The organism is Lentzea terrae (assembly GCF_003265345.1).
GTDB lineage: Bacteria > Actinomycetota > Actinomycetes > Mycobacteriales > Pseudonocardiaceae > Lentzea > Lentzea terrae.
In genome coordinates, this window is sequence record NZ_QFWW01000029.1 from 314,792 (window position 1) to 361,804 (window position 47,013).

At 68.1% G+C, this 47,013-nt stretch carries 39 protein-coding genes and 2 pseudogenes (1 of these 41 running past the window's edge); 18 read left to right on the forward strand and 23 right to left on the reverse strand.

What is annotated here, in order from left to right; all coding sequences use genetic code 11:
* The 6 genes in view from DI276_RS36065 to DI276_RS36090 are tightly spaced (at most 47 nt apart) and all read left to right on the forward strand, a layout consistent with a single transcriptional unit that may run on beyond the window.
* Positions 1-614, forward strand: the 3' portion of a protein-coding gene (locus DI276_RS36065; protein WP_112271980.1) for a glycoside hydrolase family 2 protein. 1,870 nt of this gene lie to the left of the window's left edge; the window shows 614 of its 2,484 coding nt (coding positions 1,871-2,484); its start codon lies off the left edge, out of view; the stop codon is at positions 612-614.
* Between the two features lie 15 nt (positions 615-629).
* Positions 630-1,844, forward strand: a complete 1,215-nt coding sequence (locus DI276_RS36070) for an ABC transporter substrate-binding protein (RefSeq protein WP_112271982.1) — start codon at positions 630-632, stop codon at positions 1,842-1,844.
* Complete coding sequence (locus DI276_RS36075; RefSeq protein ID WP_112271984.1) at positions 1,835-2,755, forward strand: carbohydrate ABC transporter permease; 921 nt, start codon at positions 1,835-1,837, stop codon at positions 2,753-2,755. The genes DI276_RS36070 and DI276_RS36075 overlap by 10 nt, the downstream gene beginning before the upstream one ends.
* A 4-nt stretch (positions 2,756-2,759) precedes the next feature.
* Entirely contained in the window at positions 2,760-3,704 is a 945-nt protein-coding gene (locus DI276_RS36080; RefSeq protein WP_157985145.1) for a carbohydrate ABC transporter permease, read from the forward strand.
* Positions 3,705-3,751: 47 nt separating this feature from the next.
* Entirely contained in the window at positions 3,752-5,875 is a 2,124-nt protein-coding gene (locus tag DI276_RS36085; RefSeq protein WP_198681126.1) for a beta-galactosidase, read from the forward strand.
* Between the two features lie 12 nt (positions 5,876-5,887).
* Positions 5,888-7,090, forward strand: coding sequence for an ROK family transcriptional regulator (locus tag DI276_RS36090; RefSeq protein WP_112271990.1), 1,203 nt, complete (start codon positions 5,888-5,890; stop codon positions 7,088-7,090).
* 3 nt (positions 7,091-7,093) lie between these two features.
* Here DI276_RS36090 and DI276_RS36095 read toward each other — a convergent pair whose 3' ends face one another.
* The 4 genes from DI276_RS36095 to DI276_RS36110 all read right to left on the reverse strand — a co-directional run bounded on the left by DI276_RS36095 (position 7,094) and on the right by DI276_RS36110 (position 9,458).
* Positions 7,094-7,735, reverse strand: coding sequence for a TetR/AcrR family transcriptional regulator (locus DI276_RS36095; protein WP_157985146.1), 642 nt, complete (start codon positions 7,733-7,735; stop codon positions 7,094-7,096).
* Positions 7,736-7,766: 31 nt separating this feature from the next.
* Positions 7,767-8,522, reverse strand: a complete 756-nt coding sequence (locus tag DI276_RS36100) for a ScbR family autoregulator-binding transcription factor (protein WP_112271994.1) — start codon at positions 8,520-8,522, stop codon at positions 7,767-7,769.
* A 118-nt stretch (positions 8,523-8,640) separates the two neighbouring features.
* Entirely contained in the window at positions 8,641-8,988 is a 348-nt protein-coding gene (locus tag DI276_RS36105; protein ID WP_232837152.1) for a helix-turn-helix domain-containing protein, read from the reverse strand.
* A gap of 59 nt (positions 8,989-9,047) precedes the next feature.
* The gene (locus tag DI276_RS36110) at positions 9,048-9,458 is read right to left on the reverse strand and encodes a nuclear transport factor 2 family protein (RefSeq protein ID WP_112271998.1); all 411 of its coding nucleotides are present in this window, start codon (positions 9,456-9,458) and stop codon (positions 9,048-9,050) included.
* A gap of 519 nt (positions 9,459-9,977) precedes the next feature.
* Here DI276_RS36110 and DI276_RS50395 point away from each other — a divergent pair.
* Positions 9,978-10,136, forward strand: coding sequence for a hypothetical protein (locus DI276_RS50395; protein WP_157985147.1), 159 nt, complete (start codon positions 9,978-9,980; stop codon positions 10,134-10,136).
* A 28-nt stretch (positions 10,137-10,164) separates the two neighbouring features.
* On the opposite strand, the gene DI276_RS36120 is transcribed toward DI276_RS50395, so the two are convergent.
* From DI276_RS36120 to DI276_RS36150, 6 genes are all read right to left on the reverse strand, one after another.
* Complete coding sequence (locus tag DI276_RS36120) at positions 10,165-10,533, reverse strand: hypothetical protein (protein WP_112272003.1); 369 nt, start codon at positions 10,531-10,533, stop codon at positions 10,165-10,167.
* Positions 10,534-11,010: 477 nt separating this feature from the next.
* The gene (locus DI276_RS36125; RefSeq protein WP_157985148.1) at positions 11,011-11,241 is read right to left on the reverse strand and encodes a hypothetical protein; all 231 of its coding nucleotides are present in this window, start codon (positions 11,239-11,241) and stop codon (positions 11,011-11,013) included.
* 475 nt (positions 11,242-11,716) lie between these two features.
* A complete protein-coding gene (locus tag DI276_RS53140; RefSeq protein WP_269814326.1) occupies positions 11,717-11,839 on the reverse strand; it encodes a hypothetical protein in 123 nt (40 codons plus the stop codon).
* A 71-nt stretch (positions 11,840-11,910) separates the two neighbouring features.
* Complete coding sequence (locus DI276_RS36135) at positions 11,911-12,207, reverse strand: hypothetical protein (protein WP_157985149.1); 297 nt, start codon at positions 12,205-12,207, stop codon at positions 11,911-11,913.
* 118 nt (positions 12,208-12,325) lie between these two features.
* Positions 12,326-12,526, reverse strand: coding sequence for a hypothetical protein (locus DI276_RS36145; RefSeq protein ID WP_112272011.1), 201 nt, complete (start codon positions 12,524-12,526; stop codon positions 12,326-12,328).
* 96 nt (positions 12,527-12,622) lie between these two features.
* Positions 12,623-13,018 carry a pyridoxamine 5'-phosphate oxidase family protein gene (locus DI276_RS36150; RefSeq protein WP_112272023.1) on the reverse strand — a complete coding sequence of 132 codons (396 nt, stop codon included), beginning with the start codon at positions 13,016-13,018 and terminating at the stop codon, positions 12,623-12,625.
* A gap of 171 nt (positions 13,019-13,189) precedes the next feature.
* On the opposite strand from DI276_RS36150, the gene DI276_RS36155 reads away from it, so the two are divergent.
* Both DI276_RS36155 and DI276_RS36160 read left to right on the forward strand, forming a co-directional pair.
* Positions 13,190-14,170 carry an AraC family transcriptional regulator gene (locus DI276_RS36155; RefSeq protein WP_112272025.1) on the forward strand — a complete coding sequence of 327 codons (981 nt, stop codon included), beginning with the start codon at positions 13,190-13,192 and terminating at the stop codon, positions 14,168-14,170.
* A gap of 244 nt (positions 14,171-14,414) precedes the next feature.
* Positions 14,415-14,702 (forward strand): annotated as a pseudogene (locus DI276_RS36160) (glycosyltransferase); the annotation flags it as partial.
* Positions 14,703-14,735: 33 nt separating this feature from the next.
* On the opposite strand, the gene DI276_RS52620 reads toward DI276_RS36160, so the two are convergent.
* The 10 genes and pseudogenes from DI276_RS52620 to DI276_RS36205 all read right to left on the reverse strand — a co-directional run bounded on the left by DI276_RS52620 (position 14,736) and on the right by DI276_RS36205 (position 29,081).
* Entirely contained in the window at positions 14,736-15,101 is a 366-nt protein-coding gene (locus DI276_RS52620) for a 4-alpha-glucanotransferase (RefSeq protein WP_232837153.1), read from the reverse strand.
* 52 nt (positions 15,102-15,153) lie between these two features.
* Positions 15,154-16,173: pseudogene (locus DI276_RS52625) on the reverse strand (4-alpha-glucanotransferase); the annotation flags it as partial.
* Positions 16,174-16,346: 173 nt separating this feature from the next.
* Positions 16,347-16,625, reverse strand: coding sequence for a PD-(D/E)XK nuclease domain-containing protein (locus DI276_RS36170; protein WP_112272027.1), 279 nt, complete (start codon positions 16,623-16,625; stop codon positions 16,347-16,349).
* A gap of 677 nt (positions 16,626-17,302) precedes the next feature.
* Positions 17,303-19,315 (reverse strand): transglutaminase-like domain-containing protein, encoded by a 2,013-nt coding sequence (locus DI276_RS36175; RefSeq protein ID WP_112272029.1) that lies wholly within the window; start codon positions 19,313-19,315, stop codon positions 17,303-17,305.
* Positions 19,316-20,470 carry a DUF58 domain-containing protein gene (locus tag DI276_RS36180; protein WP_232837154.1) on the reverse strand — a complete coding sequence of 385 codons (1,155 nt, stop codon included), beginning with the start codon at positions 20,468-20,470 and terminating at the stop codon, positions 19,316-19,318.
* A complete protein-coding gene (locus tag DI276_RS36185) occupies positions 20,467-21,450 on the reverse strand; it encodes an AAA family ATPase (protein ID WP_198681127.1) in 984 nt (327 codons plus the stop codon). The genes DI276_RS36180 and DI276_RS36185 overlap by 4 nt, the downstream gene beginning before the upstream one ends.
* Positions 21,451-21,476: 26 nt before the next feature.
* Positions 21,477-23,579: a protein kinase domain-containing protein gene (locus DI276_RS36190; RefSeq protein ID WP_157985150.1), complete on the reverse strand. Its 2,103-nt coding sequence runs from the start codon at positions 23,577-23,579 to the stop codon at positions 21,477-21,479.
* 95 nt (positions 23,580-23,674) lie between these two features.
* Complete coding sequence (locus DI276_RS36195; protein WP_112272033.1) at positions 23,675-28,054, reverse strand: FtsK/SpoIIIE domain-containing protein; 4,380 nt, start codon at positions 28,052-28,054, stop codon at positions 23,675-23,677.
* A gap of 1 nt (position 28,055) precedes the next feature.
* Positions 28,056-28,316, reverse strand: coding sequence for a WXG100 family type VII secretion target (locus tag DI276_RS36200; protein WP_112272035.1), 261 nt, complete (start codon positions 28,314-28,316; stop codon positions 28,056-28,058).
* A 90-nt stretch (positions 28,317-28,406) separates the two neighbouring features.
* A complete protein-coding gene (locus DI276_RS36205) occupies positions 28,407-29,081 on the reverse strand; it encodes a hypothetical protein (RefSeq protein ID WP_157985151.1) in 675 nt (224 codons plus the stop codon).
* Positions 29,082-29,185: 104 nt separating this feature from the next.
* Between DI276_RS36205 and DI276_RS36210 the strand changes: the two genes are divergently transcribed.
* From DI276_RS36210 to DI276_RS36240, 8 genes are all read left to right on the forward strand, one after another.
* The gene (locus tag DI276_RS36210) at positions 29,186-31,537 is read left to right on the forward strand and encodes a hypothetical protein (protein ID WP_157985152.1); all 2,352 of its coding nucleotides are present in this window, start codon (positions 29,186-29,188) and stop codon (positions 31,535-31,537) included.
* A 78-nt stretch (positions 31,538-31,615) separates the two neighbouring features.
* On the forward strand, positions 31,616-31,900 hold the full coding sequence (locus DI276_RS36215) for a hypothetical protein (protein ID WP_112272041.1): 285 nt from the start codon (positions 31,616-31,618) through the stop codon (positions 31,898-31,900).
* Complete coding sequence (locus DI276_RS50400; protein ID WP_157985153.1) at positions 31,897-32,628, forward strand: hypothetical protein; 732 nt, start codon at positions 31,897-31,899, stop codon at positions 32,626-32,628. The genes DI276_RS36215 and DI276_RS50400 overlap by 4 nt, the downstream gene beginning before the upstream one ends.
* Positions 32,625-33,893 (forward strand): D-alanyl-D-alanine carboxypeptidase family protein, encoded by a 1,269-nt coding sequence (locus DI276_RS36220; protein WP_157985154.1) that lies wholly within the window; start codon positions 32,625-32,627, stop codon positions 33,891-33,893. Before DI276_RS50400 ends, DI276_RS36220 begins: the two co-directional genes overlap by 4 nt.
* A 94-nt stretch (positions 33,894-33,987) precedes the next feature.
* The gene (locus DI276_RS36225) at positions 33,988-34,797 is read left to right on the forward strand and encodes a hypothetical protein (RefSeq protein ID WP_157985155.1); all 810 of its coding nucleotides are present in this window, start codon (positions 33,988-33,990) and stop codon (positions 34,795-34,797) included.
* 47 nt (positions 34,798-34,844) lie between these two features.
* Positions 34,845-35,150: a hypothetical protein gene (locus DI276_RS36230; protein WP_112272047.1), complete on the forward strand. Its 306-nt coding sequence runs from the start codon at positions 34,845-34,847 to the stop codon at positions 35,148-35,150.
* A gap of 80 nt (positions 35,151-35,230) precedes the next feature.
* Positions 35,231-36,331: a hypothetical protein gene (locus DI276_RS36235; protein WP_112272049.1), complete on the forward strand. Its 1,101-nt coding sequence runs from the start codon at positions 35,231-35,233 to the stop codon at positions 36,329-36,331.
* Between the two features lie 1,143 nt (positions 36,332-37,474).
* Complete coding sequence (locus tag DI276_RS36240; protein WP_408610612.1) at positions 37,475-38,347, forward strand: peptidoglycan-binding domain-containing protein; 873 nt, start codon at positions 37,475-37,477, stop codon at positions 38,345-38,347.
* 1,127 nt (positions 38,348-39,474) lie between these two features.
* On the opposite strand, the gene DI276_RS53145 is transcribed toward DI276_RS36240, so the two are convergent.
* The gene (locus DI276_RS53145; protein WP_269814327.1) at positions 39,475-39,597 is read right to left on the reverse strand and encodes a hypothetical protein; all 123 of its coding nucleotides are present in this window, start codon (positions 39,595-39,597) and stop codon (positions 39,475-39,477) included.
* Positions 39,598-39,694: 97 nt separating this feature from the next.
* Here DI276_RS53145 and DI276_RS51535 point away from each other — a divergent pair, with 97 nt between their 5' ends.
* The gene (locus DI276_RS51535) at positions 39,695-39,835 is read left to right on the forward strand and encodes a hypothetical protein (RefSeq protein WP_198681128.1); all 141 of its coding nucleotides are present in this window, start codon (positions 39,695-39,697) and stop codon (positions 39,833-39,835) included.
* A 449-nt stretch (positions 39,836-40,284) separates the two neighbouring features.
* On the opposite strand, the gene DI276_RS36250 is transcribed toward DI276_RS51535, so the two are convergent.
* A complete protein-coding gene (locus DI276_RS36250) occupies positions 40,285-40,623 on the reverse strand; it encodes a hypothetical protein (RefSeq protein ID WP_112272051.1) in 339 nt (112 codons plus the stop codon).
* On the reverse strand, positions 40,624-46,836 hold the full coding sequence (locus DI276_RS36255) for a PA14 domain-containing protein (RefSeq protein WP_198681129.1): 6,213 nt from the start codon (positions 46,834-46,836) through the stop codon (positions 40,624-40,626).
* Positions 46,837-47,013 lie beyond the last annotated feature (177 nt).

The window sequence follows — 47,013 nt, forward strand, 5'->3', positions numbered from 1 at the left end:
CCGGTGTCAACACCTTCGGTCTCAGCGACATCAGCAGGCAGCGACGGCGGCCGGTGCGAGACGAACTCGAGTCGAGATATCGATCCGTCTCCTCCGCGATCACCGGGCCGTTGTGCTCCGCGCGACCGCGGTCGTTCCCGCGATTCGACCTCGTCCACTGCGGATTGCCAGAGGACCCGCGAACCCTGGCGGACTTCACGTGCCCGGACGGTGCGCACCCGATGCGCAATGCGGTCGTCGACCGCCTGGTCATGCCGAGTTCGGGTCGGTGGGCCGTGCAGATGACCGCCCTCGGCTCGTGGCCGGGTATCGGGATCTACCTGTACCGCCATCCGGTCGACCTGCACGACGCGACCCAACTCTGTGCGCGGGTGCTCGCCTCGGTCGGCGGGTACCAGGTGAAGCTCGGAGTCCGGGACGTCAACCGCGTCGAGACGGACGTCCTCGTGCCGGACCCGGTTCCGGCGAACCGGTGGACCACGGTGTGCGTCCGGCTGTCCCGGTTCGCCGGAGTCGACCTCGGCCGGGTGGAACGAGTGCACCTCACGATGGCGATCTCCGACGACCGCGTCGCTCAGGGGCAACGGTTCTATGTGGACAGTGTGACTGCGTGACCACCAGGAGGAACGATGAGAGCTCTCGCCAGATGGGTCGCGGCGACCGCCGCAGTGGTCTCGTTGGCGGCGTCGGCAGCTTGCGGCGGTGACTCCCCGGCGAACGAGAAGGTCGTGGAGTTCTGGTACTACCAACCGATCCCGGAGCAGTCCAAGCAGGTCAAGGAGCTGGTCAAGCGGTTCGAGGAGACGGAACCCACAATCACCGTCCGCCTCACCGAGATTCCCAAGGACGACTACAACACCAAGCTCTCCTCCGCACTGGGCGGTGGCCGCGGCCCGGACGCGGGTTACCTCGACCAGCCGCTGATGGCCCGCTACGCGAACGCCGGGCAGCTCGCCGAAGTCCCGGCGGGCACGATCACCGAGTCCGACTTCTACGACGGCGCACTGCGCACCAACAAGATCTCCGGGAAGCTGTGCGGAATCCCCCTTCAGCAGACCACCGTGGCGCTGTTCTACAACAAGAAGCTCGTCAGCACGCCGCCGGCGACCTGGAACGAGCTGGTCGCCGAGTCCGCACGGGTGCACTGGGAGAACCCGAACCTCGCAGGTGTGAACGTTCCCAAGGGTGAGGGCTTCGGAGCCTGGCTCTTCCCGGCGTTCGTTGCCTCCGCCGGGGGCACGATGCTCGACGAGGGCAGCAGGAGAATCGCCTTCGCCGACCCACCAGCGCAGGAAGCACTCGCGTTGTGGCGCAAGCTGCTGGAGAGCTCACCGCGCCGGATCACCAACAGCGAGAACTCGTTCCACAAAGGACTCACTGCGATGATGTTCTCCGGACCGTGGGAGGTGCTGACGATCAGGCAGCAGTTCCCGCAGCTCGATTTCGGCGTGGCGCCGTTGCCGAGGAAGGACGTCGCGGCGAGCAACATCGGCGGCGACAACGGTGTGGTGTTCAGCAAGGCCCGCAATCCCGACGCGGCCTGGAAGTGGCTGCGGTTCCTGTCCGACGCCACGCACAACGCCGAGTTCAGCAACATCACCGGCAACTTCCCGACGAACAGGAAGGCCGCGCAGGCAGCGAAGATCAATACCGATCCGGCGCTCAAGGTGTTCGTTGACCAGCTCGAGACCGCTCAGGCGCGTCCCACCGTGCCGGAGTGGATCCAGATCAACGACGAGTACCTCGCCAAGGCGATCGAGGAAGGCGTCGACGGCGGCAGGTCACCCGCCGATGCACTGACGGACGCCGCTGCCAGAGCCCGCAAACTGCTGGGGTGGCAGTGAACGGCGTCCACCGGTCGAGTTCCTGGCATCGGCGTCGGCGGGACGCGCTGGCCGGCTTCGCCTTCACCGCACCCGCGATGCTGCACACCCTGGTGTTCATGCTCGTGCCCGCCGGGGCGGCGCTCTACTTCAGCTTCACGGAATGGGACATGATCTCCCCGGCCCACTGGGTGGGACTGCGGAACTACCAGGAGATCCTCTTCGACTCCGACCTCTACCCGGACTTCTGGAAGTCGGTTCGCGTCACCGCCCTGTACGCGCTGCTGTCGGTGCCCGCGTCGCTGGTGACCGGATTCGTGCAGGCCTACCTCATCGATCTCCTCCGCCGGGGACAGTCGCTCTACCGGCTCGTCTTCTACCTCCCGGTGATCACCGCGGAAGCGGCGGTCGCGGCGATCTGGAAGTGGCTCTACGACCCGCAGTTCGGTCTGATCAACGCCGGGCTCGAGGTGCTGGGCGGCACCGGCCCGGACTGGCTCGGCACCCCTGGCGTGGTGATCCCGGCACTGGCGCTCATCGCGGCCTGGCAGTCCGGTACGGCGATGCTCATCTTCCTCGCCGGTCTCAAAGGAATCCCACGCACCTACTACGAGGCGGCCGAAGTCGATGGTGCGAACCGGTGGCAGCAACTCGGGCGCATCACGCTGCCGCTGTTGCGTCCCACCACGTTCTACCTCGTCGTCACCGGCGTGATCGCGGCCCTGCAGGTGTTCGGCATCGTCTACGTGCTGTTCGGCGGCAACGCGGGGCCGGAGCGCTCCGGCCTGAGCTACGTCCTGCACCTCTACCTGTTCGGCTACCGCAACGGCGCGATGGGTGCGGCGAGCGCCATGTCCGTTCTGTTGTTCGTGACCGTCCTCCTGGTGACCGCGGCGCAGTTCCGCCTGGTTCCACAGCAGTACGAGGAGTGAGCCGTTGAGTGCTGCCAAAACCGTGGACACCGCGCCCGCTGTCGGGACCGCGCCGTCGGCGGACCTGGGCACCCGCACATCGGGGCGCAGGCGGCGGCGACGCCACGATGCGCCGATCGCGTTGCTGGCCACCGCTCACGTGCTGCTGATCGGCGGGGTCGTCGTCGCGCTGGCGCCGTTCGTGTGGATGGTGGCGACGTCGTTCAAGCAGCCGCAGGACGTGTTCACACCGACACCCAACCTGTTACCGACGGACGCACGAACCGGCCAGTGGGCGGGCACCTTCGCCAACTACCTCCAGGTCCTCGATCTCGGCGGGTTCGCCGTGGCCCTGCTCAACAGCGTGATCGTCGTGGTCGTGCTGATCCCGGGAAAGCTGCTGCTGGACGCGTTGGCCGCCTACGCGTTCGCCCGCATCCCGTTTCCCGGACGCGACGCGTTGTTCCTCGTCGTGCTGGCCACGATCATGGTCCCCGGCGTCGCCCTGCTCATCCCCAAGGTGTTCGTCACCCAGGAGCTCGGCATGGGTGACAGTCTCGCCGGCGTCATCGTGCCCAGCCTGGTCTCGGCCTTCGACATCTTTCTGCTCCGGCAGTTCTTCCTGACCTTGCCAGGGGATCTGGAGGAAGCGGCCATGATCGACGGAGCGGGGCGGCTGCGGATCTTCTGGTCGGTCGCGCTGCCTCTGGCCAAGCCCGCGCTCGCGGTCGTCACGATCACGAGCTTCATCTTCCACTGGAACGAACTGCTGTGGCCGCTCGTGATCCTCTCGGATCAGGACAGGTACACCCTGCCGCTCGCGTTGCAAGCGCTCGCGGCCGGTCGGGTCGCACAGCCCCACCTGGTCATGGCGGGCGCGGTGATCGCCGTGATGCCGGTCATCGGGATCTTCCTGGTGTTCCAGCGCAGGATCCTCGACGGGATACAGCTCACCGGACTGAAGAGCTGACCCCGGCCATCCCTGCTCCTCGTCGTCGAACTGTCGAAAGGATGCTCGTGACCACGTCGTTTCAGACCCCTTCGGTACGTGGGGGATGGTTCATCAAGGACGGACAGCCGCGGCCGTTCGTCACCGCCGACTACCCGTACTACCGGGACGAGCCGAGGAACTGGGGTGACCGGCTGGCGACGTTGGCGCGCATGGGACTGGACGCGGTCACGACGTACGTGCCGTGGCGACACCACCAGCCCTTGGCGCAGCGGTCCCCGGATCTGGTCGGCAGAACCGACCCGAGACGCGACGCGGCGCGGTTCGTCCGGCTCGCAGCGGAAGCCGGCCTGTCCGTGGTGGTCAAGCCGGGGCCGTTCATCCACGCCGAGACCAACTACGGCGGCCTGCCCGACTGGGTGTCGCCGATCTACGACAGGCGCATCGAACCGGTTCTCGACGCCTCCGGTGCGCCGAGAACCTGGTCCGGATCGCGCTGCAGACCCGACGGCAAGCCGGTGGACTGGCCACTGCCCGCGCCGCTGTGCCCGGTGTTCGACGAACTCGCGCTGTCCTGGCTGCGAGCGGTCGGCGAGCAGCTCGTGCGGCCACATTCCGCGCCGGACGGTCCGATCGTCGCGGTGCAGATCGCCAACGAGGGAATCTACACCGACGGCGCGCTCGGCTTGTGGGACATGGACTTCAGCGCATCCGCGCTGGCCGCCCACCACAGGCTGCACGCACCACTCGGCGACGGTCCGCCGTCTCCTCCCGCAACCGGTGCCGCCGAGATCGATCCGCTGCGACGGGTGGCGTGGGGACACACGCAGGCCGAGCGGTTCGCCGAGCTGTTCCGGCGGTGGTCGGCCACCGTCGGTGCGGCGGTGCCCACGGTGGTGAACGTGAACCCGCCCGCCGCCGATCCGGGTGCACTGGACTCGTGGCTCGCCCGAACGCAGCCGTGGCGTTGGGCCGGCGTGCGCTACGGCTTCACCAACTGGGTCGGACCAGTCGCCTCGAACGACGAGTCCCGTGCTCGCTACGTGATCGCGGCCAAGCTGGCGCCCGGCTGCAACTACGAGGAGAACTGGGGGTTCTCGGTGCTCTACGAGAAGGCGTTCTCCGATCCGACCACCTGCCTGCACCAGACCGTCCTCGCGCTGGCCTGCGGCGCCACCGGCTACAACCTCTACACCGGTGTCGCCACCAGCACCTGGGGCTCCGACCTCGACCGCTTCCACGACCGGCCGTACCCGGACTGTGCTCCGATCTCGGCGAACGGCGAGGAAACGGAGAAGGCGACGACCGCGCAGGCGCTCGCGGACTATCTGCGCCGCCACGGAACCGAATGGGCCATCGGCCGTCCCGTGCGGTCGGCGGTGATCGGTTACTGGGCGCCGCACGCGGCCGCCGCCGCGTGGAACGCACGACCCGCGGACCGCGGGAATCACGGGGCGGTGCCCGCGTGCGGGGAGTTCCTGCGGGCCTGGCACGACGCGGCCCGGATGTACCAGCTCGACTTCGGCCTGTGGGATCTCGACGATCCGGGCACCGATCCGGCCGACGCCGCGGGGCGTGCGTCGGGCCGGGTCACGGGCATTCCGCTGGTGGTGCCGACGTGGCGTTACCTGCCGCGCCCGCAACAACGGCTGCTCGCGAGCCACGTCGCGGAGGGTGGACGGCTGATTCTCGTCGGCGAGATGCCGGGGTTCGATCTCCACGGGCGGTCGTGCCTGTTGCTCGACGACGTGATCCGTTCCGCGGACCCGGACCGGGTCCTGCACTGGCCGGATCCGTCCGTTGTGGACGGCGCGGTCGTCGCCGCCCGGCGGGTCGCCGAGTGGGCGCCGCCCGCCGCGAGGGTCGTCGAGGGAGTCGCCGACGTGTATCTGCGTCGGTGTCCCGGCGGCGTGGACCACCTCGCGGTGCTCGCGAACGCCGACTGTGGCAGCACCGTTCGCATCGAGACCAACATGTCCCATTCGGTCGCGCTCGATCTGTGCGCCGGTGGCGCCGCCCTCGTCCGGCTCGCCGACGGCGTGGTCACCGATGCGCTGGTCACCGGTCGCAACGGACATCTCGGTTCCTCGATCACGCCGAGCGTGACAGCGGGCGGTGTCCGGTTCACCGCGCCCTACGGCACGCTGTTGAACGCCACGACGACCACACGGCGCCAACATGTGCCTACGTGAGGAGAGCGCACCGTGCACCGGGGCAAGCTGACCGTTCGTGACCTGCGCGCCGGCAATCGGGCGCGGGTGTTGCGCGTGTTGTACCTCGACGGCCCGCGCAGCCGACACGAACTCGCCGAGGTGACCGGCCTGAGCCAGGGGTCGGTCAGCAACGTGACGGGCGAGCTGATCGCCGACGGGGTCGTGGTCGAGGCCGGGCACGTCGACTCCGACGGCGGACGGCCGCGGGTGCTCCTGCGGGTGAACCCCCGCCACGCCGTCGTCGTCGGAGTTGACGTCGGGGAGACGCACGTGCTGGTCGAGGCGTTCGACCTGACGCTGCGGCGGCTGGCGACGACGAAGTTCGCCATGCAGCCCGACACCCACTCGGCCGACGAAGTCGCGAAGCGGATCCTCGCAGGGCTCCGGCGCTGCCTCACCGAGAGCGGGGCCGGCCAGGGTGACGTGCTCGGCGTCGGCATCGGTCTACCGGGTCTGGTGGAGCACGGACTGGTCTACGGGCAGACCGTGGGCTGGGACGGCGTTCCGCTGGAACGGATGCTGCGTGCGGGCACGGACATCCCGCTGCACCTGGACAACGGCGCCAACACAGCCGGCCAGGCGGAGCTGTGGTTCGGCGCCGGCCGTGGCATCGACGACGCGGTCATCACGTTGATCGGGTCCGGCGTCGGCGCGAGCGTGATCGCGGAAAGCGTGCCCTACCGAGGCACGTCCGGCGGTGCCGGAGAGTGGGGGCACACGACGGTGGCCCTCGACGGCCGGGAGTGCCGCTGCGGAGCGTTCGGCTGCCTGGAGGCCTACATCGGCGCCAAGGGCGTCGTCGACCGGTATCGCTCGCTCGGCGGCACCGTCCCCGCGGACCAGGAGGCAGCGCTGCGGTCGCTGGTTGCTTCGGACACCGCACTTGCACGGCAAGTGCTTCGTGAGGTCGCACGCCATGCGGGTATCGGCATCGGCAGCCTGATCAACCTCTTCAACCCCGAGCGGGTGATCCTGGGTGGCTGGGCGGGACTCCTGCTCGGCTCGCGTCTGCTGCCCGACATCCGGGAAGAAGCGGCGCGCCACGCCCTGCGCAGACCGTTCGCCCAGGCGTCGATCATGCTGTGCGAACTCGGGCCCGAGTCGGTCGCATTGGGCGCCGCGACCCTTCCCGTGGCGGAACTCCTCGCCGCCGGAGGAGCCCGGCCGGTCGCCCCCATCCGCACCGCCGGTTAGCGGTCAGTCCACAACGCGATCGAACGGTGGTGGTTGGGTGCGCAAACGGTCGCGCTGCTCGGCGGGCACCAGGCGGTCGACCTGACGCTGCCACAACACCGTCAGTTGGCCGTCCACATCGGACTTGCCTGCGGACACGACGGTGCGCAGCTGCCCACCGATGATCATCATCATGAGGCTTTCCGCCTCTTCGCGGACATCGACGTCCGGTTGAACCTGGCCCACCTCGACGGCATCGCGCAGCAGGTCGCGGATCATCATGGCGACGCTGACGCAGTACGTTCCTGCCAGCAGCTCGAACAGCTCGCTGGTGAACAGCAGTCGCACGCTCACCCGCACCGTCCGATCCGTACAGACCAGCCGACACATGAGGTACGTCATGTCGATCAGCGCCTGCAACGGGCTCGGGCTGACAGCCTCGACCGCGGCACGAACATCGTGCGACATCTGGAAGTACTCCTCGACAACCGCCGCCGCAAGTGCGAGCTTGGACGGAAAGTGACGATAGAGGGCACCCTTGGTGACCCTCACCCTCCGGCACACCGCGTCCAGGGACGTGCGCGTGAACCCGTCGCGGTCGAACAACTCGATGCTCGCGGCTATCAGGCGTTCCCTGGTGCGGCGCCCATCCGCCAGGTCGTTCAATCGACTCCCACCCGGACTCCGGTACGAGCACTCAACGCGTAGCAGTGATTGTGGAGTGAATGTGGCTGGAAGGCTGCTGCAGTCGCAGCGTGCGGCGGACGTCCGGTGGCGCCAGCGCCGGAATCCACATCCGCCACACCGCGGCCGCACGTTGTGTCACGTCGTCGCAATCGGTCATCGCGATCAACGCCACCCGCATCCCGATCAGGGCCGTCATGACCGCTGCCGCGGCCTGCCGCAGGTCGAGATCGGGGTACAGCTCACCTTCGCTGTCCGCGGCCAGCAGCAGGTCACACACGACCCCGATCCACTGGTCGATCTGCTGCTCGGCGAGCTCCTCGCACAGAGGCGACTGGAAGAGCAGACGGTGTGCGCCCGCGGTGGTGAGATCGGGCCCAGTGCGGAGGGACACCGCGTAGCCGAGGTCCACCAGAACCTGCAGTGGACTGTGACGTGCCACCGACAGTTGCCGCCGCGCGTGGCTCCACTCTTGCGTCTGCCGGTTCAGCACCTCCGCGGCAAGCGCTTTCTTCGACGGAAAATAGAAGTACAGCGCACCTTTGGTGACCCCGGCCGCACGACAGATGTCGGAAACCTTCGCGCGGGCATAGCCGTCTCGTTCGAAAATGACCGCCGCTGCCGCGAGAAGATCGGCCCTCGTGTGATTCGTACTGGCGCTTCCGGCAGGCATGGCACCCTTCCGGTGGACGGCTCCGGCGAACCAATCGGGCGAATGATGATCGCCTTTGGCGAGGTTCTCGGTTTGTTGCCGAGCGCTGTCCTCCAACGTGTAGCGAGCTGTTGATGAGATTCCCCAGCGCGGGTGCTCCGGCGGCCGCTCGTCGGAACACCCGCATCCGAAGCGGCGTTTCCCTGCGTCACACCGCTTCACAGGGCGGTCGCGGTCAGGCCCGGCGGGTGCAACGGGCGACGGCGGCCGCCAGGTCCACGTCTTGCTGCGGCAGGTCGAGCACGGCGCAGAGCCACTTCCGCCAGTAAGGCCCCGGTATGCGTTTGCCGCGTTCCCAGCGGGAGATGTCCTCCCTGGTGATGCTGCTGTTGCCGGAGGCATCGTTGAGTTGCCCGGCCAGGTCGTACTGACTCAGCCCGTGCCGGCTTCTGAGTTCACGGAGCATGCTGCACAGTGATTCCGGCGGCTCACCCACTTCTTTCCGTGCGGTTTGTCGAGGCACGTCGGACACCTTTTGTCCCGTCATCGACCTCGCCTCCTTGAAATAAAGCAATCTTGCCATCAGCGGTCACCCGGCTTCGAAGGCATCCTGGTGATACCCGAGGAATCTCGTGTTCACGTTCAGTGAGCAGCGCGCAGTGCCGAGGCGATCGCGAGGGTGTCCAAGAACAGGCGCAACCCGGTGATCAGACCACCTTGCACAGTCAGCCACACCACGAAGTCGCAGGAGAAGTCGGCTGCGGTCGTCAGCACGCGTCCATGCAGCCGCCCCAACAACACGGCGTCGTCAGCGTCGACGGCCATGCGTCGCATCGTGATCGCGGTGATGTCGAAGACAGACAGGCAACCCAGCACGAACGCCTCGACCTGCCGACCACTGTGGATCTCAGTGGGCCAGGGAGGATTGGGTATCGGGGTCGTCCACCACGTCACATCAGGGGCGAACAGGAGACCCAGTCCGACCGAATCCTTCGCCGCCAACCTTGCGATCAACTTCTCCGCCACGATCGCGACGTCCTCCCGAGCCGTCATGCGCTGGGTCCCATGTGGTCAATCGCCGGTGTGTGACTGGCCAATGTCGTCTCTCTTCGACTCTCTTCAACATCGATCATGTGCATCTGTGGTGTCAGAGCCGCTCTCGCGGCTGGAGCTCGGACTGGCCGCCCGACGTAGCATCGGAACTCGTCCGTCTCGCTAAGGGTGTCGTGCAGGCGCCTGTCGGCGCACGGGGCCAATACTCGGCAGACCGCGGCGGGCGTTGCCTCCGTGACCGATGATCGTCGCCGTAACGCGCTCGGTCTGCCTGCGCGTATTGTCTGAAAAGGACGCTCGCCCTCCTCAGGTCGGTGTCGACGCGCCGCTGTGGCACGGGGCTGTGAGTGGTGTGCTGATGGAGGCGGGCGAGGCCGAATCCTGGCGGGCAATGCTGCGCCGCATGGTGACGCACTTTGAGTCCCACAGTGAGCGACGGCGGGCAACCTTGCGCGTGAACCAGCCGCTGCCGCCCTGCACGTCCGGCCGCCGCACGAAGAGCAGTTCGTCCACGACCACGTGCGGCTGCTGCCCGTCAGCCAGACCTACCTGGTCGCACTGCGGTTCATGAAGAGTCCCACCCTCGTCGCGCTGACGTTCGTCTGGTGGATCAGCCTCATTCGTCAGGTGTTCCAGACTTCCGACGTCGGCGAGACGCTCTCGGGTTCGAGGCGATGAGACGGGTTCCTCGGTGATCCTGAGGGAGTCACCGGCTTGGACGGTCTTCACCGTCCCGTCGAGGTACTGCACCTCGTAGCTGGGGGTGCGCCGAGGCCGCGGCCATTCTCCTGTCGGTCCATCGGATCGTCGCGTCGTAGGTCCGGCCGGAGTCGGTCACCGAATAGACGCACTCGAAGACGTTGTCCGGCAGGTTCACACCGAGGCCCTTGCCGCACGAACGGATGCTGGCGTTGTGCAGCCACCGCTGCAGTTGCTCGACGGCGAGCGCGGCCCTCGTCGGCACCCCACCGACCGGTTGCAGCACGATCGGGATCTTCATGCCGCCCCAGTTGTAGAAGTAGAGACGCTCGAGGTTGACCTTCCGCGCGAACACCCCGACGAGGACGAAGCGCACCGCGTAGTTGCGGGCGGTGACCTCGTCGAGCTGTGGCTGGGTCGCGATCGAGTAGTCGGTGCCGGTGCTTCACAACCTCGGGTGGACGCCCGCGTCGTGCATCACCCGGTCGATCGCCGAGGTGAGGTCCGAGCATGACCTCGGGAGGGTCGGACGCGTTCGGGCGAAACAGCTTGATGCCCGCGACATCGCAGTGGTCGTATCCACCGAGCTCGATGAAACGGCGAAGGAACGACAGCCTCCTCGGTCTGCAACCGGCCCATGCCGGGGCACACCACGGCGGCCATCAGATCCCCAGACCGCGAGGGCGGACGGAGGCGCGGACGTGCCGTCGGGATAGGGGCCTGCCTGTCCGGTCGTATTGGCCCACCTCGGGGTGCTGCCGAAGACGAACAGCGGGGGCAGTCCCACTTTCTCCGCGCCACCGACCAGGCGGTCCAGCGTCGTCCAGTCGAACTCTCCGGGCTGCCGCTGCGTTTACGACCACCGCGTCCCGCCGTCCCAGAAACGGACGGCGCCAATGCGGAACACGGGCATGGCCCCTGTGGCACTGTTGATCGTGACCCCGAACAGTTCGCTCTTCACGCGGGCGGACGGCAAGGTCCACGCCAGCCCTTCGATCGACTGGTGCGCAGAGCCTCCGGCGGCGAACCGTGAGCCCCCGGCTGTGCTACCGACCAGAACGGCGGCCGGCAACACGACGATCACCGCAGCCACCAACGCCCACGCCGGTCTCCGCCTGGCCCGGCCGTGCCTCGCGGACAGTAGCCGCACCGCACCTGGGGCAGGAGAAGGACCTCTCCTCAGCATTGGCCCACATGCACTCGGAGTTGTTGCGGCGCATGGACTCCCGACTGTGGTCGGTAGTCATCAACTGGCTGCAGCTCGTCGTGGACACCTTGGACGAGGGGCTGGACGTGACCGGGTTCCGGCTCGGCGGCGAAACGGCTGCCGACCGTCGTGTTCTTGATGCTCGGCGCGGTCAATGGATGTGGTGGCGTTCACCGAGTCGAGCTGACAGTTGTGGGCATCCGCAGCCGATTGCGCGATCGCTCTCGTCACCACTTCTCACCTCAGGAGGGCAGCGCGCCGGGAGCCGCCGCTCCGTGGTTGGCTGGTGCGACACGGGCTATCGCCAGCGCTTGTTGTGCGGCGACAACCGGATGGCACCGGCAGGGTTGCCTCAGTTGCGCAGGTCGACCTGCCACACCAGTTGCCCTGATCGTCGCAGCACCTCACCGCCGCCCACCAGCCGCAGCCGGATCCGTCCCGCCGCGTCCCCGGCCACCCCGCTCACCTCACCCACAGGACCCGCCGCACCATGGAGGCGGATCAGTTGCCCTGCGGTGAGTTCTTCGACCCGAGTCCGCCGCACGATCACCGCTTGCGATGCCGGAAGCCACTTCGTGCTGTACAACTTCCACGCAGCTTCCCGAGCTGAGCCCAGCCGGTCGTGCGCACTGTGCCGTCCGGGCGAAGACCCACTGCCAGGCGAAGGTCCTGCGGTGCCTGGAGGTCGTCCAGCACGATCAGCCACCGCGCGGACGTGGCCGCCAGCCAGTCCAGCAGCCTGCGTGCGCCCGCTTCCGGATCACGGTCGTCGGCGCCGGTCACCACCGCCGCCCACCGCGCGTACTCCCAGACCATGAGCAGCACCAAGCCGAGCAGCAGCACCACACCGCCGACCGACCCTCCGCTGGCGCCGCTCGCAGGAGTCCGTCTGCGCGGCGATCACGGCCTCGGGATCCCGCGCGTCGAGCACGAACACTGGTGGTTGCCGCAGCCAACAGGGTCAGCCCGTCCCGACCAGCGCCGCGATCTCCGATGCTCCGCCGACTGGCAGGCGTTCCGGCTCTGATCGGAGGGGCCATTGTGGACTTGGCGTGGCATCCCGCAGCACCACACCGCGCAGCTCCGCAGACCGCGACACCGGACAGCAGCACAGAACCCCGTACTCACCCAGCACGTCGACCAGCCGGTCCAGCCTCACCATGCGCAAACTCCCTGTCCCACCGCGATGGCGCCACCGCAGATCCCATGGCCGTGGGGAACACCGCCGGCCGGCGGGCCTGGCAGAGGACGGCCTGAGTCAGGTGCGGAAATCCACGTAGCTGCCCCAAAGTTGCGCCGGCGCAACACAAGCGTAGACAGCCAGCCCTTCATAGCCGGGCAACCCGGCCGTTTCAGCCCGGCTTCGACGTTCCTCAGACACCACCTGCGCCCTGCCGTACACAGTCACCGAATGTCCGGTCTGCACGCCATCCGAGACGTCATCGGCCTGAATTGCGACGAACCCGGATCCAGCAGGCAACAGCCTGGTCGCGGTGCGTTGGTCAACACTGACCATGATCGCTTTGTTGCGAACCACGAACCGCACCAGCTGAGCAACCGGCAAACCGCCTGAGGTGTACAACAGCCGCCCCGTGCTGACGCGGTCCAGGAAATCCCAGCATTCACCGTTGGTGAGCTCGTGTTCGGTGTTCACCGCACATCACGCTTTCCACTCATCCATCCGCAACACGATGTTCACGCCCTTCAAGGCGGGGGCATCGGCCGCCGCATCAACTTCACGGCCGCCGCGTCGGCCGACCAGGCGCGTGATGTTCAGGCTTCCGGGGTACGGCCAGAACCAGTTCCTTTGGGCATCCTGTGAGTCGTGGAACGACTGGCGAAACACCGGCTGGTGCGCACGACTCGGATTGACGAGGCTGAGGACGCGGTCAGCCGTGTGTTCCTGCCACACCGGATCACGCCTGCCGCTACCGGGGCGCCGCTTGACATGCGGCTGAACGCGGTGCGGCTGGGTTCCATCACGGCCGCGTATCTCACGTACGGGCAAACACTCGAGATGCGCACGAACGACTTGGCCGCCTACCATTTCGACCTCCCGGTCGCCGGGCACTCCCGATCGTCGTTCGGACGGAGATCGGTGGAGGCGGGAACCGGGGAAGTGGTCCCGTACCTGCCGGGCAAACCCGCATCGATCACTTGGAGCGCCGATTGCGCGCAGCTCTGCCTCATGGTGGACCGGTGGCCATTGGAACAACGGCTCTCAGCCATGCTAGGGCGCCGAACGGACCGGATCGAGTTCGTGACGGCGCCGCAACGGGGCGTGCTGGATGTGCTCGCCCCGTTCCTGCACGAGTTCGAGGGACCAGGCCTGCTCCGCCGCCATCCGCTCGCGGCGAGCACGCTGGAGCAACTCCTGCTCGATGGCCTGCTTCTCACCCTGCAACACGACCTCCGCGAGGAAGTCGAGACACAGCACCACATCCCAGCAGGACCGGTGCGCCGAGCGGTCGAAATGCTGGAGGAACAGCCGGGCGAACCGTGGACGACCACCGCCCTGGCCGCAGCGGTCGCGGTCTCGGTACGAGCATTGCAAGCCGGGTTCCGGCGGTATGCCGGGGTTTCACCGACGACGTACCTGCGCAACGTGCGGCTGAGCAGGGTGCACGAGGAACTCACGGCCGCAGTGCCGGGCTTGACCGTCACCGACACCGCGGTCTCCTGGGGATTCGTCCACCTGGGACGGTTCGCGGGCGCGTACCGCCAGCAGTTCGGTGAGTCGCCGTCCGAGACCCTCCGACGAAACCGAAGACGCTGGCGGACTCCAACTGGATGTTGCGACCAGTGACGATCGGACCGGATTGCTCGTTGAGCATGCCGCACACGCGAGCTACCAGCGCGCCGAACCCTCCTGCCCTGTGCAAGATCCACGACTTCAGTGAACCGCCGTTGCCTGCCTGGCACTATCCGCCTGACGACTCGTCCCTGTCCATTCCACTGACATCGGCCTCGCAGACCACTCCTTTGGAGGCAATCCGCAGGCTGCGGACGCCCGCCAGCATTCCGCCTGCCTTCACGCAACGGCGATCTGCGAGCCGTCCGGTGCGGTCGCGCTCGAGGCGATGGCGTGCGGTGTTCCAGTCGTCGCCACCGCGGTCGGCGGACTCGCCGATGTCGTCGTGGACGGGGTGACCGGCCTGCTCGTCCCACCGGGAGAGCCGGAAAGCCTGTCCCAGGCACTGCGCTCGCTCCTGCTGGACGACACACTGCGCAACGAGTTCGCGGTGGCGGCCCGGGACCGCGTCATCGCGCGGTACTCCTGGAGTCGCGTCGCCGCAGACGTTCTGCGTGTCTACGAACGCGCCGGTGCGACGGCAGCGAAGACCATTGCCACGGACCCGGTTCAGCAGAGTTCACCGCTGCGGCGGACGAGCTCGCCGCAGCGGCTGGACGGCGACCTGCACGACGGGGTTCTCGCAGAACTCCTCCAGGGACACGGGCAACGGAATGCGCCAGTTCGGGTAGTCGTCGACCGTGCCGGGCAGGTTGGGCTGCCTCACCTCCGCCAGCAGGTCCTGCGGTGCGACGAGCAGCAACCGGCACGGGGTGCGGGCCAGCAGCTCGTGCATCGCCATCACGACCTCCTGCTCGGACGCGTGCCGATCGAGAAGTCCCTGAGCCAGCAGCAGGTCGACGAGCTGATCGCGCTCCATCCGCGCCCGTGCCCGTTCCTGGCCGACCGGCAGGTCGAGCGCACCGAGCTCGGCACGCGCGCACATGCTCGGCGCGCAGGAATCCGGTCGCGGTCGGCAGGTCGTGGGTCGACACGCTCGCCATCGCCTGGGCCGGCCATCGCTCGGGCGGCAGTTCGCGCTGGAACCACAGCACGGCGGAGCTGAGCATGCCGCGGTCGTGCAGTGCACGGGTCACCTCTGGCTCGACCGTGCTCAGGTCCTCGCCCACGACCACGGCGCCGGCGCGGTGCGCCTCCAAAGCGAGGGCGCCGAGCATCGCCGCGGCGTCATGGCGCACGTACGTGCCCCGGTCGGGCGACTCGCCCGGCGGAATCCACCACAGCCGCCACAACCCGGCGACGTGGTTCACCCGGATGCCGTCGACATGGCGCAGCACGCCGCGCAGCACGTCCCGGAACGGCTGGTAGCCCGAGGCAGCGAGCCGATCAGGACGCCACGGTGGCAAGCCCCAGTCCTGGCCCCGCTGGTTGAAGGTGTTCGGCGGCGCGCCGATGTTCGTGCCCAGTGCCAGCGCGTCCTGCAGCGCCCACGCCTCCGCCCCCGACGGCGCGACACCCACGGCGAGGTCGCCGATCAGACCGACGGTCAGGTCGGTGGAGTCCCTGGCCTTCGCCAGCTGCTCGGCACACAACCGCTGCAGCCACACGTGGAACGCCGCGCGAGGTGCCAGCCGCGCGGCTTCCTCCGCCACCGCGGGTGAGTCCGGATGCCGCAGCCCGGCCCGGCCATCGACGCCAGTCCGCGCCGTGCCGCTCGGCCAGCGCGCAGAACGTCGCGAACCGCGCCAGCGCCGGATCCGGCGTCCGCTCCTCCGACGGCGCGTACGACCACAGCAGTTCCAGCGCGGACAGCTTGGCCTGCCACGTGGCGTCGTGGTCCACGAGATCACCGCGGAACGGCCGGAGCTCGTCGACGGTCTCCCGGATCCGCAGCGGTGCGTGGCGATAGCAGGCCGTGTCCTCGACCCGCAGGTAGAGAGGGTTGAGGAACTGCCTGCTCGACGGCGAGTCAAGCACGTGCAGTTGCCCGTAGAGGCTGACAGGGTCAAACCTCCTGATGCGCTCAAGGATCTCGTCCCGCAAAGGCGCGAGATCATTGCGGGCCTGCTGGGCGGCGCGTTCGAACTGCGGCGCGAGTTCGAGGTGCGTCTCCGGATCTGGCTTCGGCACTCGAAGCAACCCGTCCGCGCCACGCCGAGCACCGAAAGCCTCGGCAGGGACTGGCAACGCGCTCAGGTATGGCGTCGTTCTCAGCGCCTCGGATGAACGGTTACGCACCATTAGCCTTGGACCGTTTCCTCTTGGACACCAACCGGTCGCGGTTCCCGTCCCTGTGCCGCAGAACCCCAGGCTGGCACACGATGATCACATCGACGATGCCTGGCACCTCGCGCAGCTCGCGAACCGTCAGGTCGTGGTGCTCCACGGAGGAGGACTCGTCGTAGATGAAGACGATCATCTCCCGGTAGCGGTCCGTCTTCTGGAGGTAGGCAACGGAATCGACCATGACCTCCTGCTCGACCTTCTTGAAGTCGCTGGGCGAACGCACCTACTTGACCTCGATCAGCAGTCCGAGTCTGGGCACGACCCCACTTGTCGTTGGTCAAAGAGAAGGAGCCGCTGGCTCCTGATTGGCTCCTTCTCAGGGCCTGTTGATTCACGCCGCCAACGATCATGCGGTGATCATCTTTAGCGCATGAAAAGCCCGCCTGACCTGGGTTTTCTTTCCAGATCTGGCGGGCATTTTCGACCGTCGGGACGACAGGATTTGAACCTGCGACCCCTTGACCCCCAGTCGTGGAACGACTGAGCGTCGTGCTCCGGCCCGTTCTTCCAGGTCAGCTTCCAGTGTAACCGGCCGAGTAAAGGAGTCGCTGGGCTCGGCCTCTCTCAGTCACGACGCAACGGTCGCCACCTCTTCCATCGATTGCGAGGAACGGAAACTCCAAGAGACCTGATCAGCCCAGTCACCTCGCACGTCGCCGACCACTGGTTTGACCAGGTCGACACCCCGTGACATCCACATCGAGCAGGGGAGGGCCGGAGGCTGAGGTGGGTAGGCCTGTGCGGTGGGATGAGGGGCTCGTCTGCCACCAGTCCCGCGGGTAGGTGGTGCCCGCCAGACGGATCGGGGACCCTCCGCGTCACGCGCTCACGCCGACTTTGCTCCGCTTCGGTCAGGCCTGGAGGCCGGTTGCAGACGATCAATTCGGCGGATCTCGCCCGCTACGTGGTCGCGTATTCCCGTCGCCTCCTGCGGGGCAGCAACGGCCGTGGATCCAGCACGAATGCGACGCGCCTCCACCAAGGCAGACCTCGGAACAACGCCGCCCGCAGTGAGTCGACGCATCGCCAAGCGGCCGTGGCGTCGCCGTCGTCGAGATGATCAACCGCGAACAACGCCCGATCGACCAGTTCAGTCAACATGACCCCGTGCGTCCCGAGCGCCGTGTCCGTGGCAGCCAGCACCTGCCCGGTGGTAGGTCGGTCACCCACGTCGTATCCCGCAAACCGCAGCGTGGCGAGAAGATCCAGCCAGGCCCTCGTTATCCGCCGACGCGGTAAGCCTGTTGTCCGATCGTGTCTGCGGCGAACGCCTTTGACCAACGGCGGCCCGAGCAGGACGAGCACGAGCGCGGCGCCGAGCCAGCCCAGCGCTGCGGATGCCGAGGAGCCACCCGGAGCAGCGGAACCGTCCACAGCGGACGGATCCGGCTCGGGCGGAGCTGGATGATCAGGTGGACGCACCTCGGGGAACTGGGCCGCTGGACGCTGGTCGGGTTCGGTCCGGTCGTCGGAGGAGGGGGCGACGTGCTTGGGGCTCGGATCGAACGGCATCCAGCCTCGGTGTGCGAACCGCACCTCGGTCCATGCGAACACGTTCTCACCCTTGATCTGGGCCTCGTCGCCGTTCCACTTCGGCTGGAAGCCGAGTACGACCCTGGCGTCCCAGCCGAGGTGGCGGCACATGACGGCGAACGCGGAGGCGTACTGCTCGCTGGTGCCGCGGTAGGTCTGCAGCAGCTTGGAGATCTGGTAGATCCCGTCGCCGCCTGCGGCCTTCTTCGAGCTGTCGTAGCGGAACAACGGGTTCGTGAACGCCTGGAACAGTGCGGCGAACTTGTCCGGCGCAGCCTGCTGCCCGCCGGTGGCGCGCTCGACGAAACCCAGCACCTCGGGTGGCAGGCGCATGGGCAAGGATGCGCCTACGGCCACGGGAGTGTCGCCGGGCGACAACTCGTCGGGGTTGGCGGTCGCGGTGATCCGGTAGGCCTTGGGTGTGGCTGTCCCGGCGGGGACGGTGATGTCGCCCGTCGCGGCGTCGAAGCCCAGTCCTGGCACGTCGAGGCGGGTGGGGCGGCCGGGGCGGGGTAGCCAGCCGACCGTGTCCGGGGTGAGCACCCGGAGGTCGAGGGTGACTTCGCGGTGTTGTCCGTCGACCGGAAATCTCGTGCCCGCACGGCGGTAGTTGGCGCCGGACGTCCAGCCGTCCTGGTCGAAGGACGTCAGGGTGATCATGGCCAGCCGGTCGACCGGGGCGCCCTTGGCGGCGAGTTCGAGGTCGACCTTGCCGTTGCGCAACGCCAGGTACTGGTCCATCGGGTTGACGTGTTGGCGTGGCTGGACTTGGGCGTCGGCCACGTCCTGCAGGCGGGCGGGGGCACGCATGGTCAACGGTGTGGCTGCGAAACCTGTCAGTGCGGCGATCACGATCACCGCGAGAGTTGTGATCCGCCGTTCCCATTGCACGATGATCACCGCGAGCAGCACGAACGCCGGGACGTACCACTGGGGCAGCGGCGACACGGCCGCGCCGAGGCCAAGTCCGAGCAGCAGGCACACCAACGCGGGCAACAGCGGCAGCAGCGATGAACGCAGCGCGAGGCGCACGGCGACAAGTGCGGCCAGCCCCACGAGTGCCGACACGGCGGCGACCTGTGGTGGGTCAGCATCGGCGGGGAGCACGCCGGTGAGCAGCCTGGAGGGGCCTGTGGCGAAGTCCTTGCCGGGCATGGTGATCAGGACGACCGCAGCGAGCACCAGCGCCACCGCGCCGACGGTGCCGGCGGCGCCGAGCATCCGGCTGCCGAAGACCTTCGCGGCGCATCCCCAGGCGGCGGCGATGATCGCGGGCACGGTCATGGCCAGCAGCAGAACGAGTGTCGGCTCGGCGAAGACCGCGCGGAACGACCAGCCCGCGAGCAGCACCAGGCCCGCGGCGAGCACAACGCGCACCATCTAGCTCACCGCCCCGCCGAGTACGAGGTGATTCCACGAACCGGCTGCCTCGGCGCCGGTGCGCGCGCCCAGCACCACCACGCCCTGGCTGCGGTGTGTCGCGGAGGAGGTCGCCGACATCGTCACGACCACGACCGGGGTGAAGCGGCGGCGTTGCTCGGCAAGCCTTGCCACCACACCGGGTTCGTCGGCGCCGGTGATCACGACCAGCGCACCGCCCGGCTCGGCGACGTCGACCGACGAGAGCAGTGCGGTCGGGGTGCTGTCGGCGCACTGGCGTGCCGCGGCCAGCCTGTCCAGCGGGGTCGTCGCGCCCTCGGCTGCCACGGCGGCCTCGTCCTCGCCGAGGATCGTCAGCCGGGCGGGCCTGCCGCCTTCGACCGTGCTCACCACGACGGTCGCGGCGACCTCGACGGCTTCCTCGAAGAGATCCGCGCCGAAGGCCGACGGCCTGGCGTCCAGCACGACGGTCACGGTCGGCTCCATCGTGTCCACGGACTCGCGGACCACGAGCTGTCCGGTCCGCGCCGTCGATCGCCAGTGAATGCGGCGGGGATCGTCACCCGGCACGTATTCACGCAGCGAGCTGAAGCTGGTCGTACCGGCCTTGCTCGCTTCGGCGCGGCCCTCGAAGTCCGGCACCGATCCCACCGGCATCGGCTGCACCTCGTGCACTCGAGGGTGCACCCACAACGTCCCGGCTTCGCCCATCGGCTGGGAGCGGCGGAAGAAGCCGAACGCGTCGCGGCGCTCCACGGTGAGCGGGCCCAGGTTCAGGCGACCGCGCCGTTGCGTGGGAATCGAGTACGCCGCGGTGCGCCAGCCGCTCGCCTGAATCGCCGCCAGCGGCACCTCCACCGGCTCATCGCCAACGCGGTCCACGACCACGAGACCTGCGACCGCACGACGGCCCTTGTTGTGCGCGTGGAGCAAACCCGCGGCCGGTTCACCGACCGACACCCGGTCCGGTTCGAACGTGCGGCTGAGTGCGAGCTTCGGCTTGACCGCCACGGTCAGGCCTGCGCCGAGCACCAGCACCAGGCCGGCCACGCCGATGCCGAACGCCGCCGGGTAGCCGAGTCCTTGTCCCGCAACGCACAGCGTTACGGCACCGAGCAGCGCCGCGCGTCCCGCCGGCGTGAGCGGCACGGTCACCACAGCGCCGCCGGTGCGGGAGCGGGAACGTTGTTCAGCACCTCGGTCAGCACGCTGTCCACCGACCGGTTGTTGACCCGCGCCTTCGCGGTGAGCATGAGCCGGTGCGCCAGCACCGGACCGCACAACGCGCGCACGTCGTCCGGCGTGACGAAGTGGTTGCCACGGCCCAACGCGTAGGCCTGCGACGCACGGATCAACGCAATGCTGCCGCGCGTGCTCACCCCGAGCCGCAGGTCCGCGTGGACGCGCGTCGCCTGCGCGAGAAGGGCGACGTACCTCGCGACCTCGGGTGCGACGTGCACCTGGGACACCGCGTGTTGCAGATGTCCGATCTGGTCCAACGTCGTGACGGCACGCAGTTCGGGCGGTGCTGCGGCGGCACGGTTCGCCAGCAGCTCGGTCTCCACGTCGAGGCCGGGGTGTCCGAGCTCGATGCGCATCAGGAACCTGTCCAGCTGCGCCTCGGGCAGCTGGTAGGTGCCTTCCATGTCAACGGGGTTCTGCGTGGCGACGACGAGAAACGGCGTGGGCACGGGATATCCGACGCCGTCCGCGGTGACCTGTCCCTCCTCCATCACCTCCAGCAGCGCGGACTGCGTTTTCGGCGAAGCACGGTTGATCTCGTCGGCCACCACGACGTTCGCGAACACCGGACCCGCGCGGAACGAGAACTCGCCTTCGTTCTGCTTGTACACCGAGACACCGGTGATGTCGGTGGGCAGCAGGTCCGGGGTGAACTGGATGCGCCGGAAGGTGCCCGCCGTGCTGACGGCGATCGCCTTGGCCAGTGAGGTCTTCCCGGTGCCGGGGACGTCCTCGATCAGCAGGTGGCCGCCGGCGAACACGCAGGCGAGCGCGAGCCGGATCGCGGAGGTCTTTCCCTTGACGGCACGTTCGATCTCGGCCAGCACCGCGTCGTGCACGGACTGGAACCCGGCGGCCGCGCTGCGGGGATCTCCGTTGGTCGTGTAAGTCACGTGATGTCCTAGAGGTGGGGGGTCGGTCAGTTCGGCAGGCAGGCCGCCTCCGGCGGCGGATCGGGTGGCGGCGACTTGACGCCGAGCGCGATCACGGTGTAGCAGCCGCTTCCATCGGGGTTGACATCTCGGAAACTGTTGCGCCCCACGGGGATCTCGCCCTTCAGACGTCCGCCGCGCAACACCGCGTACTGGGTCACACCGGACAACTTGTTGGCGTCGGAGGGCCACGTCACCGTGACCGCTCCTTGCTGGTCGACCGACACCGAGGCCTTCAGGTGGTACTCGGTGGGCTTCGGTTTCGTCTCCGGCTTGGCGTCGTCCTGGTTGATCACACCGAGCACGATGCCGATGACACCGCCGACGACGGCCGTGCTCGCGCCGGCCAGCCACACCCAACGCCGCGACTTCTTGGGCACCGCAACCGAAGGAGGCTCCGCTAGCGGCCGCACTCCGGTCTCCGTCGGCAGAACCTCATCCGCAGGTACCGGAACGGCGACCTCGTGCCAAGCCAACGCCGGCGGGGGAACGATCTGATCCGTCGTCCTGCTGATCGTCGCCGCGGCGGGAATCGGTGCGGACAGCTCGAGATCACCACTGCGGCCGACAGCCAGGTCAGCCAACGCATCCGCGACCGCCGCCGCGGACGGCCGCGCATCGGGCTGCTCGGCCAGGCACGCCGTGATGATGTGCCACAACGAGTCCGGCAGTCCGTCGGGCCGCACGGGCACCGGCGACGGCCTGCTGCCCGCGAGCACCTCGTAGATCGTGACGCCGAGCGCGTAGACGTCGCCCGCCGCGGACGGCCTGCCGCCCCTGGCCAGTTCAGGCGCGAGGTAGGCCGGTGTGCCCGCCACATCACCGACTCTGGTGACGGTGTACTGGTCCACCGGCTTGGCCAGACCGAAGTCGGCGAGCTTCGCGTGCCGGAGCCCCACGCCCTCCTGGACGAGGATGTTCGCAGGCTTGACGTCGCGGTGCACCAAACCGGCTTCGTGCACCGCAGCCAGTCCCGCGGCGCCCCCGGACAGCAGCCGCAACGCCTCACCTCGGTCGAGCTTCCCCGCTGCCCGCAACTGCCGGAGGTCCGATCCCTCCACCAATTCCATGACGACGAACGGCCGCACCGGGTCGAGCACCGCTTCCCGCACCTTGATGACGTGGGGATGGTCGATGGTGCGCAGCGTCGACCACTCCCTGACCAGGCGCATGTGCCAGTCGTGGTCGGCGACGAGCCCGTCGAGCAACACCTTCACGGCCACGAACGCGCCGTCCTGGCCCTGGGCCTGCCACACCTCGCCCGAACCGCCGGAGCCGAGCAGCTTCACCTTGACGTACTTGCCGCCCAGCAGTTCCTGCGGCGGCGGAGCCGTCCCGGCCAGACTGCGGGCGAACGCTTCCCCGGACTGCGGCCGGTCACCCGGCTGCCGGGCCAGCGCCCGCCGCAACGGCTCGCCGAACTGCGGTGGGATCACCGCGGGCACGTCACGTGGCGCATCAGCGAACGCACGGGCCACCCACAGGTCGGCGCTCGTCTCGACAGGTGGCTTGCCCACCAACAGGGTCCACAACGTCGAAGCGAGCCCGTAGACGTCGCCCGCGGGTGTCCAGTCCTGTCCCTGCAGCACCTCGGGTGGCTCGTGGCCGGTACCTCGACGGGCCACCAGCTCGAGCTCGGCGATGACGGGCAACGTCGGACAGGCCAGCCGCAAGCCCGCGCGCGGACTGCGCACCAGTGCCGCCGGACTCACCCCTCGGTGCACGAGCTTCTTGCTGTGCAACAGGTTCAGCGCGACGGTCGCCGTGTCCAGCACCTGGCCGAACTCGGCGAGCTGCAACGGGATCTCGTCGGCCAAGGTGCCTGCGCCGCGCTCGGTGACGAAGAAGCAGCGGCCGTCGTCAGCGCGTCCGTGGTCGATCAACGGCACGAGATGCGGACTGGTGATGTCGGCGAGCGCGACCGCCTCGGTGCGGAACCTCCGCGCCGAATTGCGGTCGAGCTCCACGGTGACGACGTGGACCGTGACCTCGGCGCCGTCGTGTTCCCTGATCGCCGGTCCGGTCGCGACCGGACCGTCTCCGGCGAGTTCGGCCAGCAGTTGGTAACCGGATAACGGGCCGGCTGCCACGAGTTCGGTACCCCCAAGTGCGTCAACGACGTGTTCCGGATCATAGTCGTCGCCTGGACACGCACCGTTACACGTACCGGGGGCGGAAAGCGCCTTCACCGCACCTCCACCGGGTCGGGTTCGGGCACTTGAGCGAGCGTGGCGCCGCCCCGGCGGACCAGCAGCCCACGCCCAGGCGGCCAGTTACCCGCCGTGGATCGCGGCAGCCGCAGGTCGAACACCTCGCCCGCGATGCTGCTGGCGGGGCTGAGCAACAACCCGCTGCGGGCGCGCCGGGCCGACGCGAGCCAGCCGCGATGGCGGTTGAGCAGGAGGTCGTCGGTCGTGGCGGCGGCGACCACCACCGAACCGGTGTCGCGCGTACCGCGGACGACTCGGTCGAGCACCTCGCCCGAGGTGTACTCGTCGAGCAGCTCGCCGTCGTCGACCACCACCGCGACCGGGCCGTCGGCCAGCAGGTCCTCCAGTTCCGCCCGTGCGCCGTCGGTCATCCCGCGCACCTGCGGCAACGAGGCCAGGTCGTGCAGCGGCGACGGCCGCGGTGTCACGAGGACGACCGGCAGGTCGCCGGTGAGGCTGCGCACCACCGCGACCAGCGCCGTCGACCGGCCGGAGCCGCTCGGACCGGCGACGAGGAACGCGCCACCCGCGGCGACGAGGTCGACGTCCATCGGACCGAGATGATCTCCACCGGCGGCGGGCGTGCAGACCGCGACGCCACGCGGTCGCTGCTCGATGCGCAGCTCCTCCAGTCGCCGCAACGAGATCCGTTCGGGCAACGGATCGATGCGGTGCGGGAGCAACGCCGGGTCCAGCCCGTCGCACGCGGCACGCGCCTGTGCGCCCAGCCGCCGCAGCGCCTCGATCTGCGCGGCGCCGGACGGATCGGCGTCCAGCAGCGCGACCTGCACCTCCTCGCCGGTCGCCGACCAGACGGCCCGGCCGGGTGGCATCCGGCCGGGCATGTCGCGCGCCGCCAGCCCGAAGGTGCCGACGTCCTCGCGGTCGGCCTGCCGCAGCACCAGCCGGTGCTCGACAGCCGCGGCAATCCGTTGGCTGAAGCCGGTCTTGTCGCTGGTGAGCACGACGACCAGACCCGCCGCCGGACCGCGGCGCAGCAATCCTTCGAACAACTGCACCAGCGTGCCGCCGTCCCGCTCGGCGTACTCCCGCATGAACCCCTCCAGCCGGTCGAGCAGCAGCACGAGGTGTGGCAGCCGGTCCGCGGCTGCGGCTCCACGGCGTTGCTCGCCGATCGTGGCGTGCCCTCCCGCGGCCAGAATCCGTTGCCTGCGGTCGATTTCCTGGTCCAGCCACTCCAGCAGCCTGCCGACCCGCACCGCGTCGTCGGCGTCGACCACCGCTCCGACGTGCGGAAGGTCGATCAACGGGGCGAGCGCGCGGTTGCCGCAGTCCAGCCCGTACACGTGGACGGCGTCGGGACCGCAGCCCGCGGTCAGTCCTGCCGCGAGCGTGCGCAACGCGGTGGAGCGCCCAGTCCGTCCAGCACCGGCCACGACGATCGGCCCGGTTGCCTCCAGGTCCAGCAGGAACACGTCCTGTGCCTGCGCGGCAGGCCGGTCGGCGAGCCCGAGCGGCACGCACAAAGACGAGCGCGGCACAGCCTCCAGCTCGGCCAGCGTCACCAGGTCCGGCAACGGCGGCAGCCACGGGCTCGCAGACGTGGCCACGCCGAGTTGTCCGGCGGCCACCCGCGTCGCCGCGACGACGGCCGCGAGATCGGTCGCGCCGTCCGGGTCCACCTCGGCCTGCGCCGGCAGTTCCGGCACCCGGCCGAGGTCGCTCACCAGGCGACGGCACACCGAGAGTTCCGCGCCGCGGCCCTGGTCCTGCTGCCGGGGCCAGCCGATCCGGGCGGCCTGGAACCCGGTCAGCTCACCGTGACCGGTGCGCAGGTAGGCCCGTCCCGGCTGGTTCGCGCTGATCCTGGCCGCGACCGGAGTGTCGATCACGTCCACGGACTCGGAGTCCGCGGTGACCCGCAACCCGATGCGCAGGTTGAGGTTCGCCCTCATGTCGGCGTTGACCACTCCGCCAGGACGTTGGGTGGCCAGCACGACGTGCACGCCGAGGCTGCGGCCGCGCATGCCGATCCCGACCACGCCCGGCACGAACTCGGGGATCTCCTCGACCAGCGACGCGAACTCGTCGACGACGATCACCAGCCGCGGCAGCCGTGCTCCGGTGCGCGCCCAGTAGTCCTCGATGTCCTTGGCGGAGGCCTCTGCGAACAGCGCCTCACGGCGGTGCAGCTCGGCGGACAGCGACCGCAACGCCCGGTTGACCAGGTGGCCGTCCAGGTCGGTGACGAGACCGACGCAGTGCGGGAGCCGCTCGCAGGCGGCGAACGCGCTGCCGCCCTTGTAGTCGACCAGCACGAACGTCAGCGCGTCCGGCGTGTTCACCAGCGCGAGCGAGGTGACCAGGGTCTGCAACAGCTCGGACTTGCCCGCGCCGGACGTGCCCGCCACCAACGCGTGCGGCCCGTGCTTGCGCAGATCCACGGTGAGAGGTCCGCCTCCCCCAACCCCGAGCAGCGCCTTGGTGGATCGTCCGTTCGGAGACTGCGCCCACGCGCGGCGCACCGCGTCCGCATCCGAGTCGGGCTCACCGCTGATCGTCAGCCCGGCCAGGTCCGTGTACCGCACGCGGTCGGGCAACGAACCGTCCTCAGCAGCGGCACCGAGTGTCGCGATCGGCGCCAGCGCTCGTGCCATCCGCCGCGCGTGCACCTCGTCGAGGCCGTCCACCAGCAGGTCGTCCACCGGCGCGAGATCCTGCCTGCACAACCGCCCTCGGCTGCCGTTGATCACCAGCGTCGCCCGGCACTCGTCCGGCAACGCCATCTCGTCGTCATCGAGACACAATGCGTGGACGCCGGCCGACGGACCCTCCGCCAGAACCTGGGCCAAGCCGGGCAGACCGCGCATCCGGCACGCGCCGTCCACCACGATCAGCACGTCGCGCTCCTGCGGCCTGCCCTGCCGCAGGAGGCCGCGCTGCTGTTCGGCACGGTGCTCGATGAGCTCACGCAGCTCGGTCAGCCGGGCTCGCGCCTGCGCGGCGTCGGTCGCCAGCAGCCTGCGGCACTCGAACCCGGCGGGCGGGCGCGTGTGCGGCAACCAGCTCGCCCACTCCCAGTCGTCCGCCTCGTCGTGACCGGTGATCAAGAGCAATGCCAGGTCTTTCGGGGCGTGCAGCACGGCGGCCTGCGCGAGGATCGCGCGAGAGGCGGCCAGCACGCGGTCACGTGGCCCGGCCACCCCGAGCACACCGGCGTCACGCAGTTTCACCGTGGCGGGCACGTCGTGCACCGGCGGCGGTTCGGGCAGCTCAGCGGCGCCCGACGTGGGCTGCGGCTGCCGGGGATCGAAACGCGGGCGCACCGAAGCGGGCCGATCGTGCAGTCCCAGCCGCAACCGCAGGAAGTCCTGATCGCCGTGCCGTCGTTCCCACAGCCGCGCGGACGGCGCGCAGGCAACCGCCACCAGCCACGACGGGTCGGGGTGCTGATCACGCTGCCGTCGCTCCTCCGCGATGGCGGCGGCCGTCAGCTCGTCGTCCAGCGCGGCCTTGGCCTGGTCGTAGTCCTTCTTGCGGGCCCGGTACTCCTTGCGCCCGGACCGGCGGTCGCTGATCACGTTCGCCACCGCCATCACGGGGCTCAGCAACATGATCAGCAGGAAGTAGCCCGCGTTGGGCAGCACGAGGTACAGCACCCCGCCGACGAGCAGCGGAAGCAGCACCGTGATCCACGGAAATCGCATTCCCGTCGGCTTCTCCGGCGGCACGGGCACGAGCACGTCGGCCACCTTGCCCGGCACGTCGATCCGGGGCGGCCGGTTGAACAACCGCGTCCCGTTCTCACCGGCGGCCACGTCGGCGTCGGCCAGCACCGCCGGACGCAGCCCGACGACCGACTCGCCCATCCCGGCCACGTCGCCGCACTCGAACTCGGTCACGTCCGTGAGCCGCCATCCGCGCCAACGGATCCCGTTGCGCGAACCGGTGTCCGACAGCCTGATCACCGAGCCGTCCGGGGTCATGCCCACCTTGGCGTGCTCGCGACTCACCTCGGCGTCGGCGAGCACCAGTTCGGCGTCCTGGTCACGGCCGATGCGGACGTCACCGGCCGGGTGCAGCAGCACGCACGGACCCGCGTGCATGCCGCCCACCACCGCGAGTTCGACCGCGCCGCCGCCGATGATCCCGGTGCCCGCGTCGAACACGGGCAAGCCGAGCCCGAGCACGGCTCCGTCGGTCAAACCCGCTTCACCCAACGACAACTGTCCTGGCAGCGGCTGCGTGCCGAGGTACAGCCAGTCCGGGGCCGTGACGTCGAGGTGCTCGCCGAGTGCCGAGGCCAGGTCCGCCACGCGGTGCCCGTCCGCTGCCTGGACGAGCACCGCGTGCCGTGCCCCGCCGGGGGCGAGACAGGTCAGTTCGAGCCGCACGTCAGTGGTTGGCGGCCTGGTCGATGAGCTGCTTGCGCCGCTGCACCTCGGCCGCCGCGCTGCCGAGCTCCGCGGACAGGTTGCGCAGCGCGGGGTTGAACTCACTCTCCCACGCCTGCCGGAACCGGTCGGCCGCGAGGCCGGTCCAGGTGGTGGTGTTGATCAAAGTGGACAGCGCGTGCTGCAGGTCGGTGACCTCACCGCCGCACTCCCCCAGACGCCGCGACAGGGTCTCCAGCTCGACGAGCTCGGCCTGGATCATGGGTGTTCTCTCCTCGGTCGCACAAGTTTCTCGTTGCCGGTGCGACGCTAGGAGCGGTGCCGGGACCCGCGGTATCGGCAGCACTCCCCACTACAGCAGGCCCAGGTCGTCCTTGGTGATCAAACCCCTGCTCAGCACGTACTCCGCGAGGTTCATCAACGCGCTGGGACCGTCCATGTTCGGCACCCCCGCGTCCTTCAACCGCTTCCGCAGGTACTCGATCTTCTTGCGCACCGTCGAACCGGGCAGGTTGAGCCGATGCCCGGCGGCGTCGTACGACCTCGGATACGGGTCGTACTTGTCGCCGTCGAGCAGGTACCCGGCGAGCAACGCGACCAGCGTCCTGCGTTCGGCCTGGTTGAGCGTGACCTCGTCGCCCACCACCGTGGACAGTCCTTCGGGCACGTTCGCGATCACCGGCGCGTCCATGCGCGGTGCGTCGATCCTGAGCTCGTACGGTTTCGTGTTGTGGCCGCGCAACAGGACGCGCATCTTGCCCTGCAACGCGCACCGCCTGCCCGGCGCCAGCACGCTGCGGAACCCGATGTCGTCCACGACGTCGAGCTGACGGGCCCCGCTGAGGTTCACCACGAACCACGTGCCGTTCTCCGCCAGCACCACCCCCGCGTACCGGGAGATCGCGGTGTCCTGCGCGTCGATGCGCAGCACGCAGTCCGGCGCGCGACCGAACGTGGCCTCCTCGCCCGGTGACAAGGTGTGCGAGACCGCACCCAGCGACACGGTGACCTGGTGCGGTCCACCCAACGCGATCACCCCTCGTGTTTTTGGGAAGTACTGCCCGGTTCACCGGCGCGCTGCCTTTTGTACTCTCCACGGGGTTCGTGGCCAAACAATGCTGGGGAGACCCCATGGCGATCACCGATCGGTTACCGAGCAGGCTTCGACGGCGCGCGGGTGGCCTCGTGCTCCCGATCGTGCTGCTCGCCGGTGTCTTCACCGCGACGCTCGGCGCCGGGTACAGCGCCACGCAGACGAACCTCGGCGACGCCATCGGACATCTCTTCCGCGGCAACTCGATCACCGTGATCAACTCCGAGTCCAGAACGGTCGAGGCCGAGGTGCCGACGACGGCCACCGGCACGCAGGACGCGGAGGTCACCGCGCTGCCCGGCGGCAACATCGGCACGACCAACCACGACACCGGCGAGGTCCAGCTCCGCGACGCCGGCACGCTGCAGACGAAGGGAAGCCCGATCGCCAGCGCGGGCACCCCACTCGTGCTCCCCGCGGGAAACGTCACCTACGTGCTGGATCCGAAAGCGGACACCGTCCGGCAGCTCGGTGAGAACGGGCAGGTCGTCAGCGAGGTCAAGGTGCCCGGCGCGACCAGGACCGCCGTGCCCGACGGCGGCGACGGCATCTGGGTGCTCACCGACGACGGCAAGGTCAGCCACGTGGTGCAGGGCCGGGCCGACCGGACAACCGACCCGCGCGACCGGGTCACCACGCTCACCACGGCCGACGGACCGATCGCCATCACGTCGTCGGGCAAGGCACTGGACCTCTCCGTGGACCCGCCGAAGCCGATCCACCAGGGGCCCGTTCCTGGCGACCAGGGCGTGCTTCCCGGCTCCCACAAGGGTTCTGGCCGTTACGTCCTGCTGCTCAGCCCGGCCGAGGGCAAGCTCGTCGCGGTCGACAGGAACTCCGAGACTCGGCGCGAGTTCAAGGACCTGCCCAAGAACCGCCGGCTCGGCCAACCGGTCCAGTTGGGCCACCTCGTGTTCATCCCCGACTACGGGACCCCGCACAAGCTCTACGTTCGCGACATCGCCACGGGTTCGCCCCGTCCGGACATCACGGTGCCGGGACTGCACGACCGATTCGAGCTCAAGGTCCAGAACGGCCGGGTGTGGGCCGACGACCAGTTCGACCAGCAGAGCGTGGTCATCGGAGCCGACGGCGGCAAGGAGCACGTGGACAAGGGGCCCGGCGAGGGCGTGCTCACCAACACCAACGACCCGAACTGGTCTCCTGGCGAGCCGGTGAAGCCGGAACCGCCCGCCACGCCGGAGACCACGCCGCCACCGACCGTTCCGCCTACTACGCCGCCGACGACAACGCCGCCGGCTCCGACCCAGACCCCGCCTCCGGCCCCGCCCACGCAGACTCCGCCACCCACCACCGGAAACAAGTTGATCCCTCCCCCTGTGGTCGGCATGCTGGTCGACGACGGATGCAGGTCGATCGAAGCACGAACCCTGACGTGCGACCGGCAGCCCATGCCCGATCCTTCGCCGACACCGTCCGACCTGAACGTGATCACCGCGCAGAACCCTGCGAAGGACACCCCTGTCGATTCCGGCTCTCCGGTGACGGTCCGGTTCTGGCGCTACATCGCCATGCCTGCCGTGTCCGGCCAGGCCGCCAGCGCAACCTGTGACCGCTTGGTCAACGAGATGCGCCGCCTTGTCACGTGTCGAGCTGTGCCAGGCAGCGGCACCGGAACGCCGGGCACCGTGGACACCCAGAACCCGGCCGCAGGGGCACCCGTTGGCGTGAACACCGAGATCGTGCTGACCTACGTCCCCACGCCGATCCCGACCGTGCCGGACGTGCGCAACATGCCCGTCGGGAACGATCCCGGGAACGCCTGCGCCGAGGTGGCCAGCAAGGGGTACACGTGTGTGCCGGTTGCGGACCGGATCGCGCGTGCTGACAACGTGGTCCTCGACCAGGTTCCGTCGCCCGGGACTCCGCAGCAAGGCGGTCCGGTGGAGGTGCACTACTCACCGCACAAAGCCCAGAAGCTGGTGCTGCTGCGAAGCGACCCCGACAGCCCCGACAACCCCGACGTGCACATCATCCGGTTCGAGGGACAAGAGCCGCCTGGCTACGCCCGCGAGCGGGAGCTCGGCTGGGCATATCCCCCGCAAGGCACCCCAATTCCTCATGGTGCCCGCCAGATCAACGGTTTCATGTGCAGTGCGAGCAAGAGCGCGTGCGGTGGACGGTCGCCGAATCACTACTACACGCATGACAACAACACAAACCTGGCCAGCTGGCGACTCACCGAGACCGCGGCGTGGCTACTGCCTTCGAACGGTGGACAGTGCGCGGCTGATCAGACCCCGCTCGCGCGTCTCGGCAGGTTCGGCGGCGGTGGTAGCCGCGTGTACACGGTGCATCCACACGGCTCGGCGACGGCTCCTTCCGGCTGGGACTACGCGGAGCCACTCGGCTGCGTCTGGAATCCCTGACGCCGCAACGGGTAGCCCTTCCCGTTCCCTCCACTCGGTCGCTTCCGCAGACTTGGCAGCGACCGAAGTGGAGGGACGATGCACACGGAGAAGGCGGGCCGGGGACACCAAGTCGCTGGCCAGTTCGAGGAAGCGGCGCGGCTGGTCGCGGCGGAAGCGCGCCGGCTGGACGACCTGGCAGGTGACATCCGCAGGCGGGTGCGGGACATCCGGTGGTCCGGCCGGTCGGCGGAACACTTCCGCCGCCACGCCGCCTATCAGGCGACACGGGCTGAGCAGAACCGGGAAGTGCTCGAGTCGCTGAGGATTCTGCTGACGCGGGCGGCACAACTCACGGCGGCGAAGCCGGAGGCCCGGCCGTGACGCTGACGCTCAGCACGGACGAGCTCCGGGTGGCCGCAACGCTCGAAGGCGGCCGTCTTCCCGTCGCACTCGGCCGCGAATGGTCCGAAGAGGACATTCCCGTGGCGGACCTGGTCGCACTGCGGGGTCTCCTCGCCCGCGGCCTCGCCATCGCCCGGCCCGGCACGCTCGAAGTCTCGCTCACCGACGAGGCCACTACCATCTCGACGTTGCTCGATCCCAGCACTCTGGTCGAGGTGCACCGCGACAGCGTGGAACGAGCCGGTCGGTGGCTCATCGCCGAACGGGACGGCACGGTCGTCAGCTGCGCCGAGTCCAGGCCCGACCTCTGGTCCTTCGGAACCGTGGACGTCGACCTCCTGATGGCCGACCTGGTGGCCGCGCTACCGGACGACGCCGTCGACCAGCGGTCGATGCGCGTGCGCACGGATCTCCTAGTGGAAGCCGACCGCAACGTCGAGACCGGCGAAGGGGAGCTCGCCGCACTGCTCGCCAATGTTCGTTCGACGACAACGGTTCGCCGGGTTCAGCGCGTGAGGGGAACAAGCAGCGCGGTGGCGATCACCTGGCTGGAGACCGCCGGAGCGGGCGCCTGGCTGGTCTCCCCGGTGGACGATCACCGCGATGGCAACATGCCCGTTCCGCACACCGAGCTGAGCCCGATCGGCCGGGAGGATCTGCTCGCACTCGTCGCGGACGTGCTCGACCTGAGCGGGGCCGAGCGATGAAGCCGTTGTCCGCCAGTGAGATCGCTCAGCACGCCTACGACGCGGGCTTCCGAGGGCAAGCGCTCAAGACCGCGGTCGCGATCGCACTGGCCGAGTCGGGTGGCCGCGCCGACGCCAAAGGCGACACAGGAATCACCGACGGCAAGTGGGGACCGTCGGTCGGGCTGTGGCAGATCCGCTCTCTGCACAAGCAGACCGGAACCGGTGGCGAACGTGATGTCAAAGCGAACACCGACCCGGCGGTGAACGCGAAGCACGCCTGGTCGATCTCCAAACACGGCACGTACTGGACGCCGTGGTCGGTCTACCTCAACGGTAGCTACCGACAGCATCTCGACGAGGCAGGCGCCGCGGCCAAGAAGGTCAACGAGGATCGCCCGTCCAAGACCGACCGGAAAAAGGCTCAACAACGCGGCTCCGACCGAGTCGTGCTGGACCTCAACGAACTCCGCACGCTGGAGACGTTCTTCAAGGAAGGCAGCGATCGGGTCCGGCACGTGCGCCGCACGGTGACCGACGTCGAGCAGGATCTGGAACCGGCCAGAGCAGCACTGCCGGATCCGGCGCTGGCCGCGTTGATACAACAGACCTTCAAGTTCCTCGCCTCTCCGTCGTCCCTGCCCCGCGCCGAGGAACGGCTGGACTGGCACGCCGCGTTCGCGGCACGGGTCCGCAGGCTCGCCGAGGCCGCGGACGGCCCGGACAACCGCTGGACGCGTGGCGACGCCATGCGGTTCGTGACGAAGTCCGGCGACCGGCTGGACCGCGGTGAACGCGCGGTGCTGGAGGCGTTGATCGTCGGCGCCGTCGTCCGCCGTCACAGCGGCCTGAAAGCTCACGTGCAGGCACACCAGGACAAGAAGCCCGCCAAGCCTCAACAAGCCGACACGAAGAACCTGCGCAACGGCCACGTGCCCGCGGGCAAGCTTCAGTCGGTCGGTGACAACGCCAAGATGCTGGAACCAGCGGCACGGCAGTTCCGCCGCATGGACGCCGCGGCACGGGCCGCGGGGCTCGACCTCGAGGTCCGCTCCGGCTACCGGGGCGAGGCCGAACAGGCAGGCCTGTACCAGAAGTACCTCGACGGCAAGGGAAACCTCGCCGCACCGCCCGGTCGCAGCACCCACGGTCTCGGCCTGTCCGCCGACATCAACGTGCTCGCCAATCCCAAGGTCCTCCCCTGGCTGCGTGCGCACGCCGACGAGTACGGATTCGTCAACGACGTGCCGAGCGAGCCGTGGCATTGGACCTACAAGCACCGCTGAGCAACCGGTTGGGAATCCCTGCCCATTCACAAGGTGTGTGCCCGCTTGAAGAATTCGAAGCGGCGATCCGCCCACACTGAACGAAGGAATCCCAGTGCACATCAAACGAATGGCGGCGACGATCGTCGTCTGCGCCGGCCTGGCGGTTGCGGGTCAAGGCACCGCGACCGCGTGGAGCAACGGCGTCAACCGGGTCGAGACGGCGGCCGAGGACTCGCACGCCCAGGTCGGGCTGGGTCCCGGCTGGGTTCTGTTGAGCTACAAGGCGAACGGGCCGATGATCGGCTACCTGTTCGCGGACGGGTTCAAGTTCGCGGACGGCTCGGTCAAGCGCGGTTCCGATCACATGGACATCAGGGACGTCGGTCGTGGCGGCGCGGGCCACGTCGGCGACATCTCACGGTGGCCGTGGGGTTACGCGGGTGGCGAGGTCGACGGCTGCGCCTACGCGTACGGCACCACCAAGTTCGCAGCCGTGCGTCCCGGTTTCTCCTCCGACAGGTGCGCGAACGGACCACAGGTCAAGGGATCGAGTCACAGCGACGGCACGATCGACCGACTCCGCTGGTGGCACAGCGAGAAGGTCTTCTGCCGTGAGTCCACAGTGGATCAGCTGTGCAGTCCGTACGGCGTGTGGAGCGCGAACAAGGGTGGCGCGATGAAGGAGGCCACCACCGCCGCCGCATGCCCTGGCTACGGCAACATCAGTGCGGCCGCCGCGTACGGGACCGCCCCCGCGAAGCCGAAGCACCTGCTGGCCACCGTGCCCGCCGGCGAGACGATCGACGTTCGTTACGAGACCAAGGACCGTCAGTGGGTCATGGCCAAGTGGCGTGGCCACGAGCTGGCCGGTGGCACGCGATGGGCGTTCATGCCGCGGTCCTGCGTTACCGCTCGTCCCTGAACTCACGTACATCCACAAGAAAGGAAACTGTCTTGCTACGACGCGTCATGACCCTCGTTGTCTCCGCGCTGGCGGCATTCGTTCTCATCCAAGGCGCACCAGCGTCCGCCACCACGCAGTCGTGCGAATTCCCGACCTATCAGTACAAGTTCGTCGCAAACGACGGAACCTACCGCGACCTGCCCGGTGGCAACGTCAAGGGCTACCTCATCCACGGCGATCTGCTCAACAGCGGATTCCACCCGAGCAACACCGGCTGGATCGAAGGCAACTTCTACACCGCACACGGCACCTACCTCGGCTCAGGTTGGGCACTGCGTCAGTACTTCCACTTCGTCCGGTTGTGGTGCTGACCCGGCGAGCGGCACGACGTGAGCCGGTGACGACGTCACCGGCTCCGCCACAGAAGTCCACCACGACAGAGGATCCACGCATGAACCGCCGAGCTTCCCGCTTGCTGCCGTTCGTCCTGCTCGTCGCACTGACCGCAAACAGCACCGCGTGCGGCGTGAGCGGCACACCGCGGGGCGCCCCCATGGAGCCGATCGACCCGGTCACGAACCTGCGCTCGCCGGGAACGGTTCTGCTGCTGCACTGCAAATCGACCATGCTGACACTGATCGCACTGTCAGTCGATAATGGACAGACGGTGGCAACGACGAGCGCGACGCTTGGCGACGACAGCGGGCCGTCCCACATCTGCGGCGACCCACTCAGCGGGGACTACCCCTCCACGGCACTGCTGCAGCAACTGCTGACCCCGGATGCCGCTCGCATCGCAGGCTGGGTGCGGGGTCCCGGCAAAGAGGGCTTCCTGGCCACCTCCTTCGACACGCGCACGGGAACCCAGGTCGGACCGAGCCTCGACCCCAACGGCTTCACGGCCTCACCGGACGACCGCAGGCCGGTGTTCCACGACGGCAAGCTCTGGTACGTCGACCGCGACAAGCGACTGCGCAGCCGGTCACCCGAGCAGCCGCCGGAGGCCGCCGAAGTCCACGGCACGGCAGGCGGCTCGGACGTGAGCTTCGCCGGTGGCGACGCCTGGCTCAACAAGGACGCCGGTGGCACGGCGATCCACCCGTCCGGCCGGTACGCCGCCGAGGTCGCCAGGTTCTGGGGCAACCTCCAGATCCGGGAACGCGACGCCGGCCGGGACGACGTCGCCGTCCTCTCCGAAGGCACCGCCGCGGGCGCCGACGAACCGCCGCCGGGCAGTGCGCCGCTTCCCTCCTGCCGGCCGAACTTCTGGCTCGACGACGCCACGCTGTTCTGCTCGAGCCGATCGCAGATCTGGAAACTCACGCTGACACCCGATCACAGGTCGGTCAGCAAGGCAGAACCGCTGTTGCCGGTCACCGACCGCCACACCTACGGGCCCGTGCCCGCGCCGGACAAGAACGCGTTCGCGTTCCTCGTCGAGCACGGCGACACCTTGGCGGTGTACCGCCAAGCACTGTCCCCCGGCGCACAGCCGGCAAAGATCGCCGACCTGCCCAGACCCGGCAACACCTACCTGCTCGGGTGGTCGTAAGCGATCGACATGTACAGCCGAAGGGCGTGTCCGCAGCCGGACACGCCCTTCGCGTGCCGCCTACTGCCCGGTCACCGTGCAACATGCGGTCGCGGTCTGGCAGGGTTGCTCTCCGACACGGCCAGGAGGTCATCTTCGACGTCATCGCGCCACCGTTCAGCTTGGCGTGCACCGGTATTCCGCTTCATCCGACTGGTGCGCTCACCAGCCTGGTACACCTCGGCCTGCAGGACAGTTCATGGTGTCCGCGGTGGCAACCCCGCCCGTCGACCGCAGCGCGTCCACGGCATCCAATGCCATCTCGTTGTTGGTGCAGAACACGCATCAAAGGCGGAGCTGCTGAGAGTCCAGCAGCCGGATGTGCGAGCACACGGAGTCATGTGCGCGAGAACGGACAGTCTCGCGCCGGTGGGCAGTCTGGGAGGTCGCCCGCCCTTCCTCAGCTGTGGCTGGGAGCAAATCCATCGGCCTCCGGGCCGCCTTTCAACAGACGGGCGAACACGCGAAGAAGTGACCCTGGCCTGGCCCGCCGACCAGATCCAGCGTCAGAGCGCCGATGCTCCAAGCATCGTCGTCGCCGCAGCGGGGGCTGCGCCCAACTGGGGCGTGCCAGTCCCAATCCGGACGACAGGGCGAACGTCAAGCTCCGTCATGGACGGATCTGGGGTTGGCCCCGTTTGCCGGACCCGTCGCCTCTTGCCAGCAGAAGGAACAGCCTCTGCTCGTCGCCGTGTCAGAGCTTTGTCAGCGCGATGTCCGAGCCTTGTCCAAAAGCACTGCGCTCGCGCTGTCCCCACTGCCAGAACAAAGGGAACAACCATTTCCAAATAGCGACTGCCGCGGCCCTCGCCGTGCCCGTCCGCGTAGGCGCCGCCGGAACCGCGCAGGCCTCCACCTGTCCGCCTCCGGGGACGCCACCGCATTGACCGACCTCCGCTGCTGACCTGGCGCCTCGTACAGCCGCCACGTCTCCATGGCTCCTACGTCAGCGACGGTCACACCGACCAACGGTGTGGCTGACTCGCTGACCCCGGCCGTAGGAAAAGCACCTCCATGACAAGCCGCACACACGATTCCCGGCGCTGGACCGAGGCCGTGGCCGGGCTTTGACCGAACGGAAAGAAACACCGCATGAAGACAAAGATGAAGACCCAGGGCGTCATTACGGCGCTGGCGACCTTCGCTGTCCTGGGCTGCCTGACGTTGAGCGCGACGCAGGCTTCAGCCGTAGCCCCACGGGCGCTGCCGTCCCCGGCCGAAACCGCCGCCGCGCTGCCCGTCGTCAACATGGAAGCCACCGTCCTGGCCGCCCAGATCGATCCCCGGCGCGCCGACAACACGCTGACCCCAGGCGCCAAGGATTCCGTGCTGGCCGTCGAGCGGGCACTCCAGGCACGCAATCTGCTGGACACCCGCTGGGTCGACGGCTACTTCGGAACCACGACCATCACGGCGTACGCGGCCTACCAGCGCTCGCTCGGATACACCGGACTGGCCGCGAACGGGCTGCCCGGCGCGAGTTCGCTGGCCACGCTCGGGCAGGGCCGGTTCACCGTCTCCCACGTGATCAAACCAGGCCCGAAGGTTCAGCGTGACGGGTACGTCGTCAACACCCGTACCCAGGCGATGCTCACTGAGACCGAACGTCTGCTGGGCCGTCGCCTCGTGCTGTCGCAGGGCTCCCACAACCCCGGCGGCGACCCGACTTCCGCAGGCACCCACGACGGCGGCGGCGTCGTGGACATCAAGGTCGACGGCATGTCCGCCGACACCCGCACCGCCGTCGCCCGTGCGCTGCGTCAGGTCGGCTTCGCCGCCTGGGTCCGCAGCCCGGCCCAGGGCGACTGGCCGTGGCACATCCACGCTGTAGCGATCAACGACACCGACCAGGCCACCCAGGCCCAGAACCAGGTCGGTGACTACTACCTCGGCTTCAACGGCCTCGCCAACCACCGCCCCGACGACGGGCCCCGGATCCCGATCCGGACATGGGAGGACTACCAGCGCACGCACTGACCAGAAGCCCAGACGCCACCCCGATCAGTGACACTTCACGAACGATGCGACCGGTGCACTGCGAGAGCGGTCTTGCCGACGCCCGCGGTGCCGGTGATCGCCGAGATCATCGCGTGGGATCAGTGCGGCCGCTGCCTGCGAGGCAGGGGGCGGCGGCCGGCTGGTAATCCCGCGTCTGCAGGCCGCCTGCCCCACGGTGAACTCGACGGCAGATCGCCCACCAGCGCGACGTTCGTGCTCCACCATGCCGGCCGAGGCAACCGCACCAACCGCGGGACGAACAGCGGCATGACGCTCACCGCAGGCAGTCGCACTGGCGACGCAAGATGACGGATGCTCTCGGCGATCGACGACCCAACTACTCGGAGCACGGGACCAGTAAAGGCGTCCAAAGACAGCCACCAGCGACACACAAGTTGACGTCAGCCCCCTGGTGGAGCCATGTTCAGATCAAATGCCGAGGCTCAAATTGAGAAGTAAAGAGATCGATGAGCGGCGTGCTCGACCCGGCAGAACTCGGCAAGATCACAAAAAGAGGGTCCTCGCAGTATCTGACCTGCGAGAACCCTCTTGGCCGTCGGGACGACAGGATTTGAACCTGCGACCCCTTGACCCCCAGATCAGGGTTCACGGGCCGCTGACCTGCGTAAACAGGCACGTTGAACATAGTTCGGCGCACATGACTGCGAATCAAGTGCGTCTACCGCCGTTGTGGGAACATCTAAGATCCACTCCTGCACGCCTCGGCGCCGGCCTTCAGCATGTTGCGACGCGAACCATCCAAGGGTCCCTTCGCTCTGTTGCGGTGTTGCGATCCTCGCCAACGCAGACGCCCGGTCCGCGCCGAACAACTAACCCAGAGGGCTCTCGCCCTTGTTGCTGTGATCCTCACCGAGCGCGGACGCCCAGCGCTGCGCGTCGACGCTGCCCACGCTCGCCAGCCAAGCGGGGTTGCGATCCGTGTGCGCCGTTCGACGGGTTCGTGCGGCCCAATGCCGAGGGCAGCACACGCGCGCGGCCGAGGGCGAACAGGTGGCGCGGCGAACAGGCTGACGACCAGGAGCAGCATCATCACGCAATCGCGACTCGACGGACACGGCATAGTGCGGGACTACGCAAAGGTCGACTCAGCTCAGCGGGAGGTCCACTCGACGGCCGAGCCCGAACTCCTCTGCTTCGTCATCAGTGACCATGGCGTAGACGCCTGGAGGAACGCCGTCGAGTTTCGCGGTGCGCGATGCGGTGGCCAACAGATCGCGCTCGTTCGACCCGGTGATGAGAAGACATAAGCGTCCCCGTACTCCTCGCCGCCGTCAAAGACCTCGACCTCACCTTTTCCTCCAGCCCGTGCAGGAAGTCCTCGATCACATCGATCCAAGGAAATGGGTACTCGTCCTCGGGCACGACCGGCGCCGGATGAAAGGGCACATGGATCTCGATGATGAGCGCGGCCACGCAGCCACCTTCGCGGACGAACAACCGCCGTGACCAGCCACCCTCGGATCAAGCACACGTCAAGCGTCAAGCTCGGACGTAGTCTCAGAACCGCACGATCGCCGACGTACCGGACTGTGTTCAAACTTCGTCGCACAGACCGCGATCGATGCCGACAGGCTGCACCGATGTTCCGCGTGAGTAGATGAGTGTGCCCCGCGAAGGCGAACTCGAGTGCCGGACATCCCACTTCTGCGACCGCGCCGCCCAGGAGATCCGCATGTGGAGCGAGGGAAACCAAGATCACATCGTCCAGTTCGAAATCCCACCGACCGGCACCGGTGACGCCACTCCGATCAGGACCATCGATTCCTTCTGACCCGCCCGCATCATCTGCCAACAGTATGAGCGCAAACGATGTGGGGGTGAACGGGCCTCACCCCGTTCACCCCCACATCAGATCAACACCTACCGGGCCGACCGTTCTCGGCGGACGCGGAGACTCAGTCGTACCCGAAAACGGACCGGCGAAGTCGCTCGGCTTCGTCCGGACCGAGCCACACGAGCTCAAACTCCTGCCCGTACCAGTCGACCTTGCTCGCCGTCAGCTCGGCCAGGACGTCGTCGTACTCGGGATCGGCGCGGTCGGAGAACTCCCATTCCCCGCCGTCCCCGGAGCGGATGGCAGCATCCAGGTAGACGTACACCTTCGGAAACCGCTTCCTGCCCTGGCGAGCGATCACCTTTTCGACGCGGACCGCCAGGTATCCGTTCGCTCCGGTCGAGGAGGTGAGCTCAGCGACCTTGCCGTCGAACGCGAACACGCGCTGCTCGTTGTTCACTCACCACCACCTGCGCGAACCATGCTTGACATGGTAGCTGTGGTGCCTTCCTCCGGCCTTCCGGTCGAAGTTCGACTCCCAGCCCCTGTTGCCCTTGTTTTGCGGGCTGCGCCACTGTTTCTCTCCGTTCTTGGACGTCCAGCGAACACCCCCGTTCCCGTAGGGAGCCTTGGTCGCACCGCGTCCTACCCACATCCGCCCGGCCAAGTAAGAGGTCGCCCGAGTGGCTTTGACGCCCTTCACCATGCCGTTGGAACCTTGTGCGAGCCGGACCAGTCGATAGGCCCTCACTCCCCACGCGACTGCCCCGAGGCCGGGGATGAACCCGGCGGCGGTGAGAGCGATCTCCCACTTGTTCCGCTTGACGAATCCCCAGACGTCGCCCCAACTCGGCAGCTTTCCGTCGAGGTCGATCATGTTGATCGGGTCGCCGTTGGTGTAGTCGTAGTCGTTCGCGCTGCCGCCTTCAACCGGGTCGACGGAAAGGAAGCGGCCGAGCAACGGGCTGTAGGGCCGTGCTCCCATTTGGACGATCGACAACGCTCCGGCGTGCTCGTACAACCGTTGGTGTTGTCCGAGCCAGCCGTTGTCCATCTGGCCGGGCATGTTGTCCGGCACGCCGTCCGGGTCGACGACGCCGTCGGACTTCAACGGCTCGCCGAACGGCGTGTAGGTCCGCAGTGCACCGACCTGCTTGCCGTCCGTCGCCGTGGTCAGCGCGAGGTCACCCCGTACCGTCGGATGATCCAGGGTGAACGCGTCCGGCTTCCAGGTGTAGAGCACGCCACCAGGCAGGCTGATGCTGCGTGACAACAGCCTGTTGTCCGGCCCCAGAACGAAATCGGCAGTGTCGCCGTCGCCGGTGTAGCCGTAGCGCACATCCGTTGAGGTGTCACCCGCCGCAGCTGTGCGGCGGACGATGCGATCGGTGGCGTCCCTGATGTAGGAGACGTCAGCCGCACCAGTGCCGGTGATGCGCACGGCGATGTTGCGGTCGGCACCATCCCACGACAGGTACGTCGTCGCCCCAACGGCCGTGAACTGAGCCGTGCTGCCGTTGCTGTCGTACCGCACGTCGGTCACCGCGGTGCCGCCTGTGGTGGCCAGCAACCGATCGGCTGCGTCGTAGCAGTAACGGGTTTCTGCCACTCCGGACGAGGTCTCGTCCAGCAGGCGGAGCCTGTTGCCGTTCAGGCCCGCGTTCGTCTGCGTGCCGGAAGGGCAGCCCGCTGGTGCGGCGGAAGTGAAGTCGTAGGTGTAGTGGTGGCCCGCCACCCACGCTTCGGCCAACCGGCCCGCCGCGTCGTAGAGGTAGTTCGGAGCGCCCGGCCTTGGATCGACTCCGCCCAGTGACTCGTCGACGATCGTGCCGGCCCTGGTGCGGCCCACGACCGAGTCGATCTGCACGTTGTCGCTGGTCGTCCAAGCGTGAGACACGATCCTGCCGGTGGTGTCCCTGCCGATCGAGGCGAGGGAACTACCCCCGGCGTAGGCGACTGACGCCACCTCGCCTGCCGCGTTGTTTGTAACAGTGGCGAGCACGGTGTTGCCGAGGGACACGCTGAGAACCCGACCGGCATCGTCGTAGGTTGCCGTCGTGGTCTGCGCAGCGTCGGCCGCGTTGGGCGGGGTCACCGTTTCCGAGGTGATGCGCCCGACCAGGTTGTAGACGGTCTGCGTGCGCACTCCGTTCGCATCGGTGTACTCGATCGTCCTGCCCAGCAGGTCCGTCTTGGTGGTCACGGTGCCGTTGGAGTCGGACACCGAGGTGGTCAGCGGATCTCCGTTGACGGCGTAGTTCGTCGTGACGGTCCGCTCCGGCGCCGAGGAGGTCGCCGGATACTTCACCGCGGTCACCCGGTCACGACCGTCGTACGTGGTGCAGGTCCACGCACCGCTCGTGCCCTTGGCCACGACCCGGCCGGAAGCATCGAAGATCTGCTCATCCTCACGTGCCGCACCGGATGCCGGAGCAGGCAGGCGCGTGAGCTTGACCAAGCCGCCCTGGTTGATCGCTTCAACCTCGGCGGTGCAGGGGTTGTCCCTGGTCTCCGTGTCGCCGTAGTGCACATCCGTCGTCTGGGCGCCGGTGGGCATGGTCGTGCCGGTCTTGCGCAGGTAGCCGCTGCCGACCGGCTCGTAGCTGGTCCGCGTCGTCATCCCGGCGTTCACCGTGCTGCCGGGCAGGCCGTACGCGGCGTCGAGGCCGCTGTCGGTGTAGCTGGTCGAACTCACCGAGTTGGGCACACCGCCGGACTGGTCCTTCACCGTGGAGGTGACCAGGCCGTAACGGGGACGCAGGTAGTCACCCGGCACGATCTGTTCGATGCCACCGGGCCGGGTCCAGTGCAGGTGCAGGTCGCCTGGACCACCGGTGTTGTTGTAGTCGATGCGGATGCGTTTGATCGCGCCCGCGGCCGGTGGGGTGTAAGTGGCGGTGTAGGGCGTAGGCCCCTGGTCCTTCCAGCCGTCGGCGACGAGCCGGTCGTCGATCCACAGCCGCACGCCGTCGTCGCCGACGACCTTGAGCGTGTACTGTCCCGCGTCTGGAAAGGTGATCTCACCGGTGAGCCTCGCCGAGTAGCCGCTGCCACCCAGTCCGGCGACGGGCGCCGCCGTTCCGTCGAAGTGCGCGTCGACCACTCCGTTGGCGCCAAGACCACCTGTCACGTGTGTCTTCACGCTGCCGGTCATGCTGGTGTTGTTCCACCACGCGACGGCCAGGCCACGCATGCCCTCGTCGTAGTTCGTGCGGGTGTGCGGCATCGTGCCCGCGCAGGCCGCGGTGGGCTGTTGCCCGGCGAAACAGCTCGCCGGTGCTGGCCCCCATTGGTCGGTGATCCGGTCGTTGTGGTCGTAGATCGTCGATGACACCCGCCCAGCGCCGTCCGTGGTCGTGAGTTGCTGGTCCTTGCTGTTCCACGTCATCGAGGTCGTCTTGCCAGTGGCGTCGGTGGAGCTCAGCTGACGGTCGGCGTCGTCATAGGTGACCTTCGTGGCGAAACCGATCGTCGGGTAGTGCCACGAGATGTCCATGAAGGTCTGCCGGTTGGCAGGGTCATAGCGGTAGGCGTGCGCGGGACGCCCACCACCGGGCTGACCGGCCCGCCCGTGCGGTTCCGCTGATTGCACGCTGGTCGCGCCGCGGCGACCGTTGACGTTGGCGTAGTTGACGACCGTGTAGGTCTCGATGATGTTGCGGGCGGCCGGGTCTTGAGCGGCCCAGTCCACCACGTTGGAGTCACGAGTCGCGACGATGGTGCCGTCGGCGTTGAAGCCGTAGTCGGTGAGGTCGTTGCCGGGGTTCTCGATGCGCGAGAACATGCCGCCGCGATACCACAGGTAGGTCTGCGTGCCGTCCCAGTACTGGATGCGGCACAGCATCTGCGCCGGCGGCAGCGTGTCGCCGTTGGGCGGCGGTGTGCGGCCGGCGTAGCAGTCGTCACCTGGCCGGTTGTAGAACAGCCTGTGCGAACGTTGCGACACCGGGTCGGTGATCTGCGACAAGCGGGATGGGGTGCCGTTCCAGCTCATCACGTTCGCTGCGGGCCTCCGACTGTCCACAACGGACGACTCGGAAGCCAGCGTGCCGTCGGCGTTGAAGCTGTAGACGTTCCCGCCCTCGTGCAGCGTGATCTTGCCGCTGGTGTCGAGGCCCAGGACACCGTCCTGGCCCGCGGGCGGGCTGTAGGTGCCGCTGCCGCCCTTGGTCCAGGTGTGCTTGGTGCCGGTGCCGTCGGTGAAGATGATCGTCTGGTCCTGCACCTGAGCCTTGGTGTAGGTGGAGCCGTCACCGGTCAGGTTGGCGTTGAGCTGCCAGCCGAACGGTAGGACAGGCAGGTCCTGGGTGTACAGCCACGAGGCCGGGACGATCTGCGGCGGCACTGCCTTGTTCGAGGCTTCGTTGGTCTGCACGAACAACTTCATGCGACCGGGACCACTGGAGTGGTAGAGCTCGGCCTTGATCGGCACCCGCTGGCCCGCCGTCAGCGTGATCTCGGTGACCGGGCCGTTCTGACTGGTCAGCGCGAAGTTCACGTCCGAGGCGTTCTTGTTGTTGTACACCAACGTGTTGTTGACCCAGATCTTCGCACCGTTGGCGTGCACACCACCGAAGTGATAGGTGCCCGTCGCCGGGACCTGGAAGAAACCCTCCCAGCGGCCCACGAACCAGTCCTGCGCCAACGCCGGCGCGAACACCGACTCGGTGCCCCAGTCTGCGTTCACCTGAGGCTCGTTGCGTGTCAACACCGGGTTCGCGTCCGGCGTGCCGGAACGGGTGGAGTCGTTGAAGTACGAGGCACGCAGACCATAGGGTTCGCTGGCCTGTGAGTTGTAGCTGAACGTGAGCCCGGACGAACCGCCGACAGTGTTGAATGTCGGACCTGCATCCTCGATGTGAACGTTGCCGTTAGCCAAGTTCACCGTCACCGGACCCACCGTGTCCTTGGGAGCCGGACCGCTGTCGCCGATGCGCTGGTCGACCTTGAAATGTCCGGTCCAGCCCGGATGCGTTGTGGTCACGCCGCCGCTGAGGGCGGTGAGGACGGTCCAGGTGTAACTGGTGCCGTCGGTGAGGACACCGGCTGGCACGGTCCAGGTGTTGCCGGTGATGCAGCCGGAGTCGACGACGATGCCGGACTGCGCGTCCGCGCCGGTGGCGACCTTGAAGCAGTACAGCGTGCCGTCTCCGGAGGGGTTGCTCACCGGGCTCACCGACAACGTCGGCGTCAGGCTGGTCATCACGGTGCCGTCCGCCGGGCTCACCAACGACGTCGCCGGCGGCGCCGTGCCGTGGTCGACGATCAGGTTGACCTGCATGTTCTTGTACGACCACTCACTGGTCTCCGAGCCGGTGAGCATGAACCAGGTGCTGTTGTCCCGCGCGTTGACCTTGCCGGCGATGAAGTCGGTCAGCGTCTTGGACTGGATCGAGCCCCGGTCACCGATCGGACCGGACGCCAGGAACTGGCCGACGCCGTTGATGTCCAGCGAGGTCGCGTGGTGCAGGTTCGAGTTCCACGACAACATCGACCCGGTCTGCGCGTTGCGCCAGAAGTCGTACCGGGCACCCACGATGTTCTTGCCGAACAACGGCGTGAAGTCGTGCCGGAAAGCCGTGCGCCACACCGAATCACTACCGCCAGGCCCGGACTTCGAGTTGCCCACCGCGATACCGCAGTTGGTGCACTGGTAGCCGTCGGACTTGTAGGCCCTCGACTCGTCGTCGTTGTTGAACCCGTAGGTGTAGGTCGGGTCAATGACCACCGGGTACACGCGGGACTTGTCGTTGAGCCACATCGGGTCCACCGACACGGTCAGCAGCCACGTCTTACCATCCTGCTTCAGCGCGTAGGTACCGCCGGTCTGCGCCGGAGCCTTGTTGTCCTTGGCACTGCCGGACGAGTCCCAGGTGACGATCGGCGGCAACGACGCCACGACCTTGCCCTTGGCGTCCTTGATCAGCACACCGTCGTCCTTCAACGACGGAGTCAGCGACCCCGTGTCCATCCGGAACACCCAACTGCTGGCCGCAGAGGGCTTCTTCAAGATGATGGACTCTTTGACGGCGCCCGGCTCGACCTCGTACTCCAGGTCGGTGTCCGGCAACACGTCCACATAGGACGCCTTGGAATCCTTGACCTGACGGGTGACACGCTTGGCGCCCTCAAGCGCCACCGAAATCCGCTGACGCGACTCACCCAGGTCAATCGGCCCCAGGGAGACCAAGTCGCGGTTTTCCGCGGACGCGGCGAACTCCGGCTTCAACTGGTGCAGACCGGTCTTGGCGCGCTTGGAACCGCGGTCCTCGGTCAGCCGGGTTTCGACCGGCCGCCAAGCACCCTTGTCATCCCGAACACTGACCGGCACCTTCGACAACACCGTCGTCCGAGTGCCATCAGAGTTGACGTAGTCGACCGACTTCTCCGCCCGGCCAACCTCCTTCGACGACTTCGCATCGAACTTCGAGGCGGCCTTGCCGGCATCGGCACCCATCAACGGCCGGAAGTCACCCGCAGCCTTCGGCGACTCGTGCTTGCGGCCCTCCTGCTGCGGGTTCGCCCACGACGACAACTCACGCGGATCGTGATTTTTCGCCGGTGGCGCAGCCACCGCGATCGCGGGCACCGACTGCACCACCGAGGCGATCAACGCCACCACCAGCACAGCGGCGACCGACGATCTACCACCAGGTCTGTACGACCGTGTCATCCGTCTGGCACCAAGCAGACTCATCAACGCTCCTGCTAGAAGAAACAACAGACTTCCCTCGGCACCGCGCCGAGGAAGACAGCCGTCACCGGCACGACGGGGTCAACCCGAGGGTTGAGCTGCGCCAGACGCGCGTGCCGATGCGGAAGAAGCCCAGATGAACCCAGGCCGAAGGCA

Excerpts from the sequence above, each read along its gene's own strand:
- DI276_RS36215 (WP_112272041.1), top strand. The coding sequence starts at position 31,616 with ATGCACACGGAGAAGGCGGGCCGGGGACACCAAGTCGCTGGCCAGTTC.
- DI276_RS36070 (WP_112271982.1), top strand. The coding sequence starts at position 630 with ATGAGAGCTCTCGCCAGATGGGTCGCGGCGACCGCCGCAGTGGTCTCG.
- DI276_RS36210 (WP_157985152.1), top strand. The coding sequence starts at position 29,186 with ATGGCGATCACCGATCGGTTACCGAGCAGGCTTCGACGGCGCGCGGGT.
- DI276_RS36240 (WP_408610612.1), top strand. The coding sequence starts at position 37,475 with ATGAAGACCCAGGGCGTCATTACGGCGCTGGCGACCTTCGCTGTCCTG.
- DI276_RS36230 (WP_112272047.1), top strand. The coding sequence starts at position 34,845 with ATGACCCTCGTTGTCTCCGCGCTGGCGGCATTCGTTCTCATCCAAGGC.
- DI276_RS36255 (WP_198681129.1), bottom strand. The coding sequence starts at position 46,836 with ATGACACGGTCGTACAGACCTGGTGGTAGATCGTCGGTCGCCGCTGTG.
- DI276_RS36220 (WP_157985154.1), top strand. The coding sequence starts at position 32,625 with ATGAAGCCGTTGTCCGCCAGTGAGATCGCTCAGCACGCCTACGACGCG.
- DI276_RS36145 (WP_112272011.1), bottom strand. The coding sequence starts at position 12,526 with ATGGTGAGGCTGGACCGGCTGGTCGACGTGCTGGGTGAGTACGGGGTT.
- DI276_RS36105 (WP_232837152.1), bottom strand. The coding sequence starts at position 8,988 with ATGGCAAGATTGCTTTATTTCAAGGAGGCGAGGTCGATGACGGGACAA.
- DI276_RS36175 (WP_112272029.1), bottom strand. The coding sequence starts at position 19,315 with ATGGTGCGCGTTGTGCTCGCCGCGGGCCTGGTGCTGCTCGCGGGCTGG.
- DI276_RS36110 (WP_112271998.1), bottom strand. The coding sequence starts at position 9,458 with ATGACGGCTCGGGAGGACGTCGCGATCGTGGCGGAGAAGTTGATCGCA.
- DI276_RS36235 (WP_112272049.1), top strand. The coding sequence starts at position 35,231 with ATGAACCGCCGAGCTTCCCGCTTGCTGCCGTTCGTCCTGCTCGTCGCA.
- DI276_RS52620 (WP_232837153.1), bottom strand. The coding sequence starts at position 15,101 with ATGTGCGCGCGTGCCGAGCTCGGTGCGCTCGACCTGCCGGTCGGCCAG.
- DI276_RS36200 (WP_112272035.1), bottom strand. The coding sequence starts at position 28,316 with ATGATCCAGGCCGAGCTCGTCGAGCTGGAGACCCTGTCGCGGCGTCTG.